A 54,690-nucleotide genomic window follows, 5' to 3' on the forward strand; every position below is an offset into this window, starting at 1 on the left:
ATGAGGAGCACAAAAAAGCCTACCAAAAAACATCAATATAAATTAATCGTTTTAATATCTACACTAAACTACATGAACTTAAATCTTAAAAAATACACCCAAAGCAACATACTTTATTACTTTAATAACAATATGAAAAGAAATGGCCAAAAACTTGCTAAGCTTAAAACACTTCAAAAATATCTTTATAAATTAGAAAAAGAATTAGGTGTCACAATTAATTATTACAGACATTTGGGTGTTAACATGGGAACTGAAATTCACTATGACCTTAAGTATTCTAAAAAAGAATGTCATCACATAATCAATAAATACTTCAAAGAAAAAAAAGAAGAGAGACACAAAGATCGTGTAAATGCTAGTCTTGAAAAAAGATGTAATAAAAAGGGGAGTGTAGAAAAGGGGGAGTGTATATATAATATATATAATAATAAAAAAGAAGAAAAGAAAGACATAAAAGAAATAGAAAAACTGCAAGTAAAAAAGTACGCTAAGAAATGCAATTTTAGATCAAATGCTTTCTTCTCTATTTTGAATTTAAAACTAGAAAAAGATGTTACAATTAAAGTGCTTAAGATACTTAAAAGGACAGAAAACTTCATCGAAAAAACTAAACACAAGAAAAAAATCAATATTAAGTCACAAGAAAACAAGCTTGCAAGTAAGCAAAAGGAATTAAGTAGAATACTGGATGAAACAAAAGTCATCTTAAAAAATGAAGGCTATAACAGTAAACAGTTGGAAATCCAAATACAAAAGGTATATGAGCAATATAAAGATAAACCACACTTTATCATAGAAAACAATAAGTACAATGACTTAGAAAAGATAATAGGGAAGCTTAAAAAGACGGTTGAACGTGTTAAAGTAACCGCAAAAGAAGATGAGAAAGAAATTAGGAATAACCTATTTAGCATACTTCTTGAACAATTAAGACATAAAGTAGACACATCAGTTTTAGTACCAATACTGAAAGATTATTTAAACAAACAGAACAAATTGGAGTATAACAAGGTATTTAATAATCATTATTACTACGAAATTTTAGAGTTAGTAGAGAGTGGTGGGAATTATTTAAAATTAGGAGAACCCAAAAAAATTACGAGTTAAGGATTAGTTGTGGAGAGTGTATTAGAACGCCTCAAGAAAAAGGAATCAGAGATTAAAGAGAAAAGAGATAAACCCATCTTTGTTAAGATAGAAAGTCATAATGACAGGACATTATATCACACAAAAATTATGACAGATTTTTATGCATTTGGCATTAATAAAAAGCAAAATAAATTTTTTATTTTGCTTAGAACATTATTTAATAGAAAGAAAGCGGAATTTTTTAATCTATTTCCTGCAAGAGAAGATGATAAATTTTTAGGTATTTTTTACGGATATAGGAAACCAATCAAGAATGTTGTAACAAGATATGAGGAGAACGGGATTATGAAAGCATCTACCTTTTCAAAGGTTTACTACATAGAATTTAGGTTCAAGAAAGGTAGCGTGTTTTGCTATATTGTAGGAATTTCTTATTTACTTAGAAAGGATAAAACCGATACGAAATATTGCAAATCTTTAGTTGAGAATCTTGCAAACTTAGAAAAGGAAGTATATGAATTTTATGGTAAAAAATTATCAGACGGAGGGCGCATAAATAAATGGATAGAAAAAAACCTAAGATAATCACTATAGCATCAATTAAAGGGGGTGTTGGGAAAAGTACAAGTTCAATCATATTTGCAACACTATTGGCCCAAAAGCATAAAGTGCTTTTAATTGATATGGATACCCAAGCTTCTACTACTAGTTATTTTTATGAAAAAATAGAGGATCAAAATATAGATTTAAGAATAAATAACATATATGAAGTTTTAATAGATAAATTAAACGTCAATAGTTCAATTCTAAATGTTGAAAGTAATTTAGATTTAATCCCTAGTTATTTGACCTTACATAGTATAAATGCATTTGGATATAAGCATACTCTTAGTGAATTTAAATTAAAGAATGACCTGAAATATTTGAATATTAAGTATGATTACATAGTAATTGATACTCCCCCAAGTTTAGATTTCACATTAACTAGTTCTTTAATTTGTTGTAATTATGTAATAGTGCCGATGACAGCTGAAAAATGGACAATTGAAAGCTTTGACCTTTTAAAATTTTTTATGGAAAAAATAGCTTTAGAACTTCCTATTTTTTTTATTATTACTAGGTTTAAGAAAAACAATACACATAAACGATTATTAGAAATGATTAATTCAAAAAGTAATTTTTTGGGAACTATATCAGAACGGGAAGACTTGAATAAAAGAATAGCAGAAAACAATATTTTTGATTTTGGAAAAGACTATATTAAAGAATATGAAAATTCTTTAATAAATTTTTTTAAAAGAGTTGATTGATTTAAATATTAGTTCAACGCGTTGAACTAATATTTAATATAATTCAAGAGGTTCGATATGAAAAATAATAAAGAATTAAAAATTAATAAAAGAAATATTGATTCAAAAGGGAATGCATTACTTACTGCATCTGATGATAATGAAGAAGGTGCGGGAACAGTTCGTTATAATGCATTGAAAAAGAAATTATATATAAATCTTAGGGAAGGAATCTATAACAGAATAGAGTGTATGAAGATTTTAAAAGAAATAAAAGATAATGAATATTATAAGTTAGATGGATATAAAAGTTTTGATGCTTTTATAAGAAATTATGATGTTGCAAAAACCCAAGCTTATAATTATTTAAAAATTGCAACAGCCTTAGAAGAAGGATTGTTAGAGGAGCAATATGTACTAGAAAATGGATTTAGACAAATATTAAGCTTACTAAAGGATAAAGAAAGTGCAACAATAAAGAAATCAAAAGTAAATCCAATAAAACCATTAAGGTTTCAACTTAAAAGTCAAGAAAGTTATGGTTTTTATAAGAGCAATGCTAAATTTACTAGTTTTTTAATGGATGAACTTTTTGAAAATCAAAAAGATTTGCTTGATAAGCTTTTGAAGAAGTATAAAGAATTAAAAGGGGAATGATAAGGACGTATTTATGAGTAATTTAGCATATAAAACATATAGAACAGAAGATTTAAGGGTAGAGTTTTTAAATAAGGGGTTTACTGAAGAAGCAGTAGATTTCATTTTACTTCATAATGATAATTCTAATTTTGAAGTCTTAAGGGAAAAGATGAATTCATTAGAACAACAAATGATTAATGTAGAACAGAACTTAGAAAAAGATATTGAATTCATTAGGATGGAATTTAACAATAAACTAGAAAATTTGGATACTAAGATAGACAATGTAGAGAAGAATTTACAGAAAGACATATCTAATTTAGAGCGCAGTTTACTTAAAGAAATAGAAAGAAATAATGCAGTCTTAAGAGAAGAAATGAAAAAAGATAATGCAATCTTAAGAGAAGAAATGAAAAGAGATAATGCAGTCTTAAGAGAAGAAATGAAAAAAGATAATGCAGTCTTAAGAGAAGAAATGAAAAAAGATAATGCAGTACTATTAGAAAAGCTTGATATGTCAAATAAAGTTTTATTAGAAAAGCTTAAGATAGGGAATAGGATGTTAAACCTTATTTCATTGATAGGAATGCCCATCATTACTTCTATTCTTGTATACATAATAACAAACTATTTTGGGAGGGGGTAATGATACTGAAAATACAGGTAGTTGATTTTACTTTATATTTGGTGTACGATAATTATCGTTAGTAGTGCTATTCGTTTTAGGACTACCTATTTTATGATCACCATCAGTGGGCCTTAGAGCTTAGTTAAGGATTCTTTTAAGAGTTTTTAATTAAGCTCTAAATTTTTATCTTCAAGTTTAATAATGCAATATTTTGCTATCTTTTTATGATTTTTTTGTTAATAGTATTGCAAAATTTTAGTTTTTGTTATATATTATTTTTAATAATTCATAAAATAGGAGATTAAACCATGAATAATAATATGACAAAACCTGAGATATCAAATACGATTAGTACAATAACAGAAAAAATGAATTCAAGTAATATTTATGAGGTATGGGAAGCATATAAGAGTATGCATGGACTTAAAAGGATGGATACTCAATCAGAGAGAGAAATCTTAACTTTACTACAAGTAAATAATCTAAATCCATTCAAGAAGGAAGCATACATAATCCCATTTAATGGGAGATATGCAGTTGTGGTAGCATATCAAACATTACTTATAAGGGCATATGAGGCAGGGTATAGTAAATATAGCCTTGAATTTAAAGAAGAGATGGTTAAGACAATTAAAATTGATTCTAAAGGTAATAAAATGGTACAAGAAGATTGGCAATGTACAGCTTACTTCAAATCAGAGCATGGTAATATTTATAGTTTTTCTGTTTTATTTAATGAGTATTACAAAAACTCACCTATTTGGAGAGAGAAACCAGTATTTATGTTAAGGAAATGTGCAGTTAGTTGTCTATGCAGAACTTTGCCAGGCGCGGGGCTTGAGAGTATGCCCTATATAAGAGAAGAGTTAGGAGATACAGATGATCTTTATGAAGCTCATAAGGCACAACAAATAGGGCATACTGAAACTGAAAAAATAGTGACTAAAGAGATGCGCCCTGTTGATTATGAGTCTGTTACCAAAAGTGATAATAAGCATGTACCATCCAATCTATCAATTGAGAGTGAGGAAGATAATGATGCAAATACCTTAGGAACTAGACAAGACACAACACAGGAACAATCTAAGGGTGTAGAAACCCCACCTGTAGATGTGAATAGAGTTGTGAAATCTAATAATACTAATACAGTAGGAGTAAATAAAGATAATAAAGCTAATTCAATTAAGTTTAGTTGCTATAAAAGTCTTCTTATAGCAGCACGTGGTATGCATAAGCATTTGGTTGATAAACCATTTAAGAGTATATCGCAGATAAATGCATATTTAAGTGCTATAAAGAAGGGGGATGATTCTTCCTTTTTAGAGTATTTTAATATGAACAAAGCTTTAAGGAGTGTTAACTATTGGATAGAACTCATTAGAGAATATATATTTAAGAATAATCATCTTATGAGGAAGTTAGATCAATTTGAGGCATTTATAGCGCTTATGCAGCCTAAATATGAGGATAGTCCACTCAGATTATTTGGATTCTTGTCAAGAGAAGAAGAATTAAGATATTTATTTGATACATAGATGATAATTTAAAGCAAATAAGCCCCATTAGGGGCTTTAAATAATATTAATTTTGTAATTTTGAATATTTTTTGTAAACCGCTTCAGCAATAGGTTTAGTTATCTTGATGTATGCTTTGAAAATGTTGATATTAAACATTAAATCCTGGATTGTCTGTTCAGACTTGAGTGTAGAAGAATCAAAATAAGTAAACTTAGGATACTTTGGGTCATTAACTTTCTTTTTTGTACGTGTTAAGAATACTTGCAAGTACATAACATAATCAGCTAGCTTAGCTTCATAAGTACTTAATTCTGTGAGGGTTTGGGTTTTAGGAAATGTTGGTTCTTCCGTTAGAGAAGCAATAGATGTACATGAGAAGATAAGCGTTAAGAAAGTTAAATTTACTAGTTTTTTCAAATTAGGCCTCCTTTAACATTTTGATGTAAGTACTCATGAGCTTATTACGTTTAGCTCTAAGTTGAGAAATGTATTTTGAATAATCATCATAATCCCCAGCAGTTTCTATTATCTCGATGTTGAGCCTTAGTATTTCTTCAATTTCAGAGAGTAGTTTGATAGCTTCCTTTTGTTCCATTTGATATACACTTGCCTCATATAGTGAGTAAAAATAATTAACCACTTTGGTGAAAATATTAATGTAGGTTACGGTGTTTTTACCTTGGTGGTTATTTTTTATAATTTCTGTAAATTTGTTTAGGATATCAACACTTAATTTAGCAGTACTTAATTTCATTTGACCTCCTTTTCAATTGATGAGATTTCTAATGGTAATTGCATATTATCTGGATTGCTATTAACCTTTTCTATAAATTTTTTGATTTTAGTTTGGATAGGTTCAAGTGTTTCTCTTATTTGCGGAGTTAAGGCATTCTCTAACCTTTCCATATTTTGTGTATAGATAATCTGATATTCTGTGTAAATGTCGTTTAGTAGCATGAATGTTTTATGAGCATTTTCATTAAACGACCCATCTTCAAAATTAGATAGTGTGTCAAATAATGTTACGATTGCATTTAAAGCAGTATCTAAAGAATTACGATCAAGTATCATAAATCCTCCTTTTCTTTGTCTCTGTCATGTATTTTTATCTTACTTAATAAGATACTTAGCATATCTTTGATTACTGGTTTGAAAATCAAACCCAAACTTAATATAAAAATACTAATAATGATTAACTTCACTTCATTGATGTTAATTAGTTGAAGTAAAAAATCTAATATGTTATTAATACTTAATTCATTCAACTTTATCACCTCGTGTTTATAATTGGTAAGCTACAACTATATAGCAAAGAATAGCAAAAACTATATAAAGTTATAACTTTACTAAAACCGGAACACGATTACCATTTATATATCCACGTTTTTGAATGTACCATCCTCTAAGTACTGGACATAAAATATCTACATAAGCATTTTTAGCACCGTAATAATATGCTGTTGACTTTTGTGAGCTATCAGTGTATTTAAGTGCTACTTTTTTTGCATATTTAGTACCAGACGCATTGATTGTGAGAGCAACAGTAATGTCTAAATAAATAGGGTTATCATCATCAGATGTATAAAATAAGAGTTCAACTTCTTGATTTGAATATTCTGATGTCATGTCTAATACGTAAGCTTGATTCTTAAAATAAGATGGGTAAATATATGAACTTGTAGTTTTGCTTTTTGTTGTAGTAAACCCAGAAGGAATTCCTGTTAAATATTCAGGTACTGGGGATTTTTGTAGCGTACTATAATTCATAATTACAAACTTATCATTTTTAGTTAATGTAGTTGATGATATATTTCCTATAATTCTGTCTCTTACTTTATCAGAAATATTATAAACACCGTTATTGGCATTGTTGAGTAATTTTTCAAGCACTTTATTATAAGCTTGATTTATAAAGTTTTCATTTGCTAATAGTTCAGTAGCAATTGTATCTTTAATGACTTCTTTGAAATACTCAAGTCCTTCATTTTTGAAGATTTTGTCTTTAGTTTTTTTAAGAAAATTTTCATATGTAATTGCATTGCAATTAGAACTTCCATCATCAAGTAGCATTAAATCAGTTTTTTGAATATCACCAACTCTGTTTAGGTTGTTGATTTGGATAAATTCTTCTTCATCAATTAAGAGTTTCTCTTCACTTGACATTAATGTTCTCCTTAATTAAAAGTAATAATTTCTATGTTTTCATTATTTGTAATTTTTAAGACACGTCCTATAGGAATGAGATTTTTTATAAATGCATAAATTGAGTGTGAATATCCTTTAGGAAGGAAATTGAATGTTAAAAATTTATATGCCGTTTTAAATCCTTTTTTTGTTTGATGTAATCGAATACGTTTTGGTTTATGCCCTTTAACGGTGCTAGGAGAGATAAAGGAAATAAAGTTAGTTTTTATCCTGTTTAATAATTTTATGTTAATTACACCAGCTTGTGGGGTAGTAACTTCAATATCGACATTTAAGAAGGCCTTAAAAAGTCTTATAAATGATTCATCAGTGCCAATATGACGTAAAGCAAAAAGTACACTATCAATGTTTGCTACAAGTGATTCGAGTGGTTGGCTTTCAGAGTAAAAGATTCTAAATAGATTGGATAACCAAATGGCAATAAAACGTGATGAGCAGTGGCGTGTAGCAGTAATGCTTGTGAAATTAGAATTTAGACTTTTTAGTTCTAGGTACATTGTATTTGCATACTCTAATTCATTTTGTATGAACTTTTCAACCCCAGTATCTTGAAGATGGATGGGTATTTGCATTTTTAATAGCTCCTTTAAGTTGTAATGTCAATGATTAATCTGTCAGTAAGATTGAAGATAAGTATTTCCTCAGGCTTAACTTCAATATTAGTATTTTCCTTAAATTCTGAATCAGTAATGCTTGCAATTTTAGTGTCATCTGTGTCTTTAATGCAAGCATATATTTTCATACTCTTAATTCCCTTAATCTCATTAACAGGAGCTATAAAATCTTGATATTCAAAGCTGATGCCCATATCAGGATAGTTATTAGTTACAATACGTTTGTATATATCTCTTATTTGCATGTCTATGTTAAGATATATGTGATTCTTAAGATCAAGTTGATATTTTACTTTAAGGTATACGTATTTTTTCTTTCCTAAAGATATTTTATAGCTTTTGAGTTGATTATGAGTGTTAAGGCCATCAATTGTGATACTACCATTAAAGAGTGTACCTACAGGCATAGTTGAATAAAGCACTTTCCAAAGTTTGGCTTTAAATGTAGAATCAGTGATATCAGTTTTACTAGAATTTAGTAAAGAGTCATTTAATATAAGATAAATATCAGCTGTTCCGGCTTTAGAATCAATATTGACGTACTCTATTTCTTTAAGTTTAAGCAATGATGAACGAACCGCATCAAAGGTAGTACTCTTAACACTTATGTGCTCTTCGATTGCCTTAAAGTATTCGCCACCGGGACTTACTTTAGAGAAAAATGAATTAAGTTCATCAATGATTTGTTCTTCAATTGTTGCAAGTGAGGTTGCAATAATATTGTAAATGGAGGATGGGTCATTATTAATGACAATCCCATGCATATCTCGTAAGTATGCTCGTTTGGCATTAACTATTTGTTGGATATTCTGTTTTAGAATACCAAAATCAGGATCAAAAAGAATGCTCATATTCTAATCTCCATATCTAAAGTGTCGTTTGCAAATTCAAATATAATGTTTAATGTGTTATTTTTAGTAATTGTTTCAATGTTGACAACATCAATCTTGAGGTCTTGTATAATGCTTGAAAAGTAAGTTTTAATTTGTGTTAAAGAGCTTGTCTTAGCAAACCTTGTAAAGAAATTATAATCAAATCCCCAATTAGGAGCATTCTTAAGACTACCCTTTGGAGTTCTTAAAAATATAAATAAACGTTGCTTTTGTTCATTTATTCCACTAGTTAATGCTAAGTCTTTTTTAAAAACCAAATTAAATTGGTTGTCAATCTGTAAATCCAATCTTTAACCTTTTAATGATTCTAATTTAACCTTTAACCGGTAGTAAATATAGCACTATTTTGGCAAAAACCTATTTTAGTAACATATTTATTTTAGTTGTAATTTTTACAAGATTGCTGTAAAAGCTAGGTTCAACACTAGCATTTCCAATGACCCGTAAATTTTGTAGACAAGAAACAATTTCTTCTAATACTGCCCTTAAGCTTGTATTGTTAGCTTTAATGTCTATGGGGTTTTGTATGTCAATTGCAAAGTCATTAACTTTGATAGTAGCATTTTGCATGTTAATTGGCCTTAGAATATAAAAATAGTTTTTGTCAAAATAATGATTATCATCCTCATTAAAAAGGTTAATACTACTTTGAAGTAAGATTACCCCGTCATTTTCTTTAAGATTAAAATGCATGTTTGATATATTGCGTGTCTTAATTTCTAAGTCTGTGTGTCCAGAGAGCAAAACAACACCTTCTTGTGTAGAGGCGTTAAAAGATTTGATTATTCCTATTTTAGAGATAAAAATGTTTCTATAAGTCCATAGTTTTATTTCTTCTTGTGTTAACGGGGAGCCTTTCATTTGGCTATTCATTCTGTATATTTCATAATTCAAGTTCATTTATTTAGCTGTCCCATTTATTTCTAAGTAATTAGAGTCATCATAAAGCTTAAGGATAAGTGAGCATTCACCAGTATTGCTTAAGATAGCATTAGACTCTATAATACTGCTCTTAACTTCTTTTCCAAGCGAGTCAATGAATTTTACCCTGTCACCAACTTTCAGTTTGTGTGTGTACATAACTTTGGCATTCCAATATATAAATCTTATACTTAAAGTACTGCCAATAGTAATCTCTTGTTGAGGAATAAACTCAAGACCAAAATCTTCAAGAGGTAGATAATTTGTATTTTGCTCTGCAGGTGTGGCGTTAGTAAAAATGTAATTACACTCAACATGAGTGTTCCCGAGAGCCGATTCTTTAATAAGTTGTGTATGCTCCTTAGGTACAATATCTGTTCTAACACTTTGAACATACTTTTTAGTTATCTTTTCAAGAAACTCAAGAGGAGTATTTGCACAAAAACTTTCTGTTATAATTTTTGTTCTCTCAGCATAGCTCATATTGATAATGCATTTACCAGGAAAAGCTGATTTAATTGCATTCTCTACACTCATTCCCTGGAATTGATTTATTTTAAGCTTGCGATTGAAATAATTACTTTTTGTTGCCAAATGAATTTCAAGGTCAACACTAAAATCTCCATTGGGATAATCAGTACTCATAGGAACACCCAAATAACCTGCCATAATAAAGTCATAATCTTTAGAGTCTGCGAACTTTTTATAAGATATTTTTACAATATCTCCTTCATTTACATTATCAGTAAAGTCTATAGGTAGGTTCCAAAGGGTTAGCTTGCTTTTCTTTGCACACACATAATTGTTACTTGAGTACATATCAGATATTGATATGTCAATGTGTATTCCATCTTCAGTTTTAATTATAATTTTAGGCTTTTCTTCTGATGTGATATTCTTAGTGCTAGTTTTACTTGGATTATAAAATTCGATTTTGAAGTCGTATTTGATAAGTCTACATTCCATGAAGTTATCCTTTATATATTGAAAATGTTTTAAGAACTTCTAAGGTAAGACTAATTTCAACCTCATCAAGGTATACTGTGTCCTTAAGGGTAAGAGAGGTAATTGCAACAATACCCCTAAACCCTAAAGTTGGACTGTAGAAACTAAATGGTACACTCTCTTCAACTCTATTAATAAGTTGTTGTTTTGCCAGATTACTGGTATGAGGAAAGATTAACTTTCCAAAAGCCGTATTAGCCGAGAATTTAAGCAGTTCCTTATAAGCACTAGTTAATACAGCATTATTTAATGTGATAACTTCACCAGTGAAAGTTGGATTGTAACTTACATATTCAGATTTACGTGTGTAGTAGTCAATTACAGGACGCTTTGAACATGTTGTGGTGTAAGTTGTGCTAATTAGTTCAGTTTTGGGTAAGATGAAAAATCCTTGTGGAACGTATCCCAGTCCCTTAAAGTCCATCCTTGGACATAAACTTAAGAAGTTATATGCCATAAACACACTAGAAATTTCATTGAATGTTTCTTTAAGGATACTTGTTACTTGTGATGGAGTAAGCTTTAAGAAGTCTAGTGTTGCCTTTACTGGTGCTGTGTCTTTATATTTATGAATGAAGTCTGTTGTAAGCTGTGGTATCATATTTAAATGCTCCTTAAGGTGTTCTTATGCTTGCGTCTGTTTCTAATTTTGATTCAGTATCAGTACTTAAGAGTGGTGAATGGCTTTTATCTGTTGTAGGTTTTGAACCAAATAACCATTTGTATGCCCAATTAGGCAGTGTTAATTTTAGAATTTGATTTCCAAGCTTTATAAGCCATTCGTTAATGTCACCGAAAAAACTTTTAATTCCGTCTATTATGGGCTCAACAATATGTGTTTTGACGGTAAAACCTGTTAACCATTTAGCTATGGTTTCTATTTTTTCCAACATGGGTTGGAATACACTAGCTGAAAGTTTTCCAAATGAATCTTGAGCTTTATCCAGACTATCCTTAATTTTTTCAGCTTCACTAGCATAAGTAGGAAACTCAAGAGAGTTCCAGTCCTTAATAATTTCTTTTAATTTGTCTGTTCTGTAATCAAAGGTATAACCAGTTGCTACTCTGTCATATTCCATTTCGGCTCGTTCATTATATTTATCAGTAAATTTATTAAATGAACTCATAATGTTATAAAGAGAACCGCTTTTGCCTTGCAAGAATTCTGCTACTGCAGTAATAGCAGAATTCTTATCACTAACAACCCCGGTAGATTTAAGCTTTGCAGCAAATGCTACAGCCTGCTTAAGATTATCGTCATTGTTTTGACCTAAGTGTTGTAATACTTTTCTAAGAGTCCCAGCAGAGTTGAGAAAATCTTCTCTTTCAATGCTGTTCCCAAAACCAGGTATGCCTTGAAGCATGCTATCAAGTTTGCTCTTTTCATTTGTTTTAAATACTCTTGAAGTAATTAAGTCAAGCTTTTGAAATCTAGCATCATTAAGTATAGATTTTTTTGCAAAATTCAAGATATCACCAATACCACTTTGAAAGGTATGACCCACTATATGTCCAAGAGCAGTTCCAGTAGCAATTTTCAAAATGCTACCGCCTTTAAGAATACTTTTTTGGATAGCTTTGTGAAGTATTGTTTCCTTATGCTTGCCACTTTTCATTTCTTCATATTCTAATCGTCTTCGGTCTTTACTTGACATAAGTGAACGCTTGAATGCTTTTTTTCTAGCTTCCTCAAATTTGTATCCTAGCTTAACAAGTTTTTTAGTTTCAGTAAATCTAAACTTTTCTACCCTTTCTCGTAATTTCTCATATTTGGTTTGTTTGGCTAGTTCACGTTTCTTCTCAGATAAGTTATGTTTTAAGATATCTTTAGTGCTCTTTAGAGAAGATTTTTTAGGTTTAATTAAATGTTCTAGTTTAGAAATGTCTTTTTCTAATGATTTGCGAGTTGATGCATGATCTAGCACTCCTGTAAATTTAATTGTAAATTTTGGAGTATTCATAACATTCCCTTAGAGAGAGTCATTTCAAATATTTGCTTTTCAAGTTTCAGATTCGATATTTTGTAAACCTCATTTAGTTCTTCGTAGTTCAATGTTTTGACTTCATTTAAAGTGCAAATACCCATGATAACAGGAAAGAAATATTTGTTTTGTTTTATCTCTTCAAGTAACTTAAAATATTCAAGTTTGGTTTCATTAAAGATTTTACTTCCATTATGGATTTTCATCCTGTATCCCCATTGATGTTTGTTGTGACTTGATATTTTGTATTATCTGTTCATAATTCCAACTATCATTAATGTAATCAAATTGTACAAATCCATCAGCATTATTTAGATAATGGCTTAAGTAAACTAAAGTTGGTTTCTTAAAGTCAGGATCTGATTTGAATACATCAAACTGAATTGAGTAAAGTATGTACTTAAGATAATCTTTGTAGTAAGTAATGTACTCTCTATTTTCATTTAAAATAAAGTAAAATTCATCTAAAAAGCCAGGTTTAATCATAAGGTCTGTTATTGCTCTTAAGTATTCAAGATTATTAAGTTTTTTGATGCCTTCATTTTGTGAAAATCCTAATATAGAGTCCCATTCGTAAACGGGCAGTACTCTTACTTCAAATGTAAAAGTCTTATCTTTAGTTAATATATTCATTTTGTAACGCGTAATCATAAAATCCTCCTTAAGCGTTCAAAATTAGGTGTTTACTGTGCAGTTAACCGCTCTGATTTCAAATGTAACCTTTTCAGCTTCAGCAGAATAACTTCTTGAAGGTTCTTCTGCAAAAAATGCATATTGAGATACAATTTTGATGTCTTCTAAGTCATTGAATACTAAATCTAACATCTTTGCAGTTTTACTTTGATGAGTATTATAAAATTGGTCTTTTGAAAGCTTTGTTAGCAATTTGTACTCATAAGATCCAATTGTAACTTCAATATTGAATATGAAAGTAATGGTTCTAGGATCCCTGAAGCTAACTACGGGGAAACCCCTATCTTCACTGCTAGCTACCGCTCTTGTTGTAGGTTCACTTGTAAGTTCTAACTTACCACCTTGAACTTCATTCCCACCAATTGAAAAAAATATGTTCCTTAAATCATAGTATTGTTCCATTCTCAATTCTCCTTCAAGCTATTTAGATAACTATTTATATCTTGTGCTGTAATGTTTAAAAGGACAGCGTTCATAGAGTGGTTATAAGTAATCTCTATTGATAAGAAAAGCTTTAGCTCGGGTGTTGGTGATATGTGAATCTTAAGCTTGGAGTAAGCAACAATAATATTCCTATCAATGAAACGTTTAAGCATACATTCAACAGCAGCACTGTAAGCATTATCTCTTTTTCCTGAGAGTTGTAGTTCTGATAGTTTACTATTCTGTCTACCATTAACATTCCATACTCTAATAAGCTCGGATGTAAGTTCAGATTTGATATAATGATAAGTAAATAATTCGTCAATGGGAGTTCCTTCAAGAGTTACTCCTTCCTTAAAAGCCATAACACCATCAAGACCAGTCTCATTAAGCAATGAGTAAAAGTTAATATTAGCATTCCTAAGTTTACAGGTTATAGAATCATCAGTAATAGGACTCATACCGCTAAACTTAAGTCCATAAGGGTTTACAGCATGAAATATACTCGCTTCATGTAAGTATTTAGATATAAATCTTAAGTGTAAGTATTCCTCTCCTTTAGAGTGGATAACAATAATTTTAGATTTAGAATTCGTACCATTTTTAAACAACGCTTTTATTTCAGATTCTTTTGTTGCAAATACAAAGAAGTGAGCAGGGTCTTTAAAATGAGTATAATCATCCTTATATATTGTAAGCCCATCACCACCATCACTGTTACTTGAATAAGTATTAATAAGGGCAACAAAAGTATATCTATTGTCTCTAAGTTGGGTTTTAATTGCCTTTGCTTCGGTTCCCTCTTTATATATAAGTAGCTTGACTGATCTAAGTCCGGCATCACCTGCTGAGAAGAATGCTTGCATTGCTTTTTTTAGGTATTCTCTCTCCTTATTAAATTCATCCTCACCATTACTTCCTTCTTTTTCAAGTGCCTCGATTTGTTTTTCAAAGCTATTTATATTTAAGTTTAATATCTTTACCTTAGGTGTTGAATCATTGAGTTTGATCTTTGCACATTTATACACTAGTAAGGGTGTATAGTAACTTACATAGTTTATATCTAATTCAGAATGTGCCAAATTCACACTGATTGTATCTTGTGGCATTCTGTTCTTCCTCCTTAATTTGGTTTTCTTTTACTTGCACATTAGCTTTAAAACCACAACTTGCACAGTATGCCAACTGACTATAATTGCTCTTGATATCAATAAGACCAGAATTTTGCATATTGGTTGTAGCATAAATGTAAAACTTTAGATCTATTTCATGAGTGCTTATACCTTCTTCAGGTTTGAATGTAAACCGTTGGGTACCTAAGTCATGTAAAAAATCACTAAATAACGTATAAAGTGACATAAGTCTCTTATATGCATTCTTATTAACGTTTGCAAATGCCATGAAATAGATTTGGAAACAGATACCAAATTCATTTACATTTTTGTAAAATGAACCGGTTCTTAAGTTGTGATTAAAGAGACCTAAGGTATTTTCAAATTTTATTGCAAGGATATTGGGCTTTTTTATTGTATGTTCAGACATGTATGGATGGTTATGCGTATTTATAATATCAACATCAAGTTTATGAATGCTTGCAAATTTAGTGAAGTCTTTTAAAACTGATATTAGAGATTGATTTATAGTAGCAATATCCAGTATCATTCATTTATCCTATATTCAATGGTCTTAAGCATAAGTCCGCTGCAACTGAGTGGTACCTCAGGTGTTTTGCTACCCCTTCTCTTTTTTAAAGCAATTGTCTTAGGAGAGAGTGCAGGTTTTACTTTAGATGCTAATACGTAATTTTTATAATATTCTATAAATGCATTTCCCAAAGCATTCATACCATTTTTAATGCCTTTATTAAATTCGTTATTCATATAATTGGTATTAACGTATTCTCTAAACTGAGAAGAATTAGCTACTTCAGTCAAGTGCTTACGTATAGGTAAATTCTTAGTACCCATTTCATGTATAAATGCTACCAAAGCACGTCCCCCAAACCAACCAATCTCTAATTCTACTTCTCTAAAACCTTTTATCTCCATTCCAAACCCCGTAAAATTAAAGTCTTATAACCAACGCTAGAGTCAATCTTTATAATTTCAAAAAATGAACCCTCAAGTGATACTCTGTCTTTAATTTCAAAATTAATCTCAGCATTTGTGTAAAGCTTTGATAAGTTTTCCAAGTCATAAATATTAGAGTCATTAATTTTTACAAGTTCTTGTGGAGAGATATCGATAATAATTCCAACAAATTGAGTGTAATTATTTTTATCGAAATTAATCTCAGGGCTTTCAAACTCATCATCATGCGAATATGTTCCTTTGTAAAACCGGAAGTATGATTCTTCACGAAACCTGCCAATCATGCGATCTGCCATACTAGCAAGTCTTTCTCTTGTACTCATTACACAACACCTATGCAGTAAGTCTTACGTGCTCCTGACTTAATTTGTGTGAGAAGCTCTTCAAAAGAAGAGCAATAATCTTTACCCCCACAATTCAATTCGGTGCCTGAGGATGGATAATAATCAATCTCAAGCTCACCAAATTTTTCTTTTTTGATTTGTTCAAGACCAAACTCACGAATCACACCAGAACGCTTTAGATGGCAACCTATGTGATAATAAAGCAGTAGAGATGCTTGACTAATATTTAATGTGCTAAGGTTAACACCACGTGTATTAAGTATCATCTCAAGTAGCTTTGCTTGTTCTTCAAACTTTGCAAAACTTAAATCCTCTTCAGATAAATCTAAGAGAGCTTTAATTCGTAAGTAAAGCTCTCCAAAACCTTCTGATGATTCTACATCACTATCCATAAGTCACAATTCCTTAACTTTGCTTAATATCAACTCTTAAAATAGTCTTCTGTGTTGCCAAAAGTCCACCAAGTACAAAATCAATGTATGAATGAGCAATATCAGTTGAATCCTTATCAACTTGTTCATTTGGCATTGGTAACATATATTTACTTGGTTTGAATTTAATTAGTTCTGCATTTAATGGATAAATTAGTATCTGATTTGAGAGTAAGTTACTTGTCTGTATATATACTTCTTGTCTATTATTTACAGCTTTAATAGTCTTAACCAAAAAGTCTTCCCAAGAGTCAGTTGAAAAATAAATATTAGATGATGAGGACGCATTTGGTATTGCATATGGTTTTACAAGTTTCAAACTGGTTGCTTGGTCAACTAATACCATCATAGGAGTAGAAAATTCATCACCAAGTTCTAACTTTGCAAGTCCTGATTCAATCTTTTCAAAGATCTTATCCATCTTATCTTTATCACTACTGCTTACTTCTTCTTTGACTTGATCTGGCATATTAAGTAGGCCATACATATTAGGAAGCATACGTTTTTGATTCTTTCCATCTTTTTGGATTGAAACAGTACCCGTTAATATGAAGTGATTTATAAGTTTAATAATCTCATTACTTGCAAGCTTATATGCTTCCTTGAAAGGCAATAAATTATTATTTACATCGCCTGCATAATCATTATTTTTATAAAACTTATTTCTTCTATCTTTATAAGCATTAGCAATAGAAATATTAAACTCATTAAAGTTTTGAGGACTAAAGTTAGGATCTAAGATTGATATATCCTCATTTGTTAAGTTAAGTTTAATCTCACCTTTGGAACTGATACTTGTAGCTTGGATCCTTTTCTTTATATTTACTTTAGCAAGGTTTACAAGTTGTTCAAGCACTTCTCCATCTAAATGACTAGTATCTCTTACCTTAGCAATAGCTTGAATGTCTTCAGCTGGTACGTACTTTCTAACAAGTTCCCTACGTTGTGCTTGCATTATATCTTTTAATAAGTAGCCTTTAGCAAGTAGTGTCTCTTTATTAAAATGCGAACTTAAATGTTTGCGTGCTAAAGTATCAATCTCATTAATACGAGAAGCCTCACTTAATAATTTATTTTCTTCTTCCAAGCGTGCTTGCGTATCGGCAAGCGCCTTTGATATCCTCTCATTAATACTTAAATTCTGACTATCAGATTCTCTTGTTGCTTTATATGCTTTATATTCTTCATATTCCTTTAAACTTAAAGTAATACTATTTTTATCCTCTTTATTATCCTCTGTACTTTGCATCAAGTTATCCTCTTGTGTATTATTTACATTTTCTTGTGTTTTTTTGTTCATAAAATCTCCTTTTAGCCTTCATAAAAAAATAATTTTGCTCTTAAAGCGTCAAGTTCTCTTTGACTTAACGTATTGCTTGATTCTAATTCCTTATATTTAAGGGTTAATTCTATAAGTCGCAAATCTCTCTCATACTTTTCTTCTTCAGTTAGCACATGCAATGAATTAAATCTCATGTCTAAGTAGTAATGCTTACCCAGTTTACTATTACAATTAATTTCTAGCTCTTCTTGAACACCTTTTAGAAAGTCATAGTAATTCGATCTGTCCCCCTTACCATCACTTCCCAGTCCCTTAACTTGTTCATTAAAGCTCCTTGTTAGTGGTTCTTTTGTGTCAGCACCTATCTTTGCTTTTACTAATGCTAATGCTTCCTTTAAATAGGTTAAGTCATACTTAATAACCTCCAGTGAGGCATCTGGTGTGCCACTGTAAAATATTCCTTCATTATTTAAGTTGGATTTAAGTCTAGAAAGCTCTCTTTCTAAATCTCTATTTACACTCTTAAACGTGCTTATATGATTCTCATTTAAATCATTTCTTTTAAAGATATTAGGAAATATGCTCGCCCTATCATTAACACCCTTAGTTAAAAGTTCTAATGAGGTTGTAGCATTACTTAAGGCATCTTGTAATGATACTAATGATTCATCCCTGTAAAATAAAAAGTTATGACTCTCTATTCGCTTTTCTATTTCTTTATATATTTGTTCAAAAAGATATATATTAAGCAAAAAGCTTTGCGTATAACATGGGCTGTATGCTTTAAGCACATAATCATAATTGGAGTGTATGATTACCCTGCTCTTATGAATCTGTATTTCCTTATAAGATATCTTCCCATCTGTATTTACTTTTAAAGTATATGTTATATAAGTAGCATCAGGCCCCTCATCACGAACATTACTATAATCAAGATACATAAACCCAATAGGCAATTCTTTATTTACTTCCAAGTGTAAATCTTGTAGCTGATCTGCTGTTTTAACTAAAATGTATCCAACACCATTAAAACGATAACTAATAAGACACTGCAATAATGTTGCTTTTAGCTCTATTTTTAACGTTTCTAAAGCATCATTAACATTCAAAGCAGTAGTTACACTATTTAAAGTGATTCCATTCTTAAGGCAATCTTCTGCTACATTTGAAATGTAGTTTCTAAAAAATATTGAATATTTATATAAATCTCTTGAATTAATCTTAAAATTTAAGCTCATGGCTTATTTAACCTTTAACGATAGCAAGTATAATGCAATATTTAATTTTTGCTAATTATTTCTAACAAAAAATTAAATAATTTTTGTAAAAAAATGACGGAAAAAAATAATTGACAGAAAGTCAATTAAATAAGGGGCTAGTTAAATAAATTTACTTTACTAATAGTGATATTAATGCTAAAAATATTCCTATATTAAGGGTGATAAGAGTCCCAAACATCCAATTATGTAGTCTTAATGTACTCTTAAATTCCATTCTGTTAAATTCCATATCTTTTCTAACAAGAGAAATTTCATTGCTCACAGATGCAATGTCAGATTTTAATTCATTTCTAACAGTATCAATCTTTACATTTAGATTATTCTCAACATTATTGATTTTATTATCAAGTTCATTGAATTTAGTATCAATCTTGTTATCTAGTTCAGTAAATTTAGTATCAATCTTGTTATCTAGTTCAGTAAATTTAGTATCAATCTTGTTATCTAGTTCAGTAAATTTAGTATCAATCTTGTTATCAAGCTCAGTTTTGACTGCTTTAATCTCAGCTTGCAAGCTTGACTCTACCTTTTCAAGTTTTATATCAAAGTTTTCTTTTAAAAACTCAATATCTTTATGAGTAAGCTCATTACGATAATATCTGTAAGACAGATCAATAGCAATCTCTCTATTTATCCCAGCTTTGGTAAGTTCTGCTATAACCATTTGTTGTGTAATTACTGGTTGTGCAAGTCCCATAAAAATCTCCTTATTTAATTATTATATAATATTTTAAGTGTTATAGGAACCTTCTTTTAGTAAAATGTGCTTTAAGAGAACGTATACCCAAAGTCAATAACATATATGCTGCTGAGAGGCTATCTAATGAATCATCAGCACTCTTTCCATCTCCTTTGTACTTATAAATATCAGCAATAGCTGACTTGCTTGAATAGTCTAGAATACTTAAGTTAGAACTTGCAAATGGTCCTATTAACGTAGCAATTCTAGTAAATTTATTACTTATAGGTTTAATTGGCGCAATTCTAAACTCATGACTCATACCTGCTCTAAGTTTAAGAAAGGTTTTAGTCACATTCCCATGCCCAGAAGTATCATCCCTATCTTCAACATATAGTGTATGTACATTAAGGTTTGTCAAAATAGTTTTAATTGTATTTAATACCTTAGGATCACTGACTGGTAACTTCTCTTGAAATATAAATGCATAATACTTTTGATCTACTCTTTCTAAAACACAAAGGGCAGTATTATCACCTCCAATGCTGTATGCAGGATCTAAATATGCTATTGGACTTATAAATTCATGATTACTTGTAAGATTAATATTGGTAAATATCGAATCGTATGAGGCAACCCATTCTCCCAAAAGTACCCTTGCTTTATATGTTGGCATGTCTTTATAAATCTCTTCTTGGGTTTTAATAAATTCTTTTGATATTAGTTCATTATCATATGTTGTAAAGTTATATGTAGCATAAGTTTTTTTATTATCAATAAAATCAGTTTTAAAAAAATGTTCTGGACTGTCTGGATTTGTATCAAATATAATAGTTTCCATACCTACTCTAAGTCTCTTTAAACATTCTATTAATGTTTCTTTATGCAGTGTAGTTGCTTCATTAACGTAAATAAGAGCGGAATTACTTCCTCTAAACCTTTCAAAATCACTTGCCTTATCTCCACCATATAGATTGACTCTTAAGGAGTCTATTTCAAAATATGATGTATTAGAAAACTTTGGCGTAAAGGGTACTCTTAGCATGCTAGCAATCTTTTCAAACTGCCCTAAAACATTAATCTCTAATGATTTTTGGGAATTACCTAATATAAAATTATTGGTATCCTGCTTATAAAGATGTCTATTCTTAATGAGCATCTTTAGATATAAATAGCAAGCCAAGAATGTTTTACCACTGGCAATACCACCTGACAGGATAATTTTACTTCGATTATTATTCTCAATTAATTTTAAAACCTCACATTGTTTCTTAGTTAAATATGTCTTTTCAAACCCTCTAAAATCAATAACAGTTGCTTTCAGTTTAATTAAATCTGCTATATCAATACCAAATTCACGCTTGTATTCTTTTTGCATTTCCTTAAAAAGAGGTAGTTTATATATATCCATTTCCTAACCTTTAAATTTAAAATTTAGATCTCACATCAACATCAGTAGCTTTAAGCTTAAGCATTGTCTTATAATAAAGTGACATCTTCTTAAGTTCTCTTTCCCTTTTAAGTTCATCCAGTTTAAGTTTTAATTCTTCAAGCCTCTTACTCTCTTCATCTGAATGCGAAAGATTATTATCTCTAATTTTATTATCAAAACTTATAATCTTAGATTCTAATACTTCTATCTCGTGATTATGGGCTTTAAGTTCCAACTCTAAATAACGACTAAATGAATTTATAAATTCAATTCCCAACATGCTTCTGGCCATACTAAACTGACTTTTAAGATCACGCGCTTGGGCTGTACTTTGTGAAGCATGAATCAAAATATTAGTTAAAGTATCCTCACGAATAGTAAGCTTAGCAGTTTCTTTAACGTATTCAGGGTCATCCTTAACCTCTTCCCACTTGCGTCTCATCTTTCCTACATTAACACGACTTACTCCCAGCTCTTTTGCTATTTGTGCGTCATTAAGCCTGCCTTCTTTAAAATACACAACATAATCATCAAATGACTTCTTTACTCTTCTCATATCTCTTTAACCCTAGTCTAAATTAACAAAACTTAACAAAAACTAATATAAACTCTATAACAAAACAATCAACTTTACAAAAACAATTAAGACTTATAAATAATATAGATAGAATCCAAGAAAAAACCCTAGTATAGGTTATACTGTATCTAAAGATTAAAAAAGGAGAATATTATGAATAAACATATAATATTATTAATACTTTTCAGTGCATTATTCTTGTATTGTCGTAATGGGGATGAAACAACACAAAGGAAAGCTAATCATGAAACAATAAACGGGTTAACAGAAAATACAGGAACAACTCAAAAAACACCTGAGGAAACATTAAGAGACAAGTTAAATGCTATCGAAAAATCAAATCTAGATTTCTTAAAAGATGCTTTAAATGATAAGGAAAAGTTTAATCAACTTCTAAATCTAGATGAAGGAAAGATAAAAGCTGCACTTGAGCATATAAAGAATCAACTTGCAAATTGTAATGACGAACAAAAGAAAACTTTTAAACAAGTTTTACAAGGATACTTTGACACAATGAGCGATAATAAGTTAGATGAAATTCAAGCAAACGCAATCAGTGGTTGTCAAGCAGGTGGTTAAAAGCACCTCTTATAATCACAGATGAAAGTTAAGAAATAGTATTTAAGAAAGGAAGATTTAAAAGAGTAAAGCCACAAACAAAGATAAAGAAAACAAATAAGGAAAATAAACGAATAGGGATTGTTAGAAAAAATAGTAAAGATAAATAAATTAAACTGGTTACAAAAATGGTAAAAGAAGATAAAAAGTAAACAATTGGTTAACAAAGAGAAAGAGGTTAAATTTTAAAGAGCAATACGTACCATTGTAAAATGAAGATCCACTAAAAAGACAAATAGAGTATATGTAGAGGATATTTTCAAGTATTTGTTAAAGATAGGATAAAGTATACTAGAAATATTAACCTAACATATCAAAAAGTACCCTTTCTATCTACATAAAGTACCTTAGAGGGGGTATTTTATATACAATGAAGCGACGTTAGAATTGACTTACAATACAAGTATTTGCTAACATTTTTGTAACTAATTTTAAATATTTTTAAAATCTTTAGTTAACAATAAAATGCATGAAAAGGAACTCTTAACTAACAGTAATCTTAACTTTATAAATGAACTAATAAAGCAAAATGAATGCCTCAATGAAGAATTGTCACAACTTAAAAGTACACTTAAGAGTAAAAATAAAGCTTCAAAACAATCAAAAAACACTCCTGTAAGATTCTATCTAAATGACAAAACAACCAAACTAGTAAAAAAATGTATAAAAAAGCTTATACAAATCAACCCAATCTCTGGATGGTTTGTATATATCTTAAGTATTACTGGTTGCAGAGGTGTTGAGATACAAAATGTAAGACTATCTGATGTATCAAAAGAAACAAGCAGCGATGGTGAAGTATTCTATTCTCTTCGTGTTAATGTAGCAAAAAAGAGAAGTAGTATCTGCATAAGAGAAGTAGTTATTAGTGAGTCTGAATTTGATGCTATTATGCAAATACATCAAGAACATTTTGCAAGCAAAGGAAAAGACAAAAGGCGTACTTATCTTTTTCAAAAGAGTAAACACAAATTCCGTGACAATAGAATTAGCATAATTAAGATTTCAAAACAATTTAAATCATTGCTTCTTAAAGCAGGATTTAGGTATCGTAAATCTTTACATATATGTAGAAATATATTTATTGCCTCACTAAAGTCTAAAGGATACAACTCATTTGAAATTAAAGAACTTATGAAATACTCATCTACTACTGAGATTGATAATGTTTATGGACTCTCCCCTGCAAGTAAAATTAATGCTTACAAAGATATCAAAACTAGCTTGAAATAACTTACAATTTTTGCTAATTTATTATATACTTCTACTAAAGTTATTATCAAAATTCATTTTACCGCATATAAATATGTACAAATATAAATACCTAAGAACCAATCCTTAGGTATTTTTTCTAACAATAAATTATTTGCTAAGCTCTAGTTTTTGTCAATTATTTAGTGTATAATACATATAAATCCTGAAAGTTTCAACCAATATTTCATTTTTAAAATAAAAAAAGACTCTACTTCTCTCAATCTTTTAGAGTCTTTTTTTATACAACAAATTAAGAATACAAATTCACGCTTGCACTTTAAACATTTCAAGTTGAATATAACGAGTATTTTTACAACTCATACTTGATTTACTGGTTCTATATGAAGTTGCAAGTATTTCATGTTTAGTATGCCCAAAAGTATTAGCAATGCCAGTTGAACGAGCTATATAATTAACATTAAGATTATATTTCAAGAAAAGTTCTAAAACCCTTAAATCATCAAATTCACTTATTGCAAATTGCCAATTATATCTCTTCATCTCTACAATGAGCCTCTCAAGAGAATCTAAATTCCACCCCCGATTATCAGCAAGACTTCCACGTGAAATTGAATATGGTGGATCAAGATATACAAATGTTGAAGCAATCTTATCACGCTTAGGTAGAGCACCCAGAAAATCAAATATATCACGCGAAGTAAATATTGCACAATCAAGCATCTCTTTTGCTCTAGACTTATAAGTCTTAAGCATACCCAGAAATAATCTCTTAGAATTGCTTCTATCTAACCTCATAGTTAAGTTACATGAACCATATAGAGAATACAAACTTCTTAAAACCATATATTCTATCTTGTCTTGATTTTCATTTATAATTCTGTCATAAATAATTGCGTCTCTTACCTTCTTGTAAAGAACATCAGGATTGCGTCGCAAATAATAAAAAAACTTATAAATAAACTGAGAATTATCATTGAGTATATTGTAACAAGCTAATGGTTTTGCAAAAAAGATTGCGCCTGTTCCAAAAAATCCTTCAATATATGCAGTATGCTTAGGAAAAAGACTTATAATACCCTTACTATAACGATACTTATTTCCTTCTCTAGCTAGCAGTTTCAATGTTTCCTAAACACTCTCCTTGATGTAATTTGATATTCAACTCCTCTTTCCTTAAGCATAAGTGAATCATAAAGCACTCTGGAATCGTTAGTTGCTATAAAATGATATCCTGATACACCTTTGATTTTTACTTCACTTATCTCAAATTCATGACTTGCGCATCTGTAAGAATGACTTATCCAACGCACACTTGTCTTAATGCCAAAATTTTGAAGTATACTGCATGGATTTACAATATAACAATTACTTTTAATGTATCCTAAACCAACAAATTTATGATAATTATTGTTAATATCATTGATACTAAACTGCAATTTTTTAAATTGTTCTATGTAATAATGAAGACATAAAAAGTAACATCCCCACTGACGTATTTCTAAAATTAACTTTGGATTATTTTGCGTTATTTTCATCTTTAACCTCTAACCTTTAATCTTTAACCTCTACTATCAAATTTAATACTTTGAAATTCAACTTCAAACAGCGATAAATCTTCAAAAAAATTAACATAAGGTCCACAAACATAGAAGACCTGAAATGCTTATTTACAGAAAGACTTTTTTCCTTAATCTTAGTTATTCCACATATAGCTTTAATATGTGGATTCCTTAGGCAAAACCTTAAAAAAATATCAAGATAATGCCTCGCTAATGAACAAGTAAATTCCTCATCGTAAGGTTTCACAAGCACTACCGCTCCCTTCTCAACTACCTTGCTCAATAAAACTTCTTCAAATTCATCTCTTTGGTCCATCATCTTCTCTACAAGTTCAATTTTTGCATAGAGCATACTCAAAACTCCTTAGCTTACAATTATTTTTGATTGCAATATATCATTCCTAAAAAGGGATATCCTCATGAAACCCTTCATCAGAATCAACCTTATTAGTTGCTCTTAAAGCAGGTAATGGGCTTAGTATTTGAATCTCATCCACTAAAATGCTGCTCTTGCTTCTCTTATCACCAGTGCGCTTGTCATCCCAACTCTCATACCTTAAAGACCCATTAACTACAACTTGTTTCCCCTTTAAAAGAAATGCTATTAGTCTTTCTGCTCTACTCCCAAAAAGCACACAATCAAAAAATTGAGCATAATCTATCCATTCATTATTCCTTTTTATTCTCCTATTATTAGCTAAACCAAACTTCAAAATAGGAATGCTGTTGTTAACGTAAGTAATTTCACTGTCTCTAGTCAGACGCCCTGATAAGACTACTGAATTAATATCAGACATGAGAGCTCTCCTTATCCCTTAATCTACTCATAATTTCCATGAGTCTTAAATCATGATCAAGTCTTCTCATATCCTCTAAAAATTCTTGTCTTGAGTAATAATCATAAATTATTTTTTCTAAAGTTCTTTTGCTAAATTTACATAAAAACTTCACAACCTGATAAGTCATTAGTAAAAGTACTACCATAAAGCTAATCCTCATAAGCCCCCACCACCTTAAGCACTTACAATGGGAGTTGCAATATCAGACCATTGCTGCACTGAATCTAAACTACTAGCAAGAAAACTGATATTGCCACTTAACGATTTGAATCTATCTTTAATAGCTCGCTTGGTTGTATCTAAAGAAAATAGATTACCTTCAAAGCAATAATTTACATGCTCCATTAATGAAAATTCTGCAAATATTTCATCTATTCGGGATTTAAGTTTATCTTTCATAGGTTTTGTTGTCTTATATAACTCTTGTGTATGTCTATTCTTAGCTATCTCTTCTGCTTCTTCTATCTCTGTTTGCAAAGCACTAATTTCACTAAGACATCCTTTCAACAGATTATCCTTCTCTTTATCAATCTCCAGGTCAGTACATCTTACAAATTCTAAAAAGTCATCTTTATACTCTGATTCTGAAAAATATTTGTATATCTCACTACTCTCAATCCCTTCTTGAATTAGTTCACTTAAACTATCTAAATCTATATTCTCAATATCATACTTTGCTCTTAAAGTTTTGGCAATGCGACTTACTTCCGCTTCCATTCTTGAAACATCAAACATTACTTCATTAATAAACTTATCATCCCTCTCAATTACACAATTAATAGCTTCATTACCTATTAGAAAAAACAGATTCCCCTTACTTAAACCTGTACATAAAAGTTGTATTTGCACTTGAACGTAATACTTGAAAAAATATTTGTTTTCTAAGAAGTTACCATTCTTATTGTATTCAATTACAGCACTCTTTAAATGAATATTATCACTGCATTTAATTTCTAAAAGTTCTGCTTCCCCTTCTTGGTTTTCAAACCAACCATCAATTGTTGAACCAACCAAATTATCCCGTCCCTTAAACTTCTTGAAGTAATTATACTTATCTATCCCATTTGCATATTTATTCTTATGTAAAACAGCAATCTCATCAGAGTGTATACGTACAAATTCATCAAACCCTAAATTCTCAAGTATCTTTCCTTTCCTCATGCTTAAGTTCTCTTCAAATGAAATCTCTCTTCCTAATAATTTCAAGACCCTATCAAGCATTAATTTTGAAACACTCTCTGCTCCAATAAACATACTCCCAACTTCACTTGCTCCTATACGCTTTAATGAATTCCTTTGAATGTTAAAATCAACTTTGCTATTAAACTTGAAACATTCAGTTTTGCCAATTCTTGATAGCTTGCGTCCTATTCTGCTTATTTTACTTACACTTTTTTGTCTCTTATTAATCTGGTCTTGACTTTGATGTGCAAATGAATCAAATCCTTCAAACATTTTTTGATCATACAAACCTGGCTGCTCCATCCCTACCTCTACTATTTTCTCTTTTGTTTTTGTTGCTTTTATATTTGTCATTTGTAAACTCCTATTTTATGAACTACTAAAAATAATATAGCAAAAAATTGTTTTTGTCAAAACTTTTGCTATATTATTTTTTTGTTATTTTTAATAAAAACATTTTATAAAATGTTTTTATTAAAAATGGATTTACTTTTTAACGGGTATTGCATTATCATGATTAGTAGTAAATTCATAAAATAGGAGATTTAATATGAGGAGCACAAAAAAGCCTACCAAAAAACATCAATATAAATTAATCGTTTTAATATCTACACTAAACTACATGAACTTAAATCTTAAAAAATACACCCAAAGCAACATACTTTATTACTTTAATAACAATATGAAAAGAAATGGCCAAAAACTTGCTAAGCTTAAAACACTTCAAAAATATCTTTATAAATTAGAAAAAGAATTAGGTGTCACAATTAATTATTACAGACATTTGGGTGTTAACATGGGAACTGAAATTCACTATGACCTTAAGTATTCTAAAAAAGAATGTCATCACATAATCAATAAATACTTCAAAGAAAAAAAGAAGAGAGACACAAAGATCGTGTAAATGCTAGTCTTGAAAAAAGATGTAATAAAAAGGGGAGTGTAGAAAAGGGGGAGTGTATATATAATATATATAATAATAAAAAAGAAGAAAAGAAAGACATAAAAGAAATAGAAAAACTGCAAGTAAAAAAGTACGCTAAGAAATGCAATTTTAGATCAAATGCTTTCTTCTCTATTTTGAATTTAAAACTAGAAAAAGATGTTACAATTAAAGTGCTTAAGATACTTAAAAGGACAGAAAACTTCATCGAAAAAACTAAACACAAGAAAAAAATCAATATTAAGTCACAAGAAAACAAGCTTGCAAGTAAGCAAAAGGAATTAAGTAGAATACTGGATGAAACAAAAGTCATCTTAAAAAATGAAGGCTATAACAGTAAACAGTTGGAAATCCAAATACAAAAGGTATATGAGCAATATAAAGATAAACCACACTTTATCATAGAAAACAATAAGTACAATGACTTAGAAAAGATAATAGGGAAGCTTAAAAAGACGGTTGAACGTGTTAAAGTAACCGCAAAAGAAGATGAGAAAGAAATTAGGAATAACCTATTTAGCATACTTCTTGAACAATTAAGACATAAAGTAGACACATCAGTTTTAGTACCAATACTGAAAGATTATTTAAACAAACAGAACAAATTGGAGTATAACAAGGTATTTAATAATCATTATTACTACGAAATTTTAGAGTTAGTAGAGAGTGGTGGGAATTATTTAAAATTAGGAGAACCCAAAAAAATTACGAGTTAAGGATTAGTTGTGGAGAGTGTATTAGAACGCCTCAAGAAAAAGGAATCAGAGATTAAAGAGAAAAGAGATAAACCCATCTTTGTTAAGATAGAAAGTCATAATGACAGGACATTATATCACACAAAAATTATGACAGATTTTTATGCATTTGGCATTAATAAAAAGCAAAATAAATTTTTTATTTTGCTTAGAACATTATTTAATAGAAAGAAAGCGGAATTTTTTAATCTATTTCCTGCAAGAGAAGATGATAAATTTTTAGGTATTTTTTACGGATATAGGAAACCAATCAAGAATGTTGTAACAAGATATGAGGAGAACGGGATTATGAAAGCATCTACCTTTTCAAAGGTTTACTACATAGAATTTAGGTTCAAGAAAGGTAGCGTGTTTTGCTATATTGTAGGAATTTCTTATTTACTTAGAAAGGATAAAACCGATACGAAATATTGCAAATCTTTAGTTGAGAATCTTGCAAACTTAGAAAAGGAAGTATATGAATTTTATGGTAAAAAATTATCAGACGGAGGGCGCATAAATAAATGGATAGAAAAAAACCTAAGATAATCACTATAGCATCAATTAAAGGGGGTGTTGGGAAAAGTACAAGTTCAATCATATTTGCAACACTATTGGCCCAAAAGCATAAAGTGCTTTTAATTGATATGGATACCCAAGCTTCTACTACTAGTTATTTTTATGAAAAAATAGAGGATCAAAATATAGATTTAAGAATAAATAACATATATGAAGTTTTAATAGATAAATTAAACGTCAATAGTTCAATTCTAAATGTTGAAAGTAATTTAGATTTAATCCCTAGTTATTTGACCTTACATAGTATAAATGCATTTGGATATAAGCATACTCTTAGTGAATTTAAATTAAAGAATGACCTGAAATATTTGAATATTAAGTATGATTACATAGTAATTGATACTCCCCAAGTTTAGATTTCACATTAACTAGTTCTTTAATTTGTTGTAATTATGTAATAGTGCCGATGACAGCTGAAAAATGGACAATTGAAAGCTTTGACCTTTTAAAATTTTTTATGGAAAAAATAGCTTTAGAACTTCCTATTTTTTTTATTATTACTAGGTTTAAGAAAAACAATACACATAAACGATTATTAGAAATGATTAATTCAAAAAGTAATTTTTTGGGAACTATATCAGAACGGGAAGACTTGAATAAAAGAATAGCAGAAAACAATATTTTTGATTTTGGAAAAGACTATATTAAAGAATATGAAAATTCTTTAATAAATTTTTTAAAAGAGTTGATTGATTTAAATATTAGTTCAACGCGTTGAACTAATATTTAATATAATTCAAGAGGTTCGATATGAAAAATAATAAAGAATTAAAAATTAATAAAAGAAATATTGATTCAAAAGGGAATGCATTACTTACTGCATCTGATGATAATGAAGAAGGTGCGGGAACAGTTCGTTATAATGCATTGAAAAAGAAATTATATATAAATCTTAGGGAAGGAATCTATAACAGAATAGAGTGTATGAAGATTTTAAAAGAAATAAAAGATAATGAATATTATAAGTTAGATGGATATAAAAGTTTTGATGCTTTTATAAGAAATTATGATGTTGCAAAAACCCAAGCTTATAATTATTTAAAAATTGCAACAGCCTTAGAAGAAGGATTGTTAGAGGAGCAATATGTACTAGAAAATGGATTTAGACAAATATTAAGCTTACTAAAGGATAAAGAAAGTGCAACAATAAAGAAATCAAAAGTAAATCCAATAAAACCATTAAGGTTTCAACTTAAAAGTCAAGAAAGTTATGGTTTTTATAAGAGCAATGCTAAATTTACTAGTTTTTTAATGGATGAACTTTTTGAAAATCAAAAAGATTTGCTTGATAAGCTTTTGAAGAAGTATAAAGAATTAAAAGGGGAATGATAAGGACGTATTTATGAGTAATTTAGCATATAAAACATATAGAACAGAAGATTTAAGGGTAGAGTTTTTAAATAAGGGGTTTACTGAAGAAGCAGTAGATTTCATTTTACTTCATAATGATAATTCTAATTTTGAAGTCTTAAGGGAAAAGATGAATTCATTAGAACAACAAATGATTAATGTAGAACAGAACTTAGAAAAAAAGATATTGAATTCATTAGGATGGAATTTAACAATAAACTAGAAAATTTGGATACTAAGATAGACAATGTAGAGAAGAATTTACAAGAAAGACATATCTAATTTAGAGCGCAGTTTACTTAAAGAAATAGAAAAGCATGTACCATCCAATCTATCAATTGAGAGTGAGGAAGATAATGATGCAAATACCTTAGGAACTAGACAAGACACAACACAGGAACAATCTAAGGGTGTAGAAACCCCACCTGTAGATGTGAATAGAGTTGTGAAATCTAATAATACTAATACAGTAGGAGTAAATAAAGATAATAAAGCTAATTCAATTAAGTTTAGTTGCTATAAAAGTCTTCTTATAGCAGCACGTGGTATGCATAAGCATTTGGTTGATAAACCATTTAAGAGTATATCGCAGATAAATGCATATTTAAGTGCTATAAAGAAGGGGGATGATTCTTCCTTTTTAGAGTATTTTAATATGAACAAAGCTTTAAGGAGTGTTAACTATTGGATAGAACTCATTAGAGAATATATATTTAAGAATAATCATCTTATGAGGAAGTTAGATCAATTTGAGGCATTTATAGCGCTTATGCAGCCTAAATATGAGGATAGTCCACTCAGATTATTTGGATTCTTGTCAAGAGAAGAAGAATTAAGATATTTATTTGATACATAGATGATAATTTAAAGCAAATAAGCCCCATTAGGGGCTTTAAATAATATTAATTTTGTAATTTTGAATATTTTTTGTAAACCGCTTCAGCAATAGGTTTAGTTATCTTGATGTATGCTTTGAAAATGTTGATATTAAACATTAAATCCTGGATTGTCTGTTCAGACTTGAGTGTAGAAGAATCAAAATAAGTAAACTTAGGATACTTTGGGTCATTAACTTTCTTTTTTGTACGTGTTAAGAATACTTGCAAGTACATAACATAATCAGCTAGCTTAGCTTCATAAGTACTTAATTCTGTGAGGGTTTGGGTTTTAGGAAATGTTGGTTCTTCCGTTAGAGAAGCAATAGATGTACATGAGAAGATAAGCGTTAAGAAAGTTAAATTTACTAGTTTTTTCAAATTAGGCCTCCTTTAACATTTTGATGTAAGTACTCATGAGCTTATTACGTTTAGCTCTAAGTTGAGAAATGTATTTTGAATAATCATCATAATCCCCAGCAGTTTCTATTATCTCGATGTTGAGCCTTAGTATTTCTTCAATTTCAGAGAGTAGTTTGATAGCTTCCTTTTGTTCCATTTGATATACACTTGCCTCATATAGTGAGTAAAAATAATTAACCACTTTGGTGAAAATATTAATGTAGGTTACGGTGTTTTTACCTTGGTGGTTATTTTTTATAATTTCTGTAAATTTGTTTAGGATATCAACACTTAATTTAGCAGTACTTAATTTCATTTGACCTCCTTTTCAATTGATGAGATTTCTAATGGTAATTGCATATTATCTGGATTGCTATTAACCTTTTCTATAAATTTTTTGATTTTAGTTTGGATAGGTTCAAGTGTTTCTCTTATTTGCGGAGTTAAGGCATTCTCTAACCTTTCCATATTTTGTGTATAGATAATCTGATATTCTGTGTAAATGTCGTTTAGTAGCATGAATGTTTTATGAGCATTTTCATTAAACGACCCATCTTCAAAATTAGATAGTGTGTCAAATAATGTTACGATTGCATTTAAAGCAGTATCTAAAGAATTACGATCAAGTATCATAAATCCTCCTTTTCTTTGTCTCTGTCATGTATTTTTATCTTACTTAATAAGATACTTAGCATATCTTTGATTACTGGTTTGAAAATCAAACCCAAACTTAATATAAAAATACTAATAATGATTAACTTCACTTCATTGATGTTAATTAGTTGAAGTAAAAAATCTAATATGTTATTAATACTTAATTCATTCAACTTTATCACCTCGTGTTTATAATTGGTAAGCTACAACTATATAGCAAAGAATAGCAAAAACTATATAAAGTTATAACTTTACTAAAACCGGAACACGATTACCATTTATATATCCACGTTTTTGAATGTACCATCCTCTAAGTACTGGACATAAAATATCTACATAAGCATTTTTAGCACCGTAATAATATGCTGTTGACTTTTGTGAGCTATCAGTGTATTTAAGTGCTACTTTTTTTGCATATTTAGTACCAGACGCATTGATTGTGAGAGCAACAGTAATGTCTAAATAAATAGGGTTATCATCATCAGATGTATAAAATAAGAGTTCAACTTCTTGATTTGAATATTCTGATGTCATGTCTAATACGTAAGCTTGATTCTTAAAATAAGATGGGTAAATATATGAACTTGTAGTTTTGCTTTTTGTTGTAGTAAACCCAGAAGGAATTCCTGTTAAATATTCAGGTACTGGGGATTTTTGTAGCGTACTATAATTCATAATTACAAACTTATCATTTTTAGTTAATGTAGTTGATGATATATTTCCTATAATTCTGTCTCTTACTTTATCAGAAATATTATAAACACCGTTATTGGCATTGTTGAGTAATTTTTCAAGCACTTTATTATAAGCTTGATTTATAAAGTTTTCATTTGCTAATAGTTCAGTAGCAATTGTATCTTTAATGACTTCTTTGAAATACTCAAGTCCTTCATTTTTGAAGATTTTGTCTTTAGTTTTTTTAAGAAAATTTTCATATGTAATTGCATTGCAATTAGAACTTCCATCATCAAGTAGCATTAAATCAGTTTTTTGAATATCACCAACTCTGTTTAGGTTGTTGATTTGGATAAATTCTTCTTCATCAATTAAGAGTTTCTCTTCACTTGACATTAATGTTCTCCTTAATTAAAAGTAATAATTTCTATGTTTTCATTATTTGTAATTTTTAAGACACGTCCTATAGGAATGAGATTTTTTATAAATGCATAAATTGAGTGTGAATATCCTTTAGGAAGGAAATTGAATGTTAAAAATTTATATGCCGTTTTAAATCCTTTTTTTGTTTGATGTAATCGAATACGTTTTGGTTTATGCCCTTTAACGGTGCTAGGAGAGATAAAGGAAATAAAGTTAGTTTTTATCCTGTTTAATAATTTTATGTTAATTACACCAGCTTGTGGGGTAGTAACTTCAATATCGACATTTAAGAAGGCCTTAAAAAGTCTTATAAATGATTCATCAGTGCCAATATGACGTAAAGCAAAAAGTACACTATCAATGTTTGCTACAAGTGATTCGAGTGGTTGGCTTTCAGAGTAAAAGATTCTAAATAGATTGGATAACCAAATGGCAATAAAACGTGATGAGCAGTGGCGTGTAGCAGTAATGCTTGTGAAATTAGAATTTAGACTTTTTAGTTCTAGGTACATTGTATTTGCATACTCTAATTCATTTTGTATGAACTTTTCAACCCCAGTATCTTGAAGATGGATGGGTATTTGCATTTTTAATAGCTCCTTTAAGTTGTAATGTCAATGATTAATCTGTCAGTAAGATTGAAGATAAGTATTTCCTCAGGCTTAACTTCAATATTAGTATTTTCCTTAAATTCTGAATCAGTAATGCTTGCAATTTTAGTGTCATCTGTGTCTTTAATGCAAGCATATATTTTCATACTCTTAATTCCCTTAATCTCATTAACAGGAGCTATAAAATCTTGATATTCAAAGCTGATGCCCATATCAGGATAGTTATTAGTTACAATACGTTTGTATATATCTCTTATTTGCATGTCTATGTTAAGATATATGTGATTCTTAAGATCAAGTTGATATTTTACTTTAAGGTATACGTATTTTTTCTTTCCTAAAGATATTTTATAGCTTTTGAGTTGATTATGAGTGTTAAGGCCATCAATTGTGATACTACCATTAAAGAGTGTACCTACAGGCATAGTTGAATAAAGCACTTTCCAAAGTTTGGCTTTAAATGTAGAATCAGTGATATCAGTTTTACTAGAATTTAGTAAAGAGTCATTTAATATAAGATAAATATCAGCTGTTCCGGCTTTAGAATCAATATTGACGTACTCTATTTCTTTAAGTTTAAGCAATGATGAACGAACCGCATCAAAGGTAGTACTCTTAACACTTATGTGCTCTTCGATTGCCTTAAAGTATTCGCCACCGGGACTTACTTTAGAGAAAAATGAATTAAGTTCATCAATGATTTGTTCTTCAATTGTTGCAAGTGAGGTTGCAATAATATTGTAAATGGAGGATGGGTCATTATTAATGACAATCCCATGCATATCTCGTAAGTATGCTCGTTTGGCATTAACTATTTGTTGGATATTCTGTTTTAGAATACCAAAATCAGGATCAAAAAGAATGCTCATATTCTAATCTCCATATCTAAAGTGTCGTTTGCAAATTCAAATATAATGTTTAATGTGTTATTTTTAGTAATTGTTTCAATGTTGACAACATCAATCTTGAGGTCTTGTATAATGCTTGAAAAGTAAGTTTTAATTTGTGTTAAAGAGCTTGTCTTAGCAAACCTTGTAAAGAAATTATAATCAAATCCCCAATTAGGAGCATTCTTAAGACTACCCTTTGGAGTTCTTAAAAATATAAATAAACGTTGCTTTTGTTCATTTATTCCACTAGTTAATGCTAAGTCTTTTTTAAAAACCAAATTAAATTGGTTGTCAATCTGTAAATCCAATCTTTAACCTTTTAATGATTCTAATTTAACCTTTAACCGGTAGTAAATATAGCACTATTTTGGCAAAAACCTATTTTAGTAACATATTTATTTTAGTTGTAATTTTTACAAGATTGCTGTAAAAGCTAGGTTCAACACTAGCATTTCCAATGACCCGTAAATTTTGTAGACAAGAAACAATTTCTTCTAATACTGCCCTTAAGCTTGTATTGTTAGCTTTAATGTCTATGGGGTTTTGTATGTCAATTGCAAAGTCATTAACTTTGATAGTAGCATTTTGCATGTTAATTGGCCTTAGAATATAAAAATAGTTTTTGTCAAAATAATGATTATCATCCTCATTAAAAAGGTTAATACTACTTTGAAGTAAGATTACCCCGTCATTTTCTTTAAGATTAAAATGCATGTTTGATATATTGCGTGTCTTAATTTCTAAGTCTGTGTGTCCAGAGAGCAAAACAACACCTTCTTGTGTAGAGGCGTTAAAAGATTTGATTATTCCTATTTTAGAGATAAAAATGTTTCTATAAGTCCATAGTTTTATTTCTTCTTGTGTTAACGGGGAGCCTTTCATTTGGCTATTCATTCTGTATATTTCATAATTCAAGTTCATTTATTTAGCTGTCCCATTTATTTCTAAGTAATTAGAGTCATCATAAAGCTTAAGGATAAGTGAGCATTCACCAGTATTGCTTAAGATAGCATTAGACTCTATAATACTGCTCTTAACTTCTTTTCCAAGCGAGTCAATGAATTTTACCCTGTCACCAACTTTCAGTTTGTGTGTGTACATAACTTTGGCATTCCAATATATAAATCTTATACTTAAAGTACTGCCAATAGTAATCTCTTGTTGAGGAATAAACTCAAGACCAAAATCTTCAAGAGGTAGATAATTTGTATTTTGCTCTGCAGGTGTGGCGTTAGTAAAAATGTAATTACACTCAACATGAGTGTTCCCGAGAGCCGATTCTTTAATAAGTTGTGTATGCTCCTTAGGTACAATATCTGTTCTAACACTTTGAACATACTTTTTAGTTATCTTTTCAAGAAACTCAAGAGGAGTATTTGCACAAAAACTTTCTGTTATAATTTTTGTTCTCTCAGCATAGCTCATATTGATAATGCATTTACCAGGAAAAGCTGATTTAATTGCATTCTCTACACTCATTCCCTGGAATTGATTTATTTTAAGCTTGCGATTGAAATAATTACTTTTTGTTGCCAAATGAATTTCAAGGTCAACACTAAAATCTCCATTGGGATAATCAGTACTCATAGGAACACCCAAATAACCTGCCATAATAAAGTCATAATCTTTAGAGTCTGCGAACTTTTTATAAGATATTTTTACAATATCTCCTTCATTTACATTATCAGTAAAGTCTATAGGTAGGTTCCAAAGGGTTAGCTTGCTTTTCTTTGCACACACATAATTGTTACTTGAGTACATATCAGATATTGATATGTCAATGTGTATTCCATCTTCAGTTTTAATTATAATTTTAGGCTTTTCTTCTGATGTGATATTCTTAGTGCTAGTTTTACTTGGATTATAAAATTCGATTTTGAAGTCGTATTTGATAAGTCTACATTCCATGAAGTTATCCTTTATATATTGAAAATGTTTTAAGAACTTCTAAGGTAAGACTAATTTCAACCTCATCAAGGTATACTGTGTCCTTAAGGGTAAGAGAGGTAATTGCAACAATACCCCTAAACCCTAAAGTTGGACTGTAGAAACTAAATGGTACACTCTCTTCAACTCTATTAATAAGTTGTTGTTTTGCCAGATTACTGGTATGAGGAAAGATTAACTTTCCAAAAGCCGTATTAGCCGAGAATTTAAGCAGTTCCTTATAAGCACTAGTTAATACAGCATTATTTAATGTGATAACTTCACCAGTGAAAGTTGGATTGTAACTTACATATTCAGATTTACGTGTGTAGTAGTCAATTACAGGACGCTTTGAACATGTTGTGGTGTAAGTTGTGCTAATTAGTTCAGTTTTGGGTAAGATGAAAAATCCTTGTGGAACGTATCCCAGTCCCTTAAAGTCCATCCTTGGACATAAACTTAAGAAGTTATATGCCATAAACACACTAGAAATTTCATTGAATGTTTCTTTAAGGATACTTGTTACTTGTGATGGAGTAAGCTTTAAGAAGTCTAGTGTTGCCTTTACTGGTGCTGTGTCTTTATATTTATGAATGAAGTCTGTTGTAAGCTGTGGTATCATATTTAAATGCTCCTTAAGGTGTTCTTATGCTTGCGTCTGTTTCTAATTTTGATTCAGTATCAGTACTTAAGAGTGGTGAATGGCTTTTATCTGTTGTAGGTTTTGAACCAAATAACCATTTGTATGCCCAATTAGGCAGTGTTAATTTTAGAATTTGATTTCCAAGCTTTATAAGCCATTCGTTAATGTCACCGAAAAAACTTTTAATTCCGTCTATTATGGGCTCAACAATATGTGTTTTGACGGTAAAACCTGTTAACCATTTAGCTATGGTTTCTATTTTTTCCAACATGGGTTGGAATACACTAGCTGAAAGTTTTCCAAATGAATCTTGAGCTTTATCCAGACTATCCTTAATTTTTTCAGCTTCACTAGCATAAGTAGGAAACTCAAGAGAGTTCCAGTCCTTAATAATTTCTTTTAATTTGTCTGTTCTGTAATCAAAGGTATAACCAGTTGCTACTCTGTCATATTCCATTTCGGCTCGTTCATTATATTTATCAGTAAATTTATTAAATGAACTCATAATGTTATAAAGAGAACCGCTTTTGCCTTGCAAGAATTCTGCTACTGCAGTAATAGCAGAATTCTTATCACTAACAACCCCGGTAGATTTAAGCTTTGCAGCAAATGCTACAGCCTGCTTAAGATTATCGTCATTGTTTTGACCTAAGTGTTGTAATACTTTTCTAAGAGTCCCAGCAGAGTTGAGAAAATCTTCTCTTTCAATGCTGTTCCCAAAACCAGGTATGCCTTGAAGCATGCTATCAAGTTTGCTCTTTTCATTTGTTTTAAATACTCTTGAAGTAATTAAGTCAAGCTTTTGAAATCTAGCATCATTAAGTATAGATTTTTTTGCAAAATTCAAGATATCACCAATACCACTTTGAAAGGTATGACCCACTATATGTCCAAGAGCAGTTCCAGTAGCAATTTTCAAAATGCTACCGCCTTTAAGAATACTTTTTTGGATAGCTTTGTGAAGTATTGTTTCCTTATGCTTGCCACTTTTCATTTCTTCATATTCTAATCGTCTTCGGTCTTTACTTGACATAAGTGAACGCTTGAATGCTTTTTTTCTAGCTTCCTCAAATTTGTATCCTAGCTTAACAAGTTTTTTAGTTTCAGTAAATCTAAACTTTTCTACCCTTTCTCGTAATTTCTCATATTTGGTTTGTTTGGCTAGTTCACGTTTCTTCTCAGATAAGTTATGTTTTAAGATATCTTTAGTGCTCTTTAGAGAAGATTTTTTAGGTTTAATTAAATGTTCTAGTTTAGAAATGTCTTTTTCTAATGATTTGCGAGTTGATGCATGATCTAGCACTCCTGTAAATTTAATTGTAAATTTTGGAGTATTCATAACATTCCCTTAGAGAGAGTCATTTCAAATATTTGCTTTTCAAGTTTCAGATTCGATATTTTGTAAACCTCATTTAGTTCTTCGTAGTTCAATGTTTTGACTTCATTTAAAGTGCAAATACCCATGATAACAGGAAAGAAATATTTGTTTTGTTTTATCTCTTCAAGTAACTTAAAATATTCAAGTTTGGTTTCATTAAAGATTTTACTTCCATTATGGATTTTCATCCTGTATCCCCATTGATGTTTGTTGTGACTTGATATTTTGTATTATCTGTTCATAATTCCAACTATCATTAATGTAATCAAATTGTACAAATCCATCAGCATTATTTAGATAATGGCTTAAGTAAACTAAAGTTGGTTTCTTAAAGTCAGGATCTGATTTGAATACATCAAACTGAATTGAGTAAAGTATGTACTTAAGATAATCTTTGTAGTAAGTAATGTACTCTCTATTTTCATTTAAAATAAAGTAAAATTCATCTAAAAAGCCAGGTTTAATCATAAGGTCTGTTATTGCTCTTAAGTATTCAAGATTATTAAGTTTTTTGATGCCTTCATTTTGTGAAAATCCTAATATAGAGTCCCATTCGTAAACGGGCAGTACTCTTACTTCAAATGTAAAAGTCTTATCTTTAGTTAATATATTCATTTTGTAACGCGTAATCATAAAATCCTCCTTAAGCGTTCAAAATTAGGTGTTTACTGTGCAGTTAACCGCTCTGATTTCAAATGTAACCTTTTCAGCTTCAGCAGAATAACTTCTTGAAGGTTCTTCTGCAAAAAATGCATATTGAGATACAATTTTGATGTCTTCTAAGTCATTGAATACTAAATCTAACATCTTTGCAGTTTTACTTTGATGAGTATTATAAAATTGGTCTTTTGAAAGCTTTGTTAGCAATTTGTACTCATAAGATCCAATTGTAACTTCAATATTGAATATGAAAGTAATGGTTCTAGGATCCCTGAAGCTAACTACGGGGAAACCCCTATCTTCACTGCTAGCTACCGCTCTTGTTGTAGGTTCACTTGTAAGTTCTAACTTACCACCTTGAACTTCATTCCCACCAATTGAAAAAAATATGTTCCTTAAATCATAGTATTGTTCCATTCTCAATTCTCCTTCAAGCTATTTAGATAACTATTTATATCTTGTGCTGTAATGTTTAAAAGGACAGCGTTCATAGAGTGGTTATAAGTAATCTCTATTGATAAGAAAAGCTTTAGCTCGGGTGTTGGTGATATGTGAATCTTAAGCTTGGAGTAAGCAACAATAATATTCCTATCAATGAAACGTTTAAGCATACATTCAACAGCAGCACTGTAAGCATTATCTCTTTTTCCTGAGAGTTGTAGTTCTGATAGTTTACTATTCTGTCTACCATTAACATTCCATACTCTAATAAGCTCGGATGTAAGTTCAGATTTGATATAATGATAAGTAAATAATTCGTCAATGGGAGTTCCTTCAAGAGTTACTCCTTCCTTAAAAGCCATAACACCATCAAGACCAGTCTCATTAAGCAATGAGTAAAAGTTAATATTAGCATTCCTAAGTTTACAGGTTATAGAATCATCAGTAATAGGACTCATACCGCTAAACTTAAGTCCATAAGGGTTTACAGCATGAAATATACTCGCTTCATGTAAGTATTTAGATATAAATCTTAAGTGTAAGTATTCCTCTCCTTTAGAGTGGATAACAATAATTTTAGATTTAGAATTCGTACCATTTTTAAACAACGCTTTTATTTCAGATTCTTTTGTTGCAAATACAAAGAAGTGAGCAGGGTCTTTAAAATGAGTATAATCATCCTTATATATTGTAAGCCCATCACCACCATCACTGTTACTTGAATAAGTATTAATAAGGGCAACAAAAGTATATCTATTGTCTCTAAGTTGGGTTTTAATTGCCTTTGCTTCGGTTCCCTCTTTATATATAAGTAGCTTGACTGATCTAAGTCCGGCATCACCTGCTGAGAAGAATGCTTGCATTGCTTTTTTTAGGTATTCTCTCTCCTTATTAAATTCATCCTCACCATTACTTCCTTCTTTTTCAAGTGCCTCGATTTGTTTTTCAAAGCTATTTATATTTAAGTTTAATATCTTTACCTTAGGTGTTGAATCATTGAGTTTGATCTTTGCACATTTATACACTAGTAAGGGTGTATAGTAACTTACATAGTTTATATCTAATTCAGAATGTGCCAAATTCACACTGATTGTATCTTGTGGCATTCTGTTCTTCCTCCTTAATTTGGTTTTCTTTTACTTGCACATTAGCTTTAAAACCACAACTTGCACAGTATGCCAACTGACTATAATTGCTCTTGATATCAATAAGACCAGAATTTTGCATATTGGTTGTAGCATAAATGTAAAACTTTAGATCTATTTCATGAGTGCTTATACCTTCTTCAGGTTTGAATGTAAACCGTTGGGTACCTAAGTCATGTAAAAAATCACTAAATAACGTATAAAGTGACATAAGTCTCTTATATGCATTCTTATTAACGTTTGCAAATGCCATGAAATAGATTTGGAAACAGATACCAAATTCATTTACATTTTTGTAAAATGAACCGGTTCTTAAGTTGTGATTAAAGAGACCTAAGGTATTTTCAAATTTTATTGCAAGGATATTGGGCTTTTTTATTGTATGTTCAGACATGTATGGATGGTTATGCGTATTTATAATATCAACATCAAGTTTATGAATGCTTGCAAATTTAGTGAAGTCTTTTAAAACTGATATTAGAGATTGATTTATAGTAGCAATATCCAGTATCATTCATTTATCCTATATTCAATGGTCTTAAGCATAAGTCCGCTGCAACTGAGTGGTACCTCAGGTGTTTTGCTACCCCTTCTCTTTTTTAAAGCAATTGTCTTAGGAGAGAGTGCAGGTTTTACTTTAGATGCTAATACGTAATTTTTATAATATTCTATAAATGCATTTCCCAAAGCATTCATACCATTTTTAATGCCTTTATTAAATTCGTTATTCATATAATTGGTATTAACGTATTCTCTAAACTGAGAAGAATTAGCTACTTCAGTCAAGTGCTTACGTATAGGTAAATTCTTAGTACCCATTTCATGTATAAATGCTACCAAAGCACGTCCCCCAAACCAACCAATCTCTAATTCTACTTCTCTAAAACCTTTTATCTCCATTCCAAACCCCGTAAAATTAAAGTCTTATAACCAACGCTAGAGTCAATCTTTATAATTTCAAAAAATGAACCCTCAAGTGATACTCTGTCTTTAATTTCAAAATTAATCTCAGCATTTGTGTAAAGCTTTGATAAGTTTTCCAAGTCATAAATATTAGAGTCATTAATTTTTACAAGTTCTTGTGGAGAGATATCGATAATAATTCCAACAAATTGAGTGTAATTATTTTTATCGAAATTAATCTCAGGGCTTTCAAACTCATCATCATGCGAATATGTTCCTTTGTAAAACCGGAAGTATGATTCTTCACGAAACCTGCCAATCATGCGATCTGCCATACTAGCAAGTCTTTCTCTTGTACTCATTACACAACACCTATGCAGTAAGTCTTACGTGCTCCTGACTTAATTTGTGTGAGAAGCTCTTCAAAAGAAGAGCAATAATCTTTACCCCCACAATTCAATTCGGTGCCTGAGGATGGATAATAATCAATCTCAAGCTCACCAAATTTTTCTTTTTTGATTTGTTCAAGACCAAACTCACGAATCACACCAGAACGCTTTAGATGGCAACCTATGTGATAATAAAGCAGTAGAGATGCTTGACTAATATTTAATGTGCTAAGGTTAACACCACGTGTATTAAGTATCATCTCAAGTAGCTTTGCTTGTTCTTCAAACTTTGCAAAACTTAAATCCTCTTCAGATAAATCTAAGAGAGCTTTAATTCGTAAGTAAAGCTCTCCAAAACCTTCTGATGATTCTACATCACTATCCATAAGTCACAATTCCTTAACTTTGCTTAATATCAACTCTTAAAATAGTCTTCTGTGTTGCCAAAAGTCCACCAAGTACAAAATCAATGTATGAATGAGCAATATCAGTTGAATCCTTATCAACTTGTTCATTTGGCATTGGTAACATATATTTACTTGGTTTGAATTTAATTAGTTCTGCATTTAATGGATAAATTAGTATCTGATTTGAGAGTAAGTTACTTGTCTGTATATATACTTCTTGTCTATTATTTACAGCTTTAATAGTCTTAACCAAAAAGTCTTCCCAAGAGTCAGTTGAAAAATAAATATTAGATGATGAGGACGCATTTGGTATTGCATATGGTTTTACAAGTTTCAAACTGGTTGCTTGGTCAACTAATACCATCATAGGAGTAGAAAATTCATCACCAAGTTCTAACTTTGCAAGTCCTGATTCAATCTTTTCAAAGATCTTATCCATCTTATCTTTATCACTACTGCTTACTTCTTCTTTGACTTGATCTGGCATATTAAGTAGGCCATACATATTAGGAAGCATACGTTTTTGATTCTTTCCATCTTTTTGGATTGAAACAGTACCCGTTAATATGAAGTGATTTATAAGTTTAATAATCTCATTACTTGCAAGCTTATATGCTTCCTTGAAAGGCAATAAATTATTATTTACATCGCCTGCATAATCATTATTTTTATAAAACTTATTTCTTCTATCTTTATAAGCATTAGCAATAGAAATATTAAACTCATTAAAGTTTTGAGGACTAAAGTTAGGATCTAAGATTGATATATCCTCATTTGTTAAGTTAAGTTTAATCTCACCTTTGGAACTGATACTTGTAGCTTGGATCCTTTTCTTTATATTTACTTTAGCAAGGTTTACAAGTTGTTCAAGCACTTCTCCATCTAAATGACTAGTATCTCTTACCTTAGCAATAGCTTGAATGTCTTCAGCTGGTACGTACTTTCTAACAAGTTCCCTACGTTGTGCTTGCATTATATCTTTTAATAAGTAGCCTTTAGCAAGTAGTGTCTCTTTATTAAAATGCGAACTTAAATGTTTGCGTGCTAAAGTATCAATCTCATTAATACGAGAAGCCTCACTTAATAATTTATTTTCTTCTTCCAAGCGTGCTTGCGTATCGGCAAGCGCCTTTGATATCCTCTCATTAATACTTAAATTCTGACTATCAGATTCTCTTGTTGCTTTATATGCTTTATATTCTTCATATTCCTTTAAACTTAAAGTAATACTATTTTTATCCTCTTTATTATCCTCTGTACTTTGCATCAAGTTATCCTCTTGTGTATTATTTACATTTTCTTGTGTTTTTTTGTTCATAAAATCTCCTTTTAGCCTTCATAAAAAAATAATTTTGCTCTTAAAGCGTCAAGTTCTCTTTGACTTAACGTATTGCTTGATTCTAATTCCTTATATTTAAGGGTTAATTCTATAAGTCGCAAATCTCTCTCATACTTTTCTTCTTCAGTTAGCACATGCAATGAATTAAATCTCATGTCTAAGTAGTAATGCTTACCCAGTTTACTATTACAATTAATTTCTAGCTCTTCTTGAACACCTTTTAGAAAGTCATAGTAATTCGATCTGTCCCCCTTACCATCACTTCCCAGTCCCTTAACTTGTTCATTAAAGCTCCTTGTTAGTGGTTCTTTTGTGTCAGCACCTATCTTTGCTTTTACTAATGCTAATGCTTCCTTTAAATAGGTTAAGTCATACTTAATAACCTCCAGTGAGGCATCTGGTGTGCCACTGTAAAATATTCCTTCATTATTTAAGTTGGATTTAAGTCTAGAAAGCTCTCTTTCTAAATCTCTATTTACACTCTTAAACGTGCTTATATGATTCTCATTTAAATCATTTCTTTTAAAGATATTAGGAAATATGCTCGCCCTATCATTAACACCCTTAGTTAAAAGTTCTAATGAGGTTGTAGCATTACTTAAGGCATCTTGTAATGATACTAATGATTCATCCCTGTAAAATAAAAAGTTATGACTCTCTATTCGCTTTTCTATTTCTTTATATATTTGTTCAAAAAGATATATATTAAGCAAAAAGCTTTGCGTATAACATGGGCTGTATGCTTTAAGCACATAATCATAATTGGAGTGTATGATTACCCTGCTCTTATGAATCTGTATTTCCTTATAAGATATCTTCCCATCTGTATTTACTTTTAAAGTATATGTTATATAAGTAGCATCAGGCCCCTCATCACGAACATTACTATAATCAAGATACATAAACCCAATAGGCAATTCTTTATTTACTTCCAAGTGTAAATCTTGTAGCTGATCTGCTGTTTTAACTAAAATGTATCCAACACCATTAAAACGATAACTAATAAGACACTGCAATAATGTTGCTTTTAGCTCTATTTTTAACGTTTCTAAAGCATCATTAACATTCAAAGCAGTAGTTACACTATTTAAAGTGATTCCATTCTTAAGGCAATCTTCTGCTACATTTGAAATGTAGTTTCTAAAAAATATTGAATATTTATATAAATCTCTTGAATTAATCTTAAAATTTAAGCTCATGGCTTATTTAACCTTTAACGATAGCAAGTATAATGCAATATTTAATTTTTGCTAATTATTTCTAACAAAAAATTAAATAATTTTTGTAAAAAAATGACGGAAAAAAATAATTGACAGAAAGTCAATTAAATAAGGGGCTAGTTAAATAAATTTACTTTACTAATAGTGATATTAATGCTAAAAATATTCCTATATTAAGGGTGATAAGAGTCCCAAACATCCAATTATGTAGTCTTAATGTACTCTTAAATTCCATTCTGTTAAATTCCATATCTTTTCTAACAAGAGAAATTTCATTGCTCACAGATGCAATGTCAGATTTTAATTCATTTCTAACAGTATCAATCTTTACATTTAGATTATTCTCAACATTATTGATTTTATTATCAAGTTCATTGAATTTAGTATCAATCTTGTTATCTAGTTCAGTAAATTTAGTATCAATCTTGTTATCTAGTTCAGTAAATTTAGTATCAATCTTGTTATCTAGTTCAGTAAATTTAGTATCAATCTTGTTATCAAGCTCAGTTTTGACTGCTTTAATCTCAGCTTGCAAGCTTGACTCTACCTTTTCAAGTTTTATATCAAAGTTTTCTTTTAAAAACTCAATATCTTTATGAGTAAGCTCATTACGATAATATCTGTAAGACAGATCAATAGCAATCTCTCTATTTATCCCAGCTTTGGTAAGTTCTGCTATAACCATTTGTTGTGTAATTACTGGTTGTGCAAGTCCCATAAAAATCTCCTTATTTAATTATTATATAATATTTTAAGTGTTATAGGAACCTTCTTTTAGTAAAATGTGCTTTAAGAGAACGTATACCCAAAGTCAATAACATATATGCTGCTGAGAGGCTATCTAATGAATCATCAGCACTCTTTCCATCTCCTTTGTACTTATAAATATCAGCAATAGCTGACTTGCTTGAATAGTCTAGAATACTTAAGTTAGAACTTGCAAATGGTCCTATTAACGTAGCAATTCTAGTAAATTTATTACTTATAGGTTTAATTGGCGCAATTCTAAACTCATGACTCATACCTGCTCTAAGTTTAAGAAAGGTTTTAGTCACATTCCCATGCCCAGAAGTATCATCCCTATCTTCAACATATAGTGTATGTACATTAAGGTTTGTCAAAATAGTTTTAATTGTATTTAATACCTTAGGATCACTGACTGGTAACTTCTCTTGAAATATAAATGCATAATACTTTTGATCTACTCTTTCTAAAACACAAAGGGCAGTATTATCACCTCCAATGCTGTATGCAGGATCTAAATATGCTATTGGACTTATAAATTCATGATTACTTGTAAGATTAATATTGGTAAATATCGAATCGTATGAGGCAACCCATTCTCCCAAAAGTACCCTTGCTTTATATGTTGGCATGTCTTTATAAATCTCTTCTTGGGTTTTAATAAATTCTTTTGATATTAGTTCATTATCATATGTTGTAAAGTTATATGTAGCATAAGTTTTTTTATTATCAATAAAATCAGTTTTAAAAAAATGTTCTGGACTGTCTGGATTTGTATCAAATATAATAGTTTCCATACCTACTCTAAGTCTCTTTAAACATTCTATTAATGTTTCTTTATGCAGTGTAGTTGCTTCATTAACGTAAATAAGAGCGGAATTACTTCCTCTAAACCTTTCAAAATCACTTGCCTTATCTCCACCATATAGATTGACTCTTAAGGAGTCTATTTCAAAATATGATGTATTAGAAAACTTTGGCGTAAAGGGTACTCTTAGCATGCTAGCAATCTTTTCAAACTGCCCTAAAACATTAATCTCTAATGATTTTTGGGAATTACCTAATATAAAATTATTGGTATCCTGCTTATAAAGATGTCTATTCTTAATGAGCATCTTTAGATATAAATAGCAAGCCAAGAATGTTTTACCACTGGCAATACCACCTGACAGGATAATTTTACTTCGATTATTATTCTCAATTAATTTTAAAACCTCACATTGTTTCTTAGTTAAATATGTCTTTTCAAACCCTCTAAAATCAATAACAGTTGCTTTCAGTTTAATTAAATCTGCTATATCAATACCAAATTCACGCTTGTATTCTTTTTGCATTTCCTTAAAAAGAGGTAGTTTATATATATCCATTTCCTAACCTTTAAATTTAAAATTTAGATCTCACATCAACATCAGTAGCTTTAAGCTTAAGCATTGTCTTATAATAAAGTGACATCTTCTTAAGTTCTCTTTCCCTTTTAAGTTCATCCAGTTTAAGTTTTAATTCTTCAAGCCTCTTACTCTCTTCATCTGAATGCGAAAGATTATTATCTCTAATTTTATTATCAAAACTTATAATCTTAGATTCTAATACTTCTATCTCGTGATTATGGGCTTTAAGTTCCAACTCTAAATAACGACTAAATGAATTTATAAATTCAATTCCCAACATGCTTCTGGCCATACTAAACTGACTTTTAAGATCACGCGCTTGGGCTGTACTTTGTGAAGCATGAATCAAAATATTAGTTAAAGTATCCTCACGAATAGTAAGCTTAGCAGTTTCTTTAACGTATTCAGGGTCATCCTTAACCTCTTCCCACTTGCGTCTCATCTTTCCTACATTAACACGACTTACTCCCAGCTCTTTTGCTATTTGTGCGTCATTAAGCCTGCCTTCTTTAAAATACACAACATAATCATCAAATGACTTCTTTACTCTTCTCATATCTCTTTAACCCTAGTCTAAATTAACAAAACTTAACAAAAACTAATATAAACTCTATAACAAAACAATCAACTTTACAAAAACAATTAAGACTTATAAATAATATAGATAGAATCCAAGAAAAAACCCTAGTATAGGTTATACTGTATCTAAAGATTAAAAAAGGAGAATATTATGAATAAACATATAATATTATTAATACTTTTCAGTGCATTATTCTTGTATTGTCGTAATGGGGATGAAACAACACAAAGGAAAGCTAATCATGAAACAATAAACGGGTTAACAGAAAATACAGGAACAACTCAAAAAACACCTGAGGAAACATTAAGAGACAAGTTAAATGCTATCGAAAAATCAAATCTAGATTTCTTAAAAGATGCTTTAAATGATAAGGAAAAGTTTAATCAACTTCTAAATCTAGATGAAGGAAAGATAAAAGCTGCACTTGAGCATATAAAGAATCAACTTGCAAATTGTAATGACGAACAAAAGAAAACTTTTAAACAAGTTTTACAAGGATACTTTGACACAATGAGCGATAATAAGTTAGATGAAATTCAAGCAAACGCAATCAGTGGTTGTCAAGCAGGTGGTTAAAAGCACCTCTTATAATCACAGATGAAAGTTAAGAAATAGTATTTAAGAAAGGAAGATTTAAAAGAGTAAAGCCACAAACAAAGATAAAGAAAACAAATAAGGAAAATAAACGAATAGGGATTGTTAGAAAAAATAGTAAAGATAAATAAATTAAACTGGTTACAAAAATGGTAAAAGAAGATAAAAAGTAAACAATTGGTTAACAAAGAGAAAGAGGTTAAATTTTAAAGAGCAATACGTACCATTGTAAAATGAAGATCCACTAAAAAGACAAATAGAGTATATGTAGAGGATATTTTCAAGTATTTGTTAAAGATAGGATAAAGTATACTAGAAATATTAACCTAACATATCAAAAAGTACCCTTTCTATCTACATAAAGTACCTTAGAGGGGGTATTTTATATACAATGAAGCGACGTTAGAATTGACTTACAATACAAGTATTTGCTAACATTTTTGTAACTAATTTTAAATATTTTTAAAATCTTTAGTTAACAATAAAATGCATGAAAAGGAACTCTTAACTAACAGTAATCTTAACTTTATAAATGAACTAATAAAGCAAAATGAATGCCTCAATGAAGAATTGTCACAACTTAAAAGTACACTTAAGAGTAAAAATAAAGCTTCAAAACAATCAAAAAACACTCCTGTAAGATTCTATCTAAATGACAAAACAACCAAACTAGTAAAAAAATGTATAAAAAAGCTTATACAAATCAACCCAATCTCTGGATGGTTTGTATATATCTTAAGTATTACTGGTTGCAGAGGTGTTGAGATACAAAATGTAAGACTATCTGATGTATCAAAAGAAACAAGCAGCGATGGTGAAGTATTCTATTCTCTTCGTGTTAATGTAGCAAAAAAGAGAAGTAGTATCTGCATAAGAGAAGTAGTTATTAGTGAGTCTGAATTTGATGCTATTATGCAAATACATCAAGAACATTTTGCAAGCAAAGGAAAAGACAAAAGGCGTACTTATCTTTTTCAAAAGAGTAAACACAAATTCCGTGACAATAGAATTAGCATAATTAAGATTTCAAAACAATTTAAATCATTGCTTCTTAAAGCAGGATTTAGGTATCGTAAATCTTTACATATATGTAGAAATATATTTATTGCCTCACTAAAGTCTAAAGGATACAACTCATTTGAAATTAAAGAACTTATGAAATACTCATCTACTACTGAGATTGATAATGTTTATGGACTCTCCCCTGCAAGTAAAATTAATGCTTACAAAGATATCAAAACTAGCTTGAAATAACTTACAATTTTTGCTAATTTATTATATACTTCTACTAAAGTTATTATCAAAATTCATTTTACCGCATATAAATATGTACAAATATAAATACCTAAGAACCAATCCTTAGGTATTTTTTCTAACAATAAATTATTTGCTAAGCTCTAGTTTTTGTCAATTATTTAGTGTATAATACATATAAATCCTGAAAGTTTCAACCAATATTTCATTTTTAAAATAAAAAAAGACTCTACTTCTCTCAATCTTTTAGAGTCTTTTTTTATACAACAAATTAAGAATACAAATTCACGCTTGCACTTTAAACATTTCAAGTTGAATATAACGAGTATTTTTACAACTCATACTTGATTTACTGGTTCTATATGAAGTTGCAAGTATTTCATGTTTAGTATGCCCAAAAGTATTAGCAATGCCAGTTGAACGAGCTATATAATTAACATTAAGATTATATTTCAAGAAAAGTTCTAAAACCCTTAAATCATCAAATTCACTTATTGCAAATTGCCAATTATATCTCTTCATCTCTACAATGAGCCTCTCAAGAGAATCTAAATTCCACCCCCGATTATCAGCAAGACTTCCACGTGAAATTGAATATGGTGGATCAAGATATACAAATGTTGAAGCAATCTTATCACGCTTAGGTAGAGCACCCAGAAAATCAAATATATCACGCGAAGTAAATATTGCACAATCAAGCATCTCTTTTGCTCTAGACTTATAAGTCTTAAGCATACCCAGAAATAATCTCTTAGAATTGCTTCTATCTAACCTCATAGTTAAGTTACATGAACCATATAGAGAATACAAACTTCTTAAAACCATATATTCTATCTTGTCTTGATTTTCATTTATAATTCTGTCATAAATAATTGCGTCTCTTACCTTCTTGTAAAGAACATCAGGATTGCGTCGCAAATAATAAAAAAACTTATAAATAAACTGAGAATTATCATTGAGTATATTGTAACAAGCTAATGGTTTTGCAAAAAAGATTGCGCCTGTTCCAAAAAATCCTTCAATATATGCAGTATGCTTAGGAAAAAGACTTATAATACCCTTACTATAACGATACTTATTTCCTTCTCTAGCTAGCAGTTTCAATGTTTCCTAAACACTCTCCTTGATGTAATTTGATATTCAACTCCTCTTTCCTTAAGCATAAGTGAATCATAAAGCACTCTGGAATCGTTAGTTGCTATAAAATGATATCCTGATACACCTTTGATTTTTACTTCACTTATCTCAAATTCATGACTTGCGCATCTGTAAGAATGACTTATCCAACGCACACTTGTCTTAATGCCAAAATTTTGAAGTATACTGCATGGATTTACAATATAACAATTACTTTTAATGTATCCTAAACCAACAAATTTATGATAATTATTGTTAATATCATTGATACTAAACTGCAATTTTTTAAATTGTTCTATGTAATAATGAAGACATAAAAAGTAACATCCCCACTGACGTATTTCTAAAATTAACTTTGGATTATTTTGCGTTATTTTCATCTTTAACCTCTAACCTTTAATCTTTAACCTCTACTATCAAATTTAATACTTTGAAATTCAACTTCAAACAGCGATAAATCTTCAAAAAAAATTAACATAAGGTCCACAAACATAGAAGACCTGAAATGCTTATTTACAGAAAGACTTTTTTCCTTAATCTTAGTTATTCCACATATAGCTTTAATATGTGGATTCCTTAGGCAAAACCTTAAAAAAATATCAAGATAATGCCTCGCTAATGAACAAGTAAATTCCTCATCGTAAGGTTTCACAAGCACTACCGCTCCCTTCTCAACTACCTTGCTCAATAAAACTTCTTCAAATTCATCTCTTTGGTCCATCATCTTCTCTACAAGTTCAATTTTTGCATAGAGCATACTCAAAACTCCTTAGCTTACAATTATTTTTGATTGCAATATATCATTCCTAAAAAGGGATATCCTCATGAAACCCTTCATCAGAATCAACCTTATTAGTTGCTCTTAAAGCAGGTAATGGGCTTAGTATTTGAATCTCATCCACTAAAATGCTGCTCTTGCTTCTCTTATCACCAGTGCGCTTGTCATCCCAACTCTCATACCTTAAAGACCCATTAACTACAACTTGTTTCCCCTTTAAAAGAAATGCTATTAGTCTTTCTGCTCTACTCCCAAAAAGCACACAATCAAAAAATTGAGCATAATCTATCCATTCATTATTCCTTTTTATTCTCCTATTATTAGCTAAACCAAACTTCAAAATAGGAATGCTGTTGTTAACGTAAGTAATTTCACTGTCTCTAGTCAGACGCCCTGATAAGACTACTGAATTAATATCAGACATGAGAGCTCTCCTTATCCCTTAATCTACTCATAATTTCCATGAGTCTTAAATCATGATCAAGTCTTCTCATATCCTCTAAAAATTCTTGTCTTGAGTAATAATCATAAATTATTTTTTCTAAAGTTCTTTTGCTAAATTTACATAAAAACTTCACAACCTGATAAGTCATTAGTAAAAGTACTACCATAAAGCTAATCCTCATAAGCCCCCACCACCTTAAGCACTTACAATGGGAGTTGCAATATCAGACCATTGCTGCACTGAATCTAAACTACTAGCAAGAAAACTGATATTGCCACTTAACGATTTGAATCTATCTTTAATAGCTCGCTTGGTTGTATCTAAAGAAAATAGATTACCTTCAAAGCAATAATTTACATGCTCCATTAATGAAAATTCTGCAAATATTTCATCTATTCGGGATTTAAGTTTATCTTTCATAGGTTTTGTTGTCTTATATAACTCTTGTGTATGTCTATTCTTAGCTATCTCTTCTGCTTCTTCTATCTCTGTTTGCAAAGCACTAATTTCACTAAGACATCCTTTCAACAGATTATCCTTCTCTTTATCAATCTCCAGGTCAGTACATCTTACAAATTCTAAAAAGTCATCTTTATACTCTGATTCTGAAAAATATTTGTATATCTCACTACTCTCAATCCCTTCTTGAATTAGTTCACTTAAACTATCTAAATCTATATTCTCAATATCATACTTTGCTCTTAAAGTTTTGGCAATGCGACTTACTTCCGCTTCCATTCTTGAAACATCAAACATTACTTCATTAATAAACTTATCATCCCTCTCAATTACACAATTAATAGCTTCATTACCTATTAGAAAAAACAGATTCCCCTTACTTAAACCTGTACATAAAAGTTGTATTTGCACTTGAACGTAATACTTGAAAAAATATTTGTTTTCTAAGAAGTTACCATTCTTATTGTATTCAATTACAGCACTCTTTAAATGAATATTATCACTGCATTTAATTTCTAAAAGTTCTGCTTCCCCTTCTTGGTTTTCAAACCAACCATCAATTGTTGAACCAACCAAATTATCCCGTCCCTTAAACTTCTTGAAGTAATTATACTTATCTATCCCATTTGCATATTTATTCTTATGTAAAACAGCAATCTCATCAGAGTGTATACGTACAAATTCATCAAACCCTAAATTCTCAAGTATCTTTCCTTTCCTCATGCTTAAGTTCTCTTCAAATGAAATCTCTCTTCCTAATAATTTCAAGACCCTATCAAGCATTAATTTTGAAACACTCTCTGCTCCAATAAACATACTCCCAACTTCACTTGCTCCTATACGCTTTAATGAATTCCTTTGAATGTTAAAATCAACTTTGCTATTAAACTTGAAACATTCAGTTTTGCCAATTCTTGATAGCTTGCGTCCTATTCTGCTTATTTTACTTACACTTTTTTGTCTCTTATTAATCTGGTCTTGACTTTGATGTGCAAATGAATCAAATCCTTCAAACATTTTTTGATCATACAAACCTGGCTGCTCCATCCCTACCTCTACTATTTTCTCTTTTGTTTTTGTTGCTTTTATATTTGTCATTTGTAAACTCCTATTTTATGAACTACTAAAAATAATATAGCAAAAAATTGTTTTTGTCAAAACTTTTGCTATATTATTTTTTTGTTATTTTTAATAAAAACATTTTATAAAATGTTTTTATTAAAAATGGATTTACTTTTTAACGGGTATTGCATTATCATGATTAGTAGTAAATTCATAAAATAGGAGATTTAAT

74 protein-coding genes and 6 pseudogenes are annotated in these 54,690 nt (G+C 30.0%); 16 read left to right on the forward strand and 64 right to left on the reverse strand.

The features are described from left to right. From bhDAH_RS04775 to bhDAH_RS04800, 6 genes are all read left to right on the forward strand, one after another. Positions 1-1,110, forward strand: a complete 1,110-nt coding sequence (locus bhDAH_RS04775; RefSeq protein ID WP_032489804.1) for a plasmid maintenance protein — start codon at positions 1-3, stop codon at positions 1,108-1,110. A 9-nt stretch (positions 1,111-1,119) separates the two neighbouring features. Then, positions 1,120-1,677, forward strand: coding sequence for a DUF226 domain-containing protein (locus tag bhDAH_RS04780; RefSeq protein ID WP_025434395.1), 558 nt, complete (start codon positions 1,120-1,122; stop codon positions 1,675-1,677). Continuing rightward, positions 1,653-2,402 (forward strand): ParA family protein, encoded by a 750-nt coding sequence (locus tag bhDAH_RS04785; RefSeq protein WP_025434396.1) that lies wholly within the window; start codon positions 1,653-1,655, stop codon positions 2,400-2,402. Before bhDAH_RS04780 ends, bhDAH_RS04785 begins: the two co-directional genes overlap by 25 nt. Before the next feature lie 57 nt (positions 2,403-2,459). Continuing rightward, positions 2,460-3,038, forward strand: coding sequence for a chromosome replication/partitioning protein (locus bhDAH_RS04790; RefSeq protein ID WP_032489803.1), 579 nt, complete (start codon positions 2,460-2,462; stop codon positions 3,036-3,038). Between the two features lie 13 nt (positions 3,039-3,051). Beyond that, a complete protein-coding gene (gene bdr, locus bhDAH_RS04795) occupies positions 3,052-3,666 on the forward strand; it encodes a Bdr family repetitive protein (RefSeq protein WP_062706361.1) in 615 nt (204 codons plus the stop codon). A gap of 290 nt (positions 3,667-3,956) precedes the next feature. Continuing rightward, on the forward strand, positions 3,957-5,183 hold the full coding sequence (locus tag bhDAH_RS04800; RefSeq protein ID WP_247098893.1) for a recombinase RecT: 1,227 nt from the start codon (positions 3,957-3,959) through the stop codon (positions 5,181-5,183). 46 nt (positions 5,184-5,229) lie between these two features. Here bhDAH_RS04800 and bhDAH_RS04805 read toward each other — a convergent pair whose 3' ends face one another. The 26 genes and pseudogenes from bhDAH_RS04805 to bhDAH_RS04925 all read right to left on the reverse strand — a co-directional run bounded on the left by bhDAH_RS04805 (position 5,230) and on the right by bhDAH_RS04925 (position 21,996). Beyond that, positions 5,230-5,583, reverse strand: coding sequence for a BBA14 family lipoprotein (locus bhDAH_RS04805; protein ID WP_032489800.1), 354 nt, complete (start codon positions 5,581-5,583; stop codon positions 5,230-5,232). Position 5,584: 1 nt separating this feature from the next. Continuing rightward, positions 5,585-5,920 (reverse strand): BlyB family putative holin accessory protein, encoded by a 336-nt coding sequence (locus bhDAH_RS04810; protein ID WP_025407106.1) that lies wholly within the window; start codon positions 5,918-5,920, stop codon positions 5,585-5,587. Continuing rightward, on the reverse strand, positions 5,917-6,237 hold the full coding sequence (locus bhDAH_RS04815) for a BlyB family putative holin accessory protein (protein ID WP_025434310.1): 321 nt from the start codon (positions 6,235-6,237) through the stop codon (positions 5,917-5,919). The genes bhDAH_RS04810 and bhDAH_RS04815 overlap by 4 nt, the downstream gene beginning before the upstream one ends. Further along, a complete protein-coding gene (locus tag bhDAH_RS04820; RefSeq protein ID WP_025434156.1) occupies positions 6,234-6,431 on the reverse strand; it encodes a BlyA family holin in 198 nt (65 codons plus the stop codon). The genes bhDAH_RS04815 and bhDAH_RS04820 overlap by 4 nt, the downstream gene beginning before the upstream one ends. Positions 6,432-6,501: 70 nt before the next feature. Continuing rightward, a complete protein-coding gene (locus bhDAH_RS04825; protein ID WP_062706258.1) occupies positions 6,502-7,329 on the reverse strand; it encodes a DUF685 domain-containing protein in 828 nt (275 codons plus the stop codon). Between the two features lie 11 nt (positions 7,330-7,340). Beyond that, entirely contained in the window at positions 7,341-7,943 is a 603-nt protein-coding gene (locus bhDAH_RS04830) for a DUF735 family protein (RefSeq protein ID WP_025434158.1), read from the reverse strand. Positions 7,944-7,957: 14 nt separating this feature from the next. Beyond that, positions 7,958-8,836: a DUF276 domain-containing protein gene (locus tag bhDAH_RS04835; protein WP_062706261.1), complete on the reverse strand. Its 879-nt coding sequence runs from the start codon at positions 8,834-8,836 to the stop codon at positions 7,958-7,960. Then, positions 8,833-9,165, reverse strand: a complete 333-nt coding sequence (locus tag bhDAH_RS04840) for a contractile injection system sheath initiator (protein WP_025434159.1) — start codon at positions 9,163-9,165, stop codon at positions 8,833-8,835. Before bhDAH_RS04840 ends, bhDAH_RS04835 begins: the two co-directional genes overlap by 4 nt. A 70-nt stretch (positions 9,166-9,235) precedes the next feature. Then, entirely contained in the window at positions 9,236-9,751 is a 516-nt protein-coding gene (locus bhDAH_RS04845; RefSeq protein WP_247098874.1) for a DUF777 family protein, read from the reverse strand. A gap of 27 nt (positions 9,752-9,778) precedes the next feature. Beyond that, a complete protein-coding gene (locus tag bhDAH_RS04850) occupies positions 9,779-10,765 on the reverse strand; it encodes a DUF693 family protein (RefSeq protein WP_062706268.1) in 987 nt (328 codons plus the stop codon). Positions 10,766-10,769: 4 nt separating this feature from the next. Then, positions 10,770-11,405, reverse strand: a complete 636-nt coding sequence (locus bhDAH_RS04855) for a DUF792 family protein (RefSeq protein ID WP_062706271.1) — start codon at positions 11,403-11,405, stop codon at positions 10,770-10,772. 13 nt (positions 11,406-11,418) lie between these two features. Then, a complete protein-coding gene (locus tag bhDAH_RS04860) occupies positions 11,419-12,765 on the reverse strand; it encodes a DUF759 family protein (protein WP_062706275.1) in 1,347 nt (448 codons plus the stop codon). After that, a complete protein-coding gene (locus tag bhDAH_RS04865; RefSeq protein WP_025400198.1) occupies positions 12,762-12,992 on the reverse strand; it encodes a DUF1322 family protein in 231 nt (76 codons plus the stop codon). The genes bhDAH_RS04860 and bhDAH_RS04865 overlap by 4 nt, the downstream gene beginning before the upstream one ends. Next, positions 12,979-13,437: a DUF1473 family protein gene (locus bhDAH_RS04870; RefSeq protein WP_025400199.1), complete on the reverse strand. Its 459-nt coding sequence runs from the start codon at positions 13,435-13,437 to the stop codon at positions 12,979-12,981. Before bhDAH_RS04870 ends, bhDAH_RS04865 begins: the two co-directional genes overlap by 14 nt. A 24-nt stretch (positions 13,438-13,461) precedes the next feature. Next, a complete protein-coding gene (locus bhDAH_RS04875) occupies positions 13,462-13,881 on the reverse strand; it encodes a DUF1463 family protein (protein WP_062706278.1) in 420 nt (139 codons plus the stop codon). 2 nt (positions 13,882-13,883) lie between these two features. Further along, positions 13,884-15,011, reverse strand: coding sequence for a DUF787 family protein (locus tag bhDAH_RS04880; RefSeq protein WP_062706281.1), 1,128 nt, complete (start codon positions 15,009-15,011; stop codon positions 13,884-13,886). After that, positions 14,971-15,564, reverse strand: coding sequence for a DUF764 family protein (locus bhDAH_RS04885; protein WP_062706284.1), 594 nt, complete (start codon positions 15,562-15,564; stop codon positions 14,971-14,973). The genes bhDAH_RS04880 and bhDAH_RS04885 overlap by 41 nt, the downstream gene beginning before the upstream one ends. Next, the gene (locus tag bhDAH_RS04890; RefSeq protein WP_062706286.1) at positions 15,561-15,950 is read right to left on the reverse strand and encodes a hypothetical protein; all 390 of its coding nucleotides are present in this window, start codon (positions 15,948-15,950) and stop codon (positions 15,561-15,563) included. The genes bhDAH_RS04885 and bhDAH_RS04890 overlap by 4 nt, the downstream gene beginning before the upstream one ends. Next, positions 15,941-16,315 (reverse strand): DUF1506 family protein, encoded by a 375-nt coding sequence (locus bhDAH_RS04895; protein WP_062706289.1) that lies wholly within the window; start codon positions 16,313-16,315, stop codon positions 15,941-15,943. The genes bhDAH_RS04890 and bhDAH_RS04895 overlap by 10 nt, the downstream gene beginning before the upstream one ends. Further along, a complete protein-coding gene (locus tag bhDAH_RS04900) occupies positions 16,315-16,728 on the reverse strand; it encodes a DUF3890 domain-containing protein (protein WP_247098888.1) in 414 nt (137 codons plus the stop codon). Before bhDAH_RS04900 ends, bhDAH_RS04895 begins: the two co-directional genes overlap by 1 nt. Before the next feature lie 13 nt (positions 16,729-16,741). Then, positions 16,742-17,443: pseudogene (locus tag bhDAH_RS07580) on the reverse strand (hypothetical protein); the annotation flags it as partial. 30 nt (positions 17,444-17,473) lie between these two features. Continuing rightward, positions 17,474-18,067 (reverse strand): annotated as a pseudogene (locus bhDAH_RS04905) (DUF1357 family protein); the annotation flags it as partial. An 11-nt stretch (positions 18,068-18,078) separates the two neighbouring features. After that, complete coding sequence (locus tag bhDAH_RS04910; RefSeq protein ID WP_062706335.1) at positions 18,079-19,287, reverse strand: anti-CBASS protein Acb1 family protein; 1,209 nt, start codon at positions 19,285-19,287, stop codon at positions 18,079-18,081. A 151-nt stretch (positions 19,288-19,438) separates the two neighbouring features. Further along, positions 19,439-20,026: a Bdr family repetitive protein gene (bdr, locus tag bhDAH_RS04915; RefSeq protein ID WP_062706411.1), complete on the reverse strand. Its 588-nt coding sequence runs from the start codon at positions 20,024-20,026 to the stop codon at positions 19,439-19,441. A 40-nt stretch (positions 20,027-20,066) separates the two neighbouring features. Beyond that, positions 20,067-21,419, reverse strand: coding sequence for a PBSX family phage terminase large subunit (locus bhDAH_RS04920; protein WP_247098889.1), 1,353 nt, complete (start codon positions 21,417-21,419; stop codon positions 20,067-20,069). A gap of 16 nt (positions 21,420-21,435) precedes the next feature. Beyond that, complete coding sequence (locus tag bhDAH_RS04925; RefSeq protein ID WP_247098890.1) at positions 21,436-21,996, reverse strand: DUF603 domain-containing protein; 561 nt, start codon at positions 21,994-21,996, stop codon at positions 21,436-21,438. Between the two features lie 174 nt (positions 21,997-22,170). Here bhDAH_RS04925 and bhDAH_RS04930 point away from each other — a divergent pair, with 174 nt between their 5' ends. Both bhDAH_RS04930 and bhDAH_RS04935 read left to right on the forward strand, forming a co-directional pair. Next, the gene (locus bhDAH_RS04930; RefSeq protein WP_247098891.1) at positions 22,171-22,596 is read left to right on the forward strand and encodes an Mlp family lipoprotein; all 426 of its coding nucleotides are present in this window, start codon (positions 22,171-22,173) and stop codon (positions 22,594-22,596) included. Between the two features lie 504 nt (positions 22,597-23,100). Beyond that, the gene (locus tag bhDAH_RS04935; protein WP_062706351.1) at positions 23,101-23,868 is read left to right on the forward strand and encodes a tyrosine-type recombinase/integrase; all 768 of its coding nucleotides are present in this window, start codon (positions 23,101-23,103) and stop codon (positions 23,866-23,868) included. 285 nt (positions 23,869-24,153) lie between these two features. On the opposite strand, the gene bhDAH_RS04940 is transcribed toward bhDAH_RS04935, so the two are convergent. From bhDAH_RS04940 to bhDAH_RS04965, 6 genes are read right to left on the reverse strand one after another with little or no spacing between them, the layout of a single operon-like run. Beyond that, the gene (locus tag bhDAH_RS04940) at positions 24,154-24,972 is read right to left on the reverse strand and encodes a DNA adenine methylase (RefSeq protein WP_032489656.1); all 819 of its coding nucleotides are present in this window, start codon (positions 24,970-24,972) and stop codon (positions 24,154-24,156) included. Next, positions 24,969-25,385 carry a DUF261 domain-containing protein gene (locus tag bhDAH_RS04945; RefSeq protein ID WP_062706348.1) on the reverse strand — a complete coding sequence of 139 codons (417 nt, stop codon included), beginning with the start codon at positions 25,383-25,385 and terminating at the stop codon, positions 24,969-24,971. Before bhDAH_RS04945 ends, bhDAH_RS04940 begins: the two co-directional genes overlap by 4 nt. Before the next feature lie 16 nt (positions 25,386-25,401). Continuing rightward, positions 25,402-25,761 carry a hypothetical protein gene (locus bhDAH_RS04950; protein ID WP_247098894.1) on the reverse strand — a complete coding sequence of 120 codons (360 nt, stop codon included), beginning with the start codon at positions 25,759-25,761 and terminating at the stop codon, positions 25,402-25,404. A gap of 49 nt (positions 25,762-25,810) precedes the next feature. After that, positions 25,811-26,206, reverse strand: a complete 396-nt coding sequence (locus bhDAH_RS04955) for a single-stranded DNA-binding protein (protein WP_062706345.1) — start codon at positions 26,204-26,206, stop codon at positions 25,811-25,813. Next, on the reverse strand, positions 26,199-26,393 hold the full coding sequence (locus bhDAH_RS04960) for a hypothetical protein (RefSeq protein WP_062706341.1): 195 nt from the start codon (positions 26,391-26,393) through the stop codon (positions 26,199-26,201). The genes bhDAH_RS04955 and bhDAH_RS04960 overlap by 8 nt, the downstream gene beginning before the upstream one ends. Positions 26,394-26,422: 29 nt before the next feature. Next, positions 26,423-27,784 (reverse strand): DUF244 domain-containing protein, encoded by a 1,362-nt coding sequence (locus bhDAH_RS04965; RefSeq protein WP_247098892.1) that lies wholly within the window; start codon positions 27,782-27,784, stop codon positions 26,423-26,425. Positions 27,785-28,052: 268 nt separating this feature from the next. Between bhDAH_RS04965 and bhDAH_RS04970 the strand changes: the two are divergent. The 6 genes and pseudogenes from bhDAH_RS04970 to bhDAH_RS04995 all read left to right on the forward strand — a co-directional run bounded on the left by bhDAH_RS04970 (position 28,053) and on the right by bhDAH_RS04995 (position 31,892). Beyond that, a pseudogene (locus tag bhDAH_RS04970) lies at positions 28,053-29,089 on the forward strand (plasmid maintenance protein). 9 nt (positions 29,090-29,098) lie between these two features. Further along, entirely contained in the window at positions 29,099-29,656 is a 558-nt protein-coding gene (locus bhDAH_RS04975) for a DUF226 domain-containing protein (RefSeq protein WP_025434395.1), read from the forward strand. Further along, positions 29,632-30,404: pseudogene (locus bhDAH_RS04980) on the forward strand (ParA family protein). The gene bhDAH_RS04975 and the pseudogene bhDAH_RS04980 overlap by 25 nt, the downstream one beginning before the upstream one ends. Positions 30,405-30,436: 32 nt before the next feature. Continuing rightward, a complete protein-coding gene (locus tag bhDAH_RS04985; RefSeq protein WP_032489803.1) occupies positions 30,437-31,015 on the forward strand; it encodes a chromosome replication/partitioning protein in 579 nt (192 codons plus the stop codon). Positions 31,016-31,028: 13 nt separating this feature from the next. Beyond that, entirely contained in the window at positions 31,029-31,259 is a 231-nt protein-coding gene (bdr, locus tag bhDAH_RS04990) for a Bdr family repetitive protein (RefSeq protein WP_247098886.1), read from the forward strand. Between the two features lie 222 nt (positions 31,260-31,481). After that, positions 31,482-31,892, forward strand: coding sequence for a hypothetical protein (locus bhDAH_RS04995; protein WP_247098887.1), 411 nt, complete (start codon positions 31,482-31,484; stop codon positions 31,890-31,892). 46 nt (positions 31,893-31,938) lie between these two features. Here the strand turns inward: bhDAH_RS04995 and bhDAH_RS05000 are convergent, their stop codons facing one another. From bhDAH_RS05000 to bhDAH_RS05120, 26 genes and pseudogenes are all read right to left on the reverse strand, one after another. After that, positions 31,939-32,292, reverse strand: a complete 354-nt coding sequence (locus tag bhDAH_RS05000; RefSeq protein WP_032489800.1) for a BBA14 family lipoprotein — start codon at positions 32,290-32,292, stop codon at positions 31,939-31,941. Position 32,293: 1 nt separating this feature from the next. Beyond that, complete coding sequence (locus bhDAH_RS05005; RefSeq protein ID WP_025407106.1) at positions 32,294-32,629, reverse strand: BlyB family putative holin accessory protein; 336 nt, start codon at positions 32,627-32,629, stop codon at positions 32,294-32,296. Further along, positions 32,626-32,946, reverse strand: a complete 321-nt coding sequence (locus bhDAH_RS05010) for a BlyB family putative holin accessory protein (RefSeq protein WP_025434310.1) — start codon at positions 32,944-32,946, stop codon at positions 32,626-32,628. Before bhDAH_RS05010 ends, bhDAH_RS05005 begins: the two co-directional genes overlap by 4 nt. Next, positions 32,943-33,140: a BlyA family holin gene (locus tag bhDAH_RS05015; protein ID WP_025434156.1), complete on the reverse strand. Its 198-nt coding sequence runs from the start codon at positions 33,138-33,140 to the stop codon at positions 32,943-32,945. The genes bhDAH_RS05010 and bhDAH_RS05015 overlap by 4 nt, the downstream gene beginning before the upstream one ends. A gap of 70 nt (positions 33,141-33,210) precedes the next feature. Next, entirely contained in the window at positions 33,211-34,038 is an 828-nt protein-coding gene (locus bhDAH_RS05020; protein WP_062706258.1) for a DUF685 domain-containing protein, read from the reverse strand. A gap of 11 nt (positions 34,039-34,049) precedes the next feature. Beyond that, a complete protein-coding gene (locus bhDAH_RS05025; protein WP_025434158.1) occupies positions 34,050-34,652 on the reverse strand; it encodes a DUF735 family protein in 603 nt (200 codons plus the stop codon). Between the two features lie 14 nt (positions 34,653-34,666). Further along, on the reverse strand, positions 34,667-35,545 hold the full coding sequence (locus bhDAH_RS05030; protein ID WP_062706261.1) for a DUF276 domain-containing protein: 879 nt from the start codon (positions 35,543-35,545) through the stop codon (positions 34,667-34,669). Beyond that, entirely contained in the window at positions 35,542-35,874 is a 333-nt protein-coding gene (locus tag bhDAH_RS05035) for a contractile injection system sheath initiator (protein WP_025434159.1), read from the reverse strand. Before bhDAH_RS05035 ends, bhDAH_RS05030 begins: the two co-directional genes overlap by 4 nt. Positions 35,875-35,944: 70 nt before the next feature. Beyond that, positions 35,945-36,460: a DUF777 family protein gene (locus tag bhDAH_RS05040; RefSeq protein WP_247098874.1), complete on the reverse strand. Its 516-nt coding sequence runs from the start codon at positions 36,458-36,460 to the stop codon at positions 35,945-35,947. Positions 36,461-36,487: 27 nt separating this feature from the next. Further along, positions 36,488-37,474 (reverse strand): DUF693 family protein, encoded by a 987-nt coding sequence (locus bhDAH_RS05045; RefSeq protein WP_062706268.1) that lies wholly within the window; start codon positions 37,472-37,474, stop codon positions 36,488-36,490. Positions 37,475-37,478: 4 nt separating this feature from the next. Further along, the gene (locus bhDAH_RS05050) at positions 37,479-38,114 is read right to left on the reverse strand and encodes a DUF792 family protein (protein WP_062706271.1); all 636 of its coding nucleotides are present in this window, start codon (positions 38,112-38,114) and stop codon (positions 37,479-37,481) included. 13 nt (positions 38,115-38,127) lie between these two features. Further along, positions 38,128-39,474 carry a DUF759 family protein gene (locus tag bhDAH_RS05055; protein WP_062706275.1) on the reverse strand — a complete coding sequence of 449 codons (1,347 nt, stop codon included), beginning with the start codon at positions 39,472-39,474 and terminating at the stop codon, positions 38,128-38,130. Beyond that, positions 39,471-39,701, reverse strand: a complete 231-nt coding sequence (locus tag bhDAH_RS05060; protein ID WP_025400198.1) for a DUF1322 family protein — start codon at positions 39,699-39,701, stop codon at positions 39,471-39,473. Before bhDAH_RS05060 ends, bhDAH_RS05055 begins: the two co-directional genes overlap by 4 nt. Continuing rightward, positions 39,688-40,146, reverse strand: coding sequence for a DUF1473 family protein (locus bhDAH_RS05065; RefSeq protein WP_025400199.1), 459 nt, complete (start codon positions 40,144-40,146; stop codon positions 39,688-39,690). The genes bhDAH_RS05060 and bhDAH_RS05065 overlap by 14 nt, the downstream gene beginning before the upstream one ends. Positions 40,147-40,170: 24 nt before the next feature. After that, positions 40,171-40,590, reverse strand: coding sequence for a DUF1463 family protein (locus bhDAH_RS05070; RefSeq protein WP_062706278.1), 420 nt, complete (start codon positions 40,588-40,590; stop codon positions 40,171-40,173). A 2-nt stretch (positions 40,591-40,592) separates the two neighbouring features. Further along, positions 40,593-41,720, reverse strand: coding sequence for a DUF787 family protein (locus tag bhDAH_RS05075; protein WP_062706281.1), 1,128 nt, complete (start codon positions 41,718-41,720; stop codon positions 40,593-40,595). Continuing rightward, the gene (locus bhDAH_RS05080) at positions 41,680-42,273 is read right to left on the reverse strand and encodes a DUF764 family protein (RefSeq protein WP_062706284.1); all 594 of its coding nucleotides are present in this window, start codon (positions 42,271-42,273) and stop codon (positions 41,680-41,682) included. Before bhDAH_RS05080 ends, bhDAH_RS05075 begins: the two co-directional genes overlap by 41 nt. Then, a complete protein-coding gene (locus tag bhDAH_RS05085) occupies positions 42,270-42,659 on the reverse strand; it encodes a hypothetical protein (RefSeq protein WP_062706286.1) in 390 nt (129 codons plus the stop codon). Before bhDAH_RS05085 ends, bhDAH_RS05080 begins: the two co-directional genes overlap by 4 nt. After that, on the reverse strand, positions 42,650-43,024 hold the full coding sequence (locus bhDAH_RS05090) for a DUF1506 family protein (protein WP_062706289.1): 375 nt from the start codon (positions 43,022-43,024) through the stop codon (positions 42,650-42,652). Before bhDAH_RS05090 ends, bhDAH_RS05085 begins: the two co-directional genes overlap by 10 nt. Beyond that, a complete protein-coding gene (locus tag bhDAH_RS05095) occupies positions 43,024-43,437 on the reverse strand; it encodes a DUF3890 domain-containing protein (protein ID WP_247098888.1) in 414 nt (137 codons plus the stop codon). The genes bhDAH_RS05090 and bhDAH_RS05095 overlap by 1 nt, the downstream gene beginning before the upstream one ends. A gap of 13 nt (positions 43,438-43,450) precedes the next feature. Continuing rightward, positions 43,451-44,152 (reverse strand): annotated as a pseudogene (locus tag bhDAH_RS07585) (hypothetical protein); the annotation flags it as partial. Positions 44,153-44,182: 30 nt separating this feature from the next. Further along, a pseudogene (locus bhDAH_RS05100) lies at positions 44,183-44,776 on the reverse strand (DUF1357 family protein); the annotation flags it as partial. An 11-nt stretch (positions 44,777-44,787) separates the two neighbouring features. After that, complete coding sequence (locus bhDAH_RS05105; protein ID WP_062706335.1) at positions 44,788-45,996, reverse strand: anti-CBASS protein Acb1 family protein; 1,209 nt, start codon at positions 45,994-45,996, stop codon at positions 44,788-44,790. Positions 45,997-46,147: 151 nt separating this feature from the next. Then, entirely contained in the window at positions 46,148-46,735 is a 588-nt protein-coding gene (gene bdr, locus bhDAH_RS05110) for a Bdr family repetitive protein (protein ID WP_062706411.1), read from the reverse strand. A 40-nt stretch (positions 46,736-46,775) separates the two neighbouring features. Beyond that, on the reverse strand, positions 46,776-48,128 hold the full coding sequence (locus bhDAH_RS05115; protein WP_247098889.1) for a PBSX family phage terminase large subunit: 1,353 nt from the start codon (positions 48,126-48,128) through the stop codon (positions 46,776-46,778). A 16-nt stretch (positions 48,129-48,144) separates the two neighbouring features. Then, on the reverse strand, positions 48,145-48,705 hold the full coding sequence (locus bhDAH_RS05120; protein WP_247098890.1) for a DUF603 domain-containing protein: 561 nt from the start codon (positions 48,703-48,705) through the stop codon (positions 48,145-48,147). A gap of 174 nt (positions 48,706-48,879) precedes the next feature. Here bhDAH_RS05120 and bhDAH_RS05125 point away from each other — a divergent pair, with 174 nt between their 5' ends. Then, positions 48,880-49,305, forward strand: coding sequence for an Mlp family lipoprotein (locus bhDAH_RS05125; protein ID WP_247098891.1), 426 nt, complete (start codon positions 48,880-48,882; stop codon positions 49,303-49,305). 504 nt (positions 49,306-49,809) lie between these two features. After that, positions 49,810-50,577: a tyrosine-type recombinase/integrase gene (locus bhDAH_RS05130; protein WP_062706351.1), complete on the forward strand. Its 768-nt coding sequence runs from the start codon at positions 49,810-49,812 to the stop codon at positions 50,575-50,577. 285 nt (positions 50,578-50,862) lie between these two features. Here the strand turns inward: bhDAH_RS05130 and bhDAH_RS05135 are convergent, their stop codons facing one another. Genes bhDAH_RS05135 through bhDAH_RS05160 form a run of 6 tightly spaced genes read right to left on the reverse strand, consistent with a single transcriptional unit; the run spans position 50,863 to position 54,494 of the window. Beyond that, positions 50,863-51,681, reverse strand: a complete 819-nt coding sequence (locus bhDAH_RS05135; RefSeq protein WP_032489656.1) for a DNA adenine methylase — start codon at positions 51,679-51,681, stop codon at positions 50,863-50,865. Continuing rightward, positions 51,678-52,094 (reverse strand): DUF261 domain-containing protein, encoded by a 417-nt coding sequence (locus bhDAH_RS05140; protein ID WP_062706348.1) that lies wholly within the window; start codon positions 52,092-52,094, stop codon positions 51,678-51,680. Before bhDAH_RS05140 ends, bhDAH_RS05135 begins: the two co-directional genes overlap by 4 nt. Positions 52,095-52,117: 23 nt before the next feature. Continuing rightward, complete coding sequence (locus tag bhDAH_RS05145; protein ID WP_064536643.1) at positions 52,118-52,471, reverse strand: hypothetical protein; 354 nt, start codon at positions 52,469-52,471, stop codon at positions 52,118-52,120. A gap of 49 nt (positions 52,472-52,520) precedes the next feature. Beyond that, the gene (locus tag bhDAH_RS05150) at positions 52,521-52,916 is read right to left on the reverse strand and encodes a single-stranded DNA-binding protein (protein WP_062706345.1); all 396 of its coding nucleotides are present in this window, start codon (positions 52,914-52,916) and stop codon (positions 52,521-52,523) included. After that, positions 52,909-53,103, reverse strand: coding sequence for a hypothetical protein (locus bhDAH_RS05155; RefSeq protein ID WP_062706341.1), 195 nt, complete (start codon positions 53,101-53,103; stop codon positions 52,909-52,911). Before bhDAH_RS05155 ends, bhDAH_RS05150 begins: the two co-directional genes overlap by 8 nt. 29 nt (positions 53,104-53,132) lie before the next feature. Then, entirely contained in the window at positions 53,133-54,494 is a 1,362-nt protein-coding gene (locus tag bhDAH_RS05160; RefSeq protein ID WP_247098892.1) for a DUF244 domain-containing protein, read from the reverse strand. Between the last annotated feature and the right edge of the window lie 196 nt (positions 54,495-54,690).

The sequence above is a fragment of the Borrelia hermsii DAH genome, from assembly GCF_023035675.1.
Classification (GTDB): Bacteria; Spirochaetota; Spirochaetia; order Borreliales; family Borreliaceae; genus Borrelia; species Borrelia hermsii.

Excerpts from the sequence above, each read along its gene's own strand:
- bhDAH_RS04775 (WP_032489804.1), top strand. The coding sequence starts at position 1 with ATGAGGAGCACAAAAAAGCCTACCAAAAAACATCAATATAAATTAATC.
- bhDAH_RS04785 (WP_025434396.1), top strand. The coding sequence starts at position 1,653 with ATGGATAGAAAAAAACCTAAGATAATCACTATAGCATCAATTAAAGGG.
- bhDAH_RS04790 (WP_032489803.1), top strand. The coding sequence starts at position 2,460 with ATGAAAAATAATAAAGAATTAAAAATTAATAAAAGAAATATTGATTCA.
- bdr (WP_062706361.1), top strand. The coding sequence starts at position 3,052 with ATGAGTAATTTAGCATATAAAACATATAGAACAGAAGATTTAAGGGTA.
- bhDAH_RS04800 (WP_247098893.1), top strand. The coding sequence starts at position 3,957 with ATGAATAATAATATGACAAAACCTGAGATATCAAATACGATTAGTACA.
- bhDAH_RS04810 (WP_025407106.1), bottom strand. The coding sequence starts at position 5,920 with ATGAAATTAAGTACTGCTAAATTAAGTGTTGATATCCTAAACAAATTT.
- bhDAH_RS04815 (WP_025434310.1), bottom strand. The coding sequence starts at position 6,237 with ATGATACTTGATCGTAATTCTTTAGATACTGCTTTAAATGCAATCGTA.
- bhDAH_RS04825 (WP_062706258.1), bottom strand. The coding sequence starts at position 7,329 with ATGTCAAGTGAAGAGAAACTCTTAATTGATGAAGAAGAATTTATCCAA.
- bhDAH_RS04830 (WP_025434158.1), bottom strand. The coding sequence starts at position 7,943 with ATGCAAATACCCATCCATCTTCAAGATACTGGGGTTGAAAAGTTCATA.
- bhDAH_RS04835 (WP_062706261.1), bottom strand. The coding sequence starts at position 8,836 with ATGAGCATTCTTTTTGATCCTGATTTTGGTATTCTAAAACAGAATATC.
- bhDAH_RS04845 (WP_247098874.1), bottom strand. The coding sequence starts at position 9,751 with ATGAATAGCCAAATGAAAGGCTCCCCGTTAACACAAGAAGAAATAAAA.
- bhDAH_RS04850 (WP_062706268.1), bottom strand. The coding sequence starts at position 10,765 with ATGGAATGTAGACTTATCAAATACGACTTCAAAATCGAATTTTATAAT.
- bhDAH_RS04855 (WP_062706271.1), bottom strand. The coding sequence starts at position 11,405 with ATGATACCACAGCTTACAACAGACTTCATTCATAAATATAAAGACACA.
- bhDAH_RS04860 (WP_062706275.1), bottom strand. The coding sequence starts at position 12,765 with ATGAATACTCCAAAATTTACAATTAAATTTACAGGAGTGCTAGATCAT.
- bhDAH_RS04865 (WP_025400198.1), bottom strand. The coding sequence starts at position 12,992 with ATGAAAATCCATAATGGAAGTAAAATCTTTAATGAAACCAAACTTGAA.
- bhDAH_RS04870 (WP_025400199.1), bottom strand. The coding sequence starts at position 13,437 with ATGATTACGCGTTACAAAATGAATATATTAACTAAAGATAAGACTTTT.
- bhDAH_RS04875 (WP_062706278.1), bottom strand. The coding sequence starts at position 13,881 with ATGGAACAATACTATGATTTAAGGAACATATTTTTTTCAATTGGTGGG.
- bhDAH_RS04880 (WP_062706281.1), bottom strand. The coding sequence starts at position 15,011 with ATGCCACAAGATACAATCAGTGTGAATTTGGCACATTCTGAATTAGAT.
- bhDAH_RS04885 (WP_062706284.1), bottom strand. The coding sequence starts at position 15,564 with ATGATACTGGATATTGCTACTATAAATCAATCTCTAATATCAGTTTTA.
- bhDAH_RS04890 (WP_062706286.1), bottom strand. The coding sequence starts at position 15,950 with ATGGAGATAAAAGGTTTTAGAGAAGTAGAATTAGAGATTGGTTGGTTT.
- bhDAH_RS04895 (WP_062706289.1), bottom strand. The coding sequence starts at position 16,315 with ATGAGTACAAGAGAAAGACTTGCTAGTATGGCAGATCGCATGATTGGC.
- bhDAH_RS04900 (WP_247098888.1), bottom strand. The coding sequence starts at position 16,728 with ATGGATAGTGATGTAGAATCATCAGAAGGTTTTGGAGAGCTTTACTTA.
- bhDAH_RS04910 (WP_062706335.1), bottom strand. The coding sequence starts at position 19,287 with ATGAGCTTAAATTTTAAGATTAATTCAAGAGATTTATATAAATATTCA.
- bdr (WP_062706411.1), bottom strand. The coding sequence starts at position 20,026 with ATGGGACTTGCACAACCAGTAATTACACAACAAATGGTTATAGCAGAA.
- bhDAH_RS04920 (WP_247098889.1), bottom strand. The coding sequence starts at position 21,419 with ATGGATATATATAAACTACCTCTTTTTAAGGAAATGCAAAAAGAATAC.
- bhDAH_RS04925 (WP_247098890.1), bottom strand. The coding sequence starts at position 21,996 with ATGAGAAGAGTAAAGAAGTCATTTGATGATTATGTTGTGTATTTTAAA.
- bhDAH_RS04930 (WP_247098891.1), top strand. The coding sequence starts at position 22,171 with ATGAATAAACATATAATATTATTAATACTTTTCAGTGCATTATTCTTG.
- bhDAH_RS04935 (WP_062706351.1), top strand. The coding sequence starts at position 23,101 with ATGCATGAAAAGGAACTCTTAACTAACAGTAATCTTAACTTTATAAAT.
- bhDAH_RS04945 (WP_062706348.1), bottom strand. The coding sequence starts at position 25,385 with ATGAAAATAACGCAAAATAATCCAAAGTTAATTTTAGAAATACGTCAG.
- bhDAH_RS04950 (WP_247098894.1), bottom strand. The coding sequence starts at position 25,761 with ATGCTCTATGCAAAAATTGAACTTGTAGAGAAGATGATGGACCAAAGA.
- bhDAH_RS04955 (WP_062706345.1), bottom strand. The coding sequence starts at position 26,206 with ATGTCTGATATTAATTCAGTAGTCTTATCAGGGCGTCTGACTAGAGAC.
- bhDAH_RS04960 (WP_062706341.1), bottom strand. The coding sequence starts at position 26,393 with ATGGTAGTACTTTTACTAATGACTTATCAGGTTGTGAAGTTTTTATGT.
- bhDAH_RS04965 (WP_247098892.1), bottom strand. The coding sequence starts at position 27,784 with ATGACAAATATAAAAGCAACAAAAACAAAAGAGAAAATAGTAGAGGTA.
- bhDAH_RS04985 (WP_032489803.1), top strand. The coding sequence starts at position 30,437 with ATGAAAAATAATAAAGAATTAAAAATTAATAAAAGAAATATTGATTCA.
- bdr (WP_247098886.1), top strand. The coding sequence starts at position 31,029 with ATGAGTAATTTAGCATATAAAACATATAGAACAGAAGATTTAAGGGTA.
- bhDAH_RS05005 (WP_025407106.1), bottom strand. The coding sequence starts at position 32,629 with ATGAAATTAAGTACTGCTAAATTAAGTGTTGATATCCTAAACAAATTT.
- bhDAH_RS05010 (WP_025434310.1), bottom strand. The coding sequence starts at position 32,946 with ATGATACTTGATCGTAATTCTTTAGATACTGCTTTAAATGCAATCGTA.
- bhDAH_RS05020 (WP_062706258.1), bottom strand. The coding sequence starts at position 34,038 with ATGTCAAGTGAAGAGAAACTCTTAATTGATGAAGAAGAATTTATCCAA.
- bhDAH_RS05025 (WP_025434158.1), bottom strand. The coding sequence starts at position 34,652 with ATGCAAATACCCATCCATCTTCAAGATACTGGGGTTGAAAAGTTCATA.
- bhDAH_RS05030 (WP_062706261.1), bottom strand. The coding sequence starts at position 35,545 with ATGAGCATTCTTTTTGATCCTGATTTTGGTATTCTAAAACAGAATATC.
- bhDAH_RS05040 (WP_247098874.1), bottom strand. The coding sequence starts at position 36,460 with ATGAATAGCCAAATGAAAGGCTCCCCGTTAACACAAGAAGAAATAAAA.
- bhDAH_RS05045 (WP_062706268.1), bottom strand. The coding sequence starts at position 37,474 with ATGGAATGTAGACTTATCAAATACGACTTCAAAATCGAATTTTATAAT.
- bhDAH_RS05050 (WP_062706271.1), bottom strand. The coding sequence starts at position 38,114 with ATGATACCACAGCTTACAACAGACTTCATTCATAAATATAAAGACACA.
- bhDAH_RS05055 (WP_062706275.1), bottom strand. The coding sequence starts at position 39,474 with ATGAATACTCCAAAATTTACAATTAAATTTACAGGAGTGCTAGATCAT.
- bhDAH_RS05060 (WP_025400198.1), bottom strand. The coding sequence starts at position 39,701 with ATGAAAATCCATAATGGAAGTAAAATCTTTAATGAAACCAAACTTGAA.
- bhDAH_RS05065 (WP_025400199.1), bottom strand. The coding sequence starts at position 40,146 with ATGATTACGCGTTACAAAATGAATATATTAACTAAAGATAAGACTTTT.
- bhDAH_RS05070 (WP_062706278.1), bottom strand. The coding sequence starts at position 40,590 with ATGGAACAATACTATGATTTAAGGAACATATTTTTTTCAATTGGTGGG.
- bhDAH_RS05075 (WP_062706281.1), bottom strand. The coding sequence starts at position 41,720 with ATGCCACAAGATACAATCAGTGTGAATTTGGCACATTCTGAATTAGAT.
- bhDAH_RS05080 (WP_062706284.1), bottom strand. The coding sequence starts at position 42,273 with ATGATACTGGATATTGCTACTATAAATCAATCTCTAATATCAGTTTTA.
- bhDAH_RS05085 (WP_062706286.1), bottom strand. The coding sequence starts at position 42,659 with ATGGAGATAAAAGGTTTTAGAGAAGTAGAATTAGAGATTGGTTGGTTT.
- bhDAH_RS05090 (WP_062706289.1), bottom strand. The coding sequence starts at position 43,024 with ATGAGTACAAGAGAAAGACTTGCTAGTATGGCAGATCGCATGATTGGC.
- bhDAH_RS05095 (WP_247098888.1), bottom strand. The coding sequence starts at position 43,437 with ATGGATAGTGATGTAGAATCATCAGAAGGTTTTGGAGAGCTTTACTTA.
- bhDAH_RS05105 (WP_062706335.1), bottom strand. The coding sequence starts at position 45,996 with ATGAGCTTAAATTTTAAGATTAATTCAAGAGATTTATATAAATATTCA.
- bdr (WP_062706411.1), bottom strand. The coding sequence starts at position 46,735 with ATGGGACTTGCACAACCAGTAATTACACAACAAATGGTTATAGCAGAA.
- bhDAH_RS05115 (WP_247098889.1), bottom strand. The coding sequence starts at position 48,128 with ATGGATATATATAAACTACCTCTTTTTAAGGAAATGCAAAAAGAATAC.
- bhDAH_RS05120 (WP_247098890.1), bottom strand. The coding sequence starts at position 48,705 with ATGAGAAGAGTAAAGAAGTCATTTGATGATTATGTTGTGTATTTTAAA.
- bhDAH_RS05125 (WP_247098891.1), top strand. The coding sequence starts at position 48,880 with ATGAATAAACATATAATATTATTAATACTTTTCAGTGCATTATTCTTG.
- bhDAH_RS05130 (WP_062706351.1), top strand. The coding sequence starts at position 49,810 with ATGCATGAAAAGGAACTCTTAACTAACAGTAATCTTAACTTTATAAAT.
- bhDAH_RS05140 (WP_062706348.1), bottom strand. The coding sequence starts at position 52,094 with ATGAAAATAACGCAAAATAATCCAAAGTTAATTTTAGAAATACGTCAG.
- bhDAH_RS05145 (WP_064536643.1), bottom strand. The coding sequence starts at position 52,471 with ATGCTCTATGCAAAAATTGAACTTGTAGAGAAGATGATGGACCAAAGA.
- bhDAH_RS05150 (WP_062706345.1), bottom strand. The coding sequence starts at position 52,916 with ATGTCTGATATTAATTCAGTAGTCTTATCAGGGCGTCTGACTAGAGAC.
- bhDAH_RS05155 (WP_062706341.1), bottom strand. The coding sequence starts at position 53,103 with ATGGTAGTACTTTTACTAATGACTTATCAGGTTGTGAAGTTTTTATGT.
- bhDAH_RS05160 (WP_247098892.1), bottom strand. The coding sequence starts at position 54,494 with ATGACAAATATAAAAGCAACAAAAACAAAAGAGAAAATAGTAGAGGTA.